This is a genomic window from Microbacterium sp. MYb72 (assembly GCF_002979415.1).
Taxonomy (GTDB): domain Bacteria; phylum Actinomycetota; class Actinomycetes; order Actinomycetales; family Microbacteriaceae; genus Microbacterium; species Microbacterium natoriense.
The window spans coordinates 1-55279 of sequence record NZ_PCOT01000009.1 but is presented as its reverse complement, the minus strand read 5'-3'; the positions used below and the strand labels follow the sequence as shown (position 1 = coordinate 55279).

General features: G+C 69.6%; 53 protein-coding genes and 1 tRNA gene (1 of these 54 cut by a window edge). 37 read left to right on the top strand and 17 right to left on the bottom strand.

Going from position 1 to position 55279, the window contains the following annotated elements:
- From CQ047_RS06950 to CQ047_RS06920, 7 genes are all read left to right on the top strand, one after another.
- Nucleotides 1-435, top strand: partial view of a PaaX family transcriptional regulator C-terminal domain-containing protein gene (locus CQ047_RS06950; RefSeq protein ID WP_105673642.1) — the 3' portion only. 420 nt of this gene lie to the left of the window's left edge; the window shows 435 of its 855 coding nt (coding positions 421-855); its start codon lies off the left edge, out of view; the stop codon is at nt 433-435.
- Nucleotides 436-625: 190 nt separating this feature from the next.
- Nucleotides 626-1066, top strand: a complete 441-nt coding sequence (locus CQ047_RS06945; RefSeq protein WP_258132514.1) for a cupin domain-containing protein — start codon at nt 626-628, stop codon at nt 1064-1066.
- The gene (locus tag CQ047_RS06940) at nt 1063-1929 is read left to right on the top strand and encodes an acyl-CoA thioesterase II (RefSeq protein ID WP_105673638.1); all 867 of its coding nucleotides are present in this window, start codon (nt 1063-1065) and stop codon (nt 1927-1929) included. Before CQ047_RS06945 ends, CQ047_RS06940 begins: the two co-directional genes overlap by 4 nt.
- Nucleotides 1930-1964: 35 nt before the next feature.
- Nucleotides 1965-3626 (top strand): AMP-binding protein, encoded by a 1662-nt coding sequence (locus tag CQ047_RS06935; RefSeq protein WP_105673636.1) that lies wholly within the window; start codon nt 1965-1967, stop codon nt 3624-3626.
- A gap of 1 nt (nt 3627) precedes the next feature.
- The gene (locus CQ047_RS06930) at nt 3628-6018 is read left to right on the top strand and encodes a bifunctional salicylyl-CoA 5-hydroxylase/oxidoreductase (protein ID WP_105673634.1); all 2391 of its coding nucleotides are present in this window, start codon (nt 3628-3630) and stop codon (nt 6016-6018) included.
- A gap of 90 nt (nt 6019-6108) precedes the next feature.
- Nucleotides 6109-6513: a RidA family protein gene (locus tag CQ047_RS06925; RefSeq protein WP_105673632.1), complete on the top strand. Its 405-nt coding sequence runs from the start codon at nt 6109-6111 to the stop codon at nt 6511-6513.
- Nucleotides 6513-7340 (top strand): fumarylacetoacetate hydrolase family protein, encoded by an 828-nt coding sequence (locus CQ047_RS06920; RefSeq protein WP_105673630.1) that lies wholly within the window; start codon nt 6513-6515, stop codon nt 7338-7340. Before CQ047_RS06925 ends, CQ047_RS06920 begins: the two co-directional genes overlap by 1 nt.
- A 91-nt stretch (nt 7341-7431) precedes the next feature.
- On the opposite strand, the gene ald is transcribed toward CQ047_RS06920, so the two are convergent.
- Nucleotides 7432-8523: an alanine dehydrogenase gene (ald, locus tag CQ047_RS06915; RefSeq protein ID WP_105673628.1), complete on the bottom strand. Its 1092-nt coding sequence runs from the start codon at nt 8521-8523 to the stop codon at nt 7432-7434.
- Between the two features lie 121 nt (nt 8524-8644).
- Between ald and CQ047_RS06910 the strand changes: the two genes are divergently transcribed.
- On the top strand, nt 8645-9154 hold the full coding sequence (locus CQ047_RS06910; protein WP_105673625.1) for an Lrp/AsnC family transcriptional regulator: 510 nt from the start codon (nt 8645-8647) through the stop codon (nt 9152-9154).
- 17 nt (nt 9155-9171) lie between these two features.
- Here CQ047_RS06910 and CQ047_RS06905 read toward each other — a convergent pair whose 3' ends face one another.
- From CQ047_RS06905 to aceB, 3 genes are all read right to left on the bottom strand, one after another.
- Nucleotides 9172-9603 (bottom strand): hypothetical protein, encoded by a 432-nt coding sequence (locus CQ047_RS06905; protein ID WP_105673623.1) that lies wholly within the window; start codon nt 9601-9603, stop codon nt 9172-9174.
- A gap of 106 nt (nt 9604-9709) precedes the next feature.
- Nucleotides 9710-11305 (bottom strand): isocitrate lyase, encoded by a 1596-nt coding sequence (locus CQ047_RS06900; RefSeq protein ID WP_105673621.1) that lies wholly within the window; start codon nt 11303-11305, stop codon nt 9710-9712.
- Between the two features lie 30 nt (nt 11306-11335).
- Entirely contained in the window at nt 11336-12982 is a 1647-nt protein-coding gene (gene aceB, locus CQ047_RS06895; RefSeq protein ID WP_105673619.1) for a malate synthase A, read from the bottom strand.
- A 140-nt stretch (nt 12983-13122) separates the two neighbouring features.
- On the opposite strand from aceB, the gene CQ047_RS06890 reads away from it, so the two are divergent.
- The 6 genes from CQ047_RS06890 to CQ047_RS06865 all read left to right on the top strand — a co-directional run bounded on the left by CQ047_RS06890 (nt 13123) and on the right by CQ047_RS06865 (nt 19835).
- Nucleotides 13123-14574 carry a helix-turn-helix domain-containing protein gene (locus CQ047_RS06890; protein WP_105673617.1) on the top strand — a complete coding sequence of 484 codons (1452 nt, stop codon included), beginning with the start codon at nt 13123-13125 and terminating at the stop codon, nt 14572-14574.
- Nucleotides 14575-14751: 177 nt separating this feature from the next.
- Nucleotides 14752-15858: an ABC transporter substrate-binding protein gene (locus CQ047_RS06885; RefSeq protein ID WP_105673615.1), complete on the top strand. Its 1107-nt coding sequence runs from the start codon at nt 14752-14754 to the stop codon at nt 15856-15858.
- On the top strand, nt 15858-16655 hold the full coding sequence (locus tag CQ047_RS06880) for an ABC transporter ATP-binding protein (protein WP_105673613.1): 798 nt from the start codon (nt 15858-15860) through the stop codon (nt 16653-16655). The genes CQ047_RS06885 and CQ047_RS06880 overlap by 1 nt, the downstream gene beginning before the upstream one ends.
- Nucleotides 16648-17496 (top strand): ABC transporter permease, encoded by an 849-nt coding sequence (locus CQ047_RS06875; protein WP_105673611.1) that lies wholly within the window; start codon nt 16648-16650, stop codon nt 17494-17496. The genes CQ047_RS06880 and CQ047_RS06875 overlap by 8 nt, the downstream gene beginning before the upstream one ends.
- Before the next feature lie 94 nt (nt 17497-17590).
- Nucleotides 17591-18958 carry an NtaA/DmoA family FMN-dependent monooxygenase gene (locus CQ047_RS06870; protein ID WP_105673609.1) on the top strand — a complete coding sequence of 456 codons (1368 nt, stop codon included), beginning with the start codon at nt 17591-17593 and terminating at the stop codon, nt 18956-18958.
- Nucleotides 18951-19835 (top strand): ribokinase, encoded by an 885-nt coding sequence (locus CQ047_RS06865; RefSeq protein ID WP_105673607.1) that lies wholly within the window; start codon nt 18951-18953, stop codon nt 19833-19835. Before CQ047_RS06870 ends, CQ047_RS06865 begins: the two co-directional genes overlap by 8 nt.
- Nucleotides 19836-19864: 29 nt before the next feature.
- Here the strand turns inward: CQ047_RS06865 and CQ047_RS06860 are convergent, their stop codons facing one another.
- Nucleotides 19865-20476 carry a PadR family transcriptional regulator gene (locus tag CQ047_RS06860; protein ID WP_105673605.1) on the bottom strand — a complete coding sequence of 204 codons (612 nt, stop codon included), beginning with the start codon at nt 20474-20476 and terminating at the stop codon, nt 19865-19867.
- A 104-nt stretch (nt 20477-20580) separates the two neighbouring features.
- Between CQ047_RS06860 and CQ047_RS06855 the strand changes: the two genes are divergently transcribed.
- Both CQ047_RS06855 and CQ047_RS06850 read left to right on the top strand, forming a co-directional pair.
- Nucleotides 20581-21093 (top strand): flavin reductase family protein, encoded by a 513-nt coding sequence (locus CQ047_RS06855; protein WP_105673603.1) that lies wholly within the window; start codon nt 20581-20583, stop codon nt 21091-21093.
- The gene (locus CQ047_RS06850; RefSeq protein WP_105673601.1) at nt 21090-21485 is read left to right on the top strand and encodes a riboflavin kinase; all 396 of its coding nucleotides are present in this window, start codon (nt 21090-21092) and stop codon (nt 21483-21485) included. The genes CQ047_RS06855 and CQ047_RS06850 overlap by 4 nt, the downstream gene beginning before the upstream one ends.
- Before the next feature lie 21 nt (nt 21486-21506).
- Here CQ047_RS06850 and CQ047_RS06845 read toward each other — a convergent pair whose 3' ends face one another.
- Entirely contained in the window at nt 21507-22064 is a 558-nt protein-coding gene (locus CQ047_RS06845; RefSeq protein ID WP_105673599.1) for a TetR/AcrR family transcriptional regulator, read from the bottom strand.
- Nucleotides 22065-22119: 55 nt separating this feature from the next.
- Here CQ047_RS06845 and CQ047_RS06840 point away from each other — a divergent pair, with 55 nt between their 5' ends.
- On the top strand, nt 22120-22824 hold the full coding sequence (locus CQ047_RS06840; protein ID WP_105673597.1) for an MBL fold metallo-hydrolase: 705 nt from the start codon (nt 22120-22122) through the stop codon (nt 22822-22824).
- A 2-nt stretch (nt 22825-22826) separates the two neighbouring features.
- Here CQ047_RS06840 and CQ047_RS06835 read toward each other — a convergent pair whose 3' ends face one another.
- Complete coding sequence (locus tag CQ047_RS06835) at nt 22827-24335, bottom strand: PucR family transcriptional regulator (RefSeq protein WP_223585999.1); 1509 nt, start codon at nt 24333-24335, stop codon at nt 22827-22829.
- A 94-nt stretch (nt 24336-24429) separates the two neighbouring features.
- On the opposite strand from CQ047_RS06835, the gene gabT reads away from it, so the two are divergent.
- The 6 genes from gabT (at nt 24430) to CQ047_RS06805 (ending at nt 32691) form a co-directional block, all read left to right on the top strand.
- On the top strand, nt 24430-25797 hold the full coding sequence (gabT, locus tag CQ047_RS06830) for a 4-aminobutyrate--2-oxoglutarate transaminase (RefSeq protein ID WP_105673593.1): 1368 nt from the start codon (nt 24430-24432) through the stop codon (nt 25795-25797).
- Between the two features lie 145 nt (nt 25798-25942).
- Nucleotides 25943-27307: an NAD(P)/FAD-dependent oxidoreductase gene (locus tag CQ047_RS06825; protein WP_105673591.1), complete on the top strand. Its 1365-nt coding sequence runs from the start codon at nt 25943-25945 to the stop codon at nt 27305-27307.
- The gene (locus tag CQ047_RS06820; RefSeq protein ID WP_105673589.1) at nt 27307-28185 is read left to right on the top strand and encodes a universal stress protein; all 879 of its coding nucleotides are present in this window, start codon (nt 27307-27309) and stop codon (nt 28183-28185) included. The genes CQ047_RS06825 and CQ047_RS06820 overlap by 1 nt, the downstream gene beginning before the upstream one ends.
- 3 nt (nt 28186-28188) lie before the next feature.
- A complete protein-coding gene (locus CQ047_RS06815; RefSeq protein WP_105673587.1) occupies nt 28189-29799 on the top strand; it encodes an APC family permease in 1611 nt (536 codons plus the stop codon).
- A 35-nt stretch (nt 29800-29834) separates the two neighbouring features.
- On the top strand, nt 29835-31301 hold the full coding sequence (locus tag CQ047_RS06810; protein ID WP_105673586.1) for an NAD-dependent succinate-semialdehyde dehydrogenase: 1467 nt from the start codon (nt 29835-29837) through the stop codon (nt 31299-31301).
- A 25-nt stretch (nt 31302-31326) separates the two neighbouring features.
- Nucleotides 31327-32691 (top strand): NAD-dependent succinate-semialdehyde dehydrogenase, encoded by a 1365-nt coding sequence (locus CQ047_RS06805; RefSeq protein ID WP_105673585.1) that lies wholly within the window; start codon nt 31327-31329, stop codon nt 32689-32691.
- 142 nt (nt 32692-32833) lie between these two features.
- Here the strand turns inward: CQ047_RS06805 and CQ047_RS06800 are convergent, their stop codons facing one another.
- Together CQ047_RS06800 and CQ047_RS06795 are read right to left on the bottom strand one after the other, a co-directional pair.
- Nucleotides 32834-35629, bottom strand: a complete 2796-nt coding sequence (locus tag CQ047_RS06800) for a hypothetical protein (protein ID WP_105673583.1) — start codon at nt 35627-35629, stop codon at nt 32834-32836.
- A gap of 49 nt (nt 35630-35678) precedes the next feature.
- Nucleotides 35679-37493, bottom strand: a complete 1815-nt coding sequence (locus CQ047_RS06795) for an HSP90 family protein (protein ID WP_258132512.1) — start codon at nt 37491-37493, stop codon at nt 35679-35681.
- A gap of 193 nt (nt 37494-37686) precedes the next feature.
- On the opposite strand from CQ047_RS06795, the gene CQ047_RS06790 reads away from it, so the two are divergent.
- From CQ047_RS06790 to CQ047_RS06755, 8 genes are all read left to right on the top strand, one after another.
- A tRNA-Trp gene (locus tag CQ047_RS06790) sits at nt 37687-37759 on the top strand.
- Nucleotides 37760-37799: 40 nt separating this feature from the next.
- A complete protein-coding gene (gene secE, locus CQ047_RS06785; RefSeq protein ID WP_105673576.1) occupies nt 37800-38075 on the top strand; it encodes a preprotein translocase subunit SecE in 276 nt (91 codons plus the stop codon).
- Nucleotides 38076-38115: 40 nt separating this feature from the next.
- Nucleotides 38116-39147 (top strand): transcription termination/antitermination protein NusG, encoded by a 1032-nt coding sequence (nusG, locus tag CQ047_RS06780; protein ID WP_105673574.1) that lies wholly within the window; start codon nt 38116-38118, stop codon nt 39145-39147.
- A 249-nt stretch (nt 39148-39396) separates the two neighbouring features.
- The gene (rplK, locus tag CQ047_RS06775) at nt 39397-39828 is read left to right on the top strand and encodes a 50S ribosomal protein L11 (RefSeq protein ID WP_105673572.1); all 432 of its coding nucleotides are present in this window, start codon (nt 39397-39399) and stop codon (nt 39826-39828) included.
- 11 nt (nt 39829-39839) lie between these two features.
- Nucleotides 39840-40529, top strand: coding sequence for a 50S ribosomal protein L1 (gene rplA / locus CQ047_RS06770; RefSeq protein ID WP_105673570.1), 690 nt, complete (start codon nt 39840-39842; stop codon nt 40527-40529).
- Nucleotides 40530-40712: 183 nt separating this feature from the next.
- The gene (locus CQ047_RS06765) at nt 40713-41528 is read left to right on the top strand and encodes an amino acid ABC transporter substrate-binding protein (RefSeq protein WP_105673569.1); all 816 of its coding nucleotides are present in this window, start codon (nt 40713-40715) and stop codon (nt 41526-41528) included.
- A gap of 3 nt (nt 41529-41531) precedes the next feature.
- A complete protein-coding gene (locus tag CQ047_RS06760) occupies nt 41532-42206 on the top strand; it encodes an amino acid ABC transporter permease (protein ID WP_181155856.1) in 675 nt (224 codons plus the stop codon).
- Complete coding sequence (locus CQ047_RS06755; protein WP_105673567.1) at nt 42193-42975, top strand: amino acid ABC transporter ATP-binding protein; 783 nt, start codon at nt 42193-42195, stop codon at nt 42973-42975. The genes CQ047_RS06760 and CQ047_RS06755 overlap by 14 nt, the downstream gene beginning before the upstream one ends.
- Nucleotides 42976-43103: 128 nt before the next feature.
- On the opposite strand, the gene CQ047_RS06750 is transcribed toward CQ047_RS06755, so the two are convergent.
- Entirely contained in the window at nt 43104-43757 is a 654-nt protein-coding gene (locus CQ047_RS06750) for a LysE/ArgO family amino acid transporter (protein ID WP_105673565.1), read from the bottom strand.
- Between the two features lie 71 nt (nt 43758-43828).
- Between CQ047_RS06750 and CQ047_RS06745 the strand changes: the two genes are divergently transcribed.
- A complete protein-coding gene (locus tag CQ047_RS06745) occupies nt 43829-44698 on the top strand; it encodes a LysR family transcriptional regulator ArgP (protein WP_105673564.1) in 870 nt (289 codons plus the stop codon).
- Here CQ047_RS06745 and CQ047_RS06740 read toward each other — a convergent pair.
- From CQ047_RS06740 to CQ047_RS18810, 6 genes are all read right to left on the bottom strand, one after another.
- On the bottom strand, nt 44695-45159 hold the full coding sequence (locus CQ047_RS06740) for a MarR family winged helix-turn-helix transcriptional regulator (protein ID WP_105673562.1): 465 nt from the start codon (nt 45157-45159) through the stop codon (nt 44695-44697). The genes CQ047_RS06745 and CQ047_RS06740 overlap by 4 nt on opposite strands.
- A complete protein-coding gene (locus CQ047_RS06735) occupies nt 45146-46855 on the bottom strand; it encodes an MDR family MFS transporter (protein ID WP_105673560.1) in 1710 nt (569 codons plus the stop codon). The genes CQ047_RS06740 and CQ047_RS06735 overlap by 14 nt, the downstream gene beginning before the upstream one ends.
- Nucleotides 46856-47082: 227 nt before the next feature.
- Nucleotides 47083-48858: a choice-of-anchor G family protein gene (locus tag CQ047_RS06730; RefSeq protein WP_105673558.1), complete on the bottom strand. Its 1776-nt coding sequence runs from the start codon at nt 48856-48858 to the stop codon at nt 47083-47085.
- Complete coding sequence (locus CQ047_RS06725; protein WP_146114278.1) at nt 48855-49610, bottom strand: hypothetical protein; 756 nt, start codon at nt 49608-49610, stop codon at nt 48855-48857. Before CQ047_RS06725 ends, CQ047_RS06730 begins: the two co-directional genes overlap by 4 nt.
- Nucleotides 49611-49615: 5 nt before the next feature.
- Nucleotides 49616-50188 (bottom strand): signal peptidase I, encoded by a 573-nt coding sequence (locus tag CQ047_RS18815; protein WP_105673554.1) that lies wholly within the window; start codon nt 50186-50188, stop codon nt 49616-49618.
- Nucleotides 50189-50199: 11 nt separating this feature from the next.
- On the bottom strand, nt 50200-50919 hold the full coding sequence (locus CQ047_RS18810; protein WP_105673552.1) for an acyl-CoA dehydrogenase: 720 nt from the start codon (nt 50917-50919) through the stop codon (nt 50200-50202).
- A 272-nt stretch (nt 50920-51191) separates the two neighbouring features.
- On the opposite strand from CQ047_RS18810, the gene CQ047_RS06710 reads away from it, so the two are divergent.
- The 5 genes from CQ047_RS06710 to CQ047_RS06690 are packed head-to-tail and all read left to right on the top strand — an operon-like array spanning nt 51192 to nt 54178.
- The gene (locus tag CQ047_RS06710; RefSeq protein WP_105673551.1) at nt 51192-51809 is read left to right on the top strand and encodes a SipW-dependent-type signal peptide-containing protein; all 618 of its coding nucleotides are present in this window, start codon (nt 51192-51194) and stop codon (nt 51807-51809) included.
- 7 nt (nt 51810-51816) lie between these two features.
- Entirely contained in the window at nt 51817-52434 is a 618-nt protein-coding gene (locus CQ047_RS06705; protein ID WP_105673549.1) for a SipW-dependent-type signal peptide-containing protein, read from the top strand.
- Between the two features lie 39 nt (nt 52435-52473).
- A complete protein-coding gene (locus CQ047_RS06700; RefSeq protein ID WP_105673784.1) occupies nt 52474-53064 on the top strand; it encodes a signal peptidase I in 591 nt (196 codons plus the stop codon).
- Complete coding sequence (locus tag CQ047_RS06695) at nt 53061-53693, top strand: hypothetical protein (protein ID WP_105673547.1); 633 nt, start codon at nt 53061-53063, stop codon at nt 53691-53693. Before CQ047_RS06700 ends, CQ047_RS06695 begins: the two co-directional genes overlap by 4 nt.
- Nucleotides 53690-54178, top strand: a complete 489-nt coding sequence (locus CQ047_RS06690) for a hypothetical protein (protein WP_105673545.1) — start codon at nt 53690-53692, stop codon at nt 54176-54178. Before CQ047_RS06695 ends, CQ047_RS06690 begins: the two co-directional genes overlap by 4 nt.
- Nucleotides 54179-54356: 178 nt before the next feature.
- On the opposite strand, the gene CQ047_RS06685 is transcribed toward CQ047_RS06690, so the two are convergent.
- On the bottom strand, nt 54357-55037 hold the full coding sequence (locus CQ047_RS06685) for a YqaJ viral recombinase family protein (RefSeq protein WP_105673543.1): 681 nt from the start codon (nt 55035-55037) through the stop codon (nt 54357-54359).
- Nucleotides 55038-55279 lie beyond the last annotated feature (242 nt).

Below are 55279 nucleotides of genomic sequence, written 5' to 3'. Positions count from 1 at the left end.
CGGCTCGGATTCGGGCAGGTGAACGGCGGGCTCTGGATCGCCCCTGGGCTCATCGCCGACGAGACCCGCATGGCGCTGCGCAGGGCGGGACTGGACGGTTTCGTGGAGCTGTTCCTCGGCGACCGCCTGTCCGAAGACGACCTCGTGCTCGCCGTGCGACGGTGGTGGGACCTCCCCGCGCTCGAGCCGTTGTATCGCGACTTCGTCGAGGGCTTCAGCGATGTGCTCGACGAGAAGCTCACCGACGGCGAAGCCTTCGCGGGCCACGTGGGCGCGATCACCCGCTGGCGACGGCTCACCTATCTCGATCCCGGCATTCCCCTCGAACTGCTTCCCGACGGGTGGGCCGGTGTCGAGGCCGAACGGCTCTTCGCTGAGCTGCATCACCGCCTGGAGCCCGCAGCGGAGCGCTTCGTCACCGCTGTGATGAGCTGAACGAACCTCGGGAGGACCCCGGACGCCGATCACGGCATCCGGGGTCCTCTTCGTTCGCTGTCACCTCGAAACCCTCACATATTGCACTTGTGTGACGATAGTCACGTATGTGACACTTCTTCCATCGGGTTCTTCGGGCCCGTTCGCGGCGCGGATGCCGCGCCCCTCAGACACGAGCGAAGGAGCTTTCATGAGTGAGAACGAACTGCGCTGGGACCGCGTGCCGCAGGTCACCCGAAGCGGCGAGGAGGACACGCACACCATGTCGTCTGGCGGATGCGTCCGCGTCTCCGGGGTGGGCCCCCAGCACACCGAGGCCACGAAGATCTGGTTCGGCCAGGTCTCCAACGAGCCCGGCTACCGCTCCCTCCCGCATCATCACGGCGAAGCCGAGACCGGCGGGTACGTGCTGCGGGGCACTGCAAGGATCTACTTCGGCGATGGCTACCGCGAGTACCTCGACATGACGGCGGGGGACTGGGTCTTCGTGCCTCCTTACATGCCCCACGTCGAGGCGAACATGTCCATCACGGAGGAGCTCGTCTGGCTCACCACTCGAACGCCCGACAACATCGTCGTCAACCTCGACGAGGTCGACGACTCGACGCTCGAGGGGTTCCGCCGCGCATGAACTCCTCCGCCGCGTTCCACCGCGCGATCGCCCTCACCGAGACGGCACCCGAGCACGCCGATCGCGCGTTCGAGGCGCAGCCGCAGCCGGTGCCCTGGCCCAAGGCCTATGGAGGCGACACTGTCGCGCAGAGCGTGGCGGCGGCACTCCGCACCGTGGACGACGACCGTCTGCTGCACTCGGTGCACAGTTCCTTCCTCCGCGGCGTCGATGTCTCGGAGCCGGTGCGGTACGAGGTGGAGCTCATCCGCGACGGCCGCGGATTCTCGACTCGGCACGTCCGCGGCCATCAGCACGGCAAGCTCGCCTTCCTGTCCACCGCCTCGTTCCACGTGCCGGAGGAGTTCCCCGAACACGGTCCCGCACTGCCCGAGGTGCCGTCGCCCGAGGAGCTGCGCTCTTCGGAAGAGGCGCTCGCGGGTCTCGACGGTCCTGACATCGAGTACTGGTCGCACGGACGGAGCTTCGACATCAGGCACGTGCCCGGACCGGTGTACGTCGAGATCGAGGGTGAACGGGTCCCCCACCAGGTCGTCTGGGTGCGCTCCTTCGAGAAGCTCGAGGACGACCCCCGCACGCACCAGCTCGCGATCGCCTACGTGTGCGACTACACGATCCTCGAACCGGTGCTGCGAGTGCTCGGGCTGCCGTGGCGCGCGGAAGGCCTCGTCACCGCGAGCCTCGACCACGCCATGTGGTTCCACGCCCCCGCCCGCGCAGACGAGTGGCTGCTCTACGTGCAGGAGAGCGCCGGCATCGCCGACGGGCGCGGTCTCGGCCTCGGCCGGTTCCACACCGTGGACGGACGGCTCGTGGCCACCGTCGCCCAGGAGGGGATGATCCGTCCGGGTCGTCCGCTCTGAATCCTCAGACCTCTCAACCACCGAAGGGACCAGCAATGGAGCTCTCCCCCTCAGCGCACGTCGACACCTTCACCCGCGACTCGCTGCCTGCGGCCGAACTGTGGCCGATTCTCGAGTTCACCATCCCCGATGTCCAGTATCCGAAACGTCTCAACGCCGCCGCCGAGCTGATCGACCGGGCGGTCGCGCAGCACGGCGCGCGGAGGCCGGCGATCCTCCTCGCAGACGGCGCCTCGTGGAGCTACGGGGAGCTGCAGCTCCGAGCGAATCAGTTCGCCCAGGTGCTCACCGAGGACCACGGCCTCGTGCCGGGCAACAGGGTGATGCTGCGCATGCTCAACGGCCCCTGGACGGTCGCCTGCTGGCTGGGCGCTCTCAAGGCCGGTATGGTCGTCGTCACCACGATGGTGGCGTGGCGGGCACAGGAGGTCGGCAACGTCGCGGAGCGCGTCTCGCCGCGGATCGCGATCGTCGACCACCGCGGCCTCGCCGACGCGGAGGAGGCCTTCGCCGCTCTGGGCGCGCCGCCGACCGTGCTCGTCGCGGGCGGGGAGCACGACGAGCTCGCTGCGGCGTGCGATGCCAAGAGAGGAGAGTTCGCGGCGGTCGACACCGCCGCCGACGACGTCGCGCTGCTCGGCGCGACCAGCGGCACCACCGGTGTGCCGAAGGTCACGATGCACTTCCATCGCGACATCCTCGCCAACGCCGATACCTTCGCCCGCCACGTGCTGCACCTCGGCGCCGACGACGTGAGCGCGAGCACGGCTCCCCTCGCGTTCACCTTCGGCCTCGGCGGCAATGTCATCTTCCCGCTCCGCACCGGAGGTGCCATGGTTCTCGTCGAGCGCGCGACCCCGCTGGAACTCGCGAAGCTCATCCGTCCGCTCGGCATCACCGTGCTGTACACGGCGCCCACCGGGTATCGCGGCATCATCAAGGCGGGTCTCGCCGACGAGCTCGGCCGCCTCCGCATCGGCGTCGCGGCGGGAGAGCATCTCACACGTTCGACGTTCGAGGCCGTGGAGCAGGCGAGTGGTCTGCGTCTCGTCAACGGCATCGGCGCCACGGAGATGCTGCACGTGTTCATCTCGGCGTCCGGCGACGATATCCGTCCCGGTGCCACCGGCCGGGTCGTTCCCGGCTACCGCGCAGCGATCTTCGATGAGAACGGGCGCGAGCTCGGCACAGGCGAGTCGGGACGCCTCGGCGTGATCGGCCCCACCGGATGCCGCTACCTCGACGATGAGCGCCAGAGCGTGTACGTGCACGATGGGTGGAACATCACCGGAGACACCTTCGTCAGGGACGAGGACGGGTACTTCACCTACCAGGCGCGCAACGACTCGATGATCGTGACGGCCGGGTACAACGTGGGCGCCCCAGAGGTCGAGGAGGCCGTGCTCGCCCACCCGGACGTGCTGGAGTGCGCCGTGGTCGGTCGGCCGGACGTCGACCGAGGCATGATCGTCGCAGCGTTCGTCGTCCCCCGTGAGGGCCTCGCAGGTTCGGATGCCCTCACCGCGAGCATCCTCGAACACGTCAGAGCGCGACTGGCGATCTACAAGTGCCCCCGCCGCGTCGACTACCTCACCGAGCTGCCCCGCAACCCCAGCGGCAAGGTGCAGCATTTCGTCCTGCGCGAGAGGGCGGCTCTCGATGCCGCCATCGCGCAACCTCTCACCCAAGGAGCCTGATATGCGCGTCGCCGTCATCGGCGGAGGTCCCGGAGGCCTCTACTTCGCCGCACTCATGAAGCAGCTGGATCCCGCGCACGAGGTCACCGTGTGGGAGCGCAACGCCCCGGACGACACCTTCGGGTTCGGCGTCGTGTTCAGCGATGAGACCCTCGGGGGGATCGAGAACGCCGACCCTGTGATCGCCGCGCGTATGGGTGCGCAGTTCGCCCGCTGGACCGATATCGACATCCTTTTCCGCGGGACGACGCACACGATCGGCGGACAGGGCTTCGCCGCGATGGGGCGCAAGGAGCTGCTGCAGCTGCTGCAGCAGCGCTGCCTGGAACTCGGCGTCCAGATCCTGTTCCGCACCGAGGCTCCGGATGCATCCGAGCTCATGGCGGAGTACGACCTCGTGCTCGCCGCGGACGGGGTGAACTCCCGCGTGCGCGCGCAGTTCGCCGATCGCTTCGGCCCCGACCTCGACAGGAGGGTGTCGAAGTACATGTGGCTGGGCACCGATCGCGTGTTCGAGGCGTTCACCTTCGCCGTGCTGCACACTCCGCACGGCATCATGCAACTGCACGGTTACCCGTACTCCGATCAGGGCAGCACCTTCCTCATCGAGATGCACGAGGACGTATGGCGCGAGGCAGGATTCGACGCCACCGAGCAGGAGCTGTTCCCGCCCGGCGTGAGCGACGAGTACGCGGTGGAGAAGATCCGCGGCCTCTTCGCCGACGTGCTGGACGGCCACGAGGTGCTCACCAACAACTCGAAGTGGCTGAACTTCACGACGGTGCGCAATGAGCACTGGCACCATGAAAACCTCGTCATCCTCGGGGATGCCGCCCACACCGCGCATTTCTCCATCGGCTCCGGAACGAAGCTCGCGATGGAGGACGCGCTCGCGCTCGCCGCGTGCCTGCACGAGCAGCCGTCGATCGAGGCGGCGCTCACCGCCTACGAGACCGAGCGGCGCCCCGTCGTCGCCTCCACGCAGCGGGCGGCGCAGGCCTCGCTCGAGTGGTTCGAGCGCATCGGACAGTACGCGGATCAGGAGCCGCTGCAGTTCTCGTTCAACCTTCTGACGCGCAGCCGCCGCATCACGCTCGACAACCTCGCCGTACGCGATCCGGAGTTCGCGCGTGACATCGTGCGCGGGGCTCCGCTCGTCTCGCGCGACGCCGACGAGCCGGCGATGTTCCGGCCTCACCGCATCGGCCGGCTGGAACTGAAGAATCGCGTGATCGTGTCGCCGATGGACATGTACTCCTCGGTCGAAGGTGTGCCGGGCGACTTCCACCTCGTGCACCTCGGTGGCAAGGCCATGGGAGGCGCGGGTCTCGTGATGACCGAGATGGTGTGCGTCTCCTCGGAGGGACGCATCACGCCCGGTTGCGCGGGACTCTACGCCGACGAGCAGACGGATGCCTGGCGCCGGATCGTGTCGTACGTGCACGCTCGGTCGACCGCGAAGATCGGCGTGCAGATCGGCCATGCCGGACGTAAGGGCTCGACCAAGCTCATGTGGGAGGGCATCGATCAGCCTCTCGACGAGGGCAACTGGACGACTATGGCCCCGTCGGCTCTCGCCTACGGGCCGGTGAACCAGGTACCGGAGCAGATCGACCGTGCGACCATGACGCTCGTGCGGGAGGAGTTCGTCGCCGCGACCCGTCGGGCAGCCGACGCCGGCTTCGATCTCGCCGAGCTGCACGCGGCGCACGGCTACCTCATCTCGTCCTTTCTCTCTCCCGTCTCCAATACGAGGGACGACGAGTACGGGGGCTCGCTGGAGAACCGGCTCCGCTACCCGCTCGAGATCTTCGACGCGATGCGAGCGGCGTGGCCCGCCGAGCGCCCCCTCGCTGTCCGGCTCTCCGCGGAGGACTGGATCGACGGCGGGAACACGGTCGACGACGCGGTCGAGATCGCGCGCGCGTTCATCGCACACGGCGCTCACGCGATCGATGTGTCGTCGGGCCAGATCGCCGCTCACGAGCGCCCGCAGTTCGGCCGCAGCTACCAGACCCCGTTCGCCGATGCGATCCGCAACCGTGTGGCGGCCGGAGCGGGTGTCTCCGTCATCGCGGTCGGCGCGGTGTCGAGTCACGATGACGTCAACTCGATCCTGCTCGCGGGACGAGCCGATCTCGTCGCGCTCGGCCGCACGCACCTGTGGGACCCGCAGTGGACTCTGCATGCCGCAGCCGACCAGGGGTACCGCGGCGAGGGCGCCGACTGGGTCGCCCCGTACCGTGCCGGGGCGCGCAAGCCCCCGACCGCGCGGACCGACGCCGTGCGCCCGCGTCTCTCGTTCGTGCGCGACACGTCGAGCGCCGACGAGGCTGTCGCACATCGTCGCTGGACACCCCGGCAGGCGGATGCGCCGGCCCTCGCCCGCTGACCGTGCCGCACGCCGCGGACTCCTCGGCATCCATCAACCTGCATCCGCACCGACACGACACGATCCGCACCGACCATAAGGAGGCCGCACATGCCGCGGCAGATCATCAACCCTGACTCGCTGGTGAAGCCGAGTGGCTTCGCGCACGGCGTCCGCGCCGGGGACTTCGTCTTTCTCGGCGGGCAGACCGCCATGGATGCCGAGGGGCGGATCGTACCCGGCGGCATCGTCGAGCAGTTCGTACAGGCGTTCTCGAACGTGCTGACGACGCTCGAGGCCGCAGGCGGACGTCCGAGCGACCTCGTCGACGCCACCATCTACCTCGTGGACGTCGACGACTACCAGCGCAACGGCCGTGAGATCGGACGGCTCTGGCGGGAGATGGCCGGCACCGAGTACCCCGCGATGGCGGGGATCGGGGTCACCAGGCTCTGGCAGCCCGAGGCGCTCATCGAGATCCAGGGCGTCGCCCACCTCGCAGCCGAGGAGGAGTGATGCGGCTCGCCACCGTGCGCCGCGGCGGCCGCACGCGAGCTGCGGTCGGAGACGACGCCGGCTGGGTGGTGTTGGAGGAGGACGACGTGCAGAACCTCATCGCCGCGCCCGACTGGCGCGAGCGGGCGGAAGCGGTGCTCCGGCATCCGGCCCGCACCGCCCTTGGCGATGAGGTCTTCGCGAATCCCGTGCCTCGCCCGGCGAAGATCTTCTGCTGCGGACTCAACTACCGCGACCACATCCTCGAGACCGGGCGGGACGTGCCCGAGTTCCCGACGATCTTCGCGAAGTTCGCCGACACCCTCACGGGGCCCGCCGATGAGATCCTCGTGCACGACACGGTGAAGCTCGACTGGGAGGCGGAGCTGGCCGTCGTAGTCGGCGCCGAGGTGCGCCGGGTGGACCGGGAGCATGCGCGCCTCGCCATCTTGGGGTACACGGTGTCGAATGACATCTCGATGAGGGACTGGCAGCAGCGCACCCTGCAGTGGCTGCAGGGCAAGGCCTTCGATGCCACGACGCCGATCGGGCCGTGGATCGTCACGGCCGACGAACTGGAGCCCCGCGAGGGGCTGCGCATCACGTGCACTGTGAATGACGAGGTGGTGCAGGACGGAGACACCGCCGAACTCGTGTTCGACGCGGCTGACCTCGTGGCCTACGTGTCGCAGCTCACCGTGCTCCGCCCCGGTGACATCATTCTCACCGGCACGCCGGGAGGTGTGGCACTGGGCATGGCTGAACCCAGATGGCTGCGCGACGGCGATCTGGTGACGACGTCAGTCGAGGGCATCGGCGCTCTTCGCAACACGGTGCGATTCGAATAGCGCCAGGTCGGGAGCGCGGGGTCGTGCGGGCGACGAGAAAGGGCCGGGGAGTCTGCTCCCCGGCCCTTTCTCGTGGTGCTGTGCGACGGTCTCAGGCCGGGAGGCCGTGCGCCTGGGCGACCGCGTCGAGCGCGATGCGCCCGCCCTGGACGTTCAGCCCCTTGGCGAGGGCGGCGTCGTCGGATGCCGCGCGGTCCCAGCCCTTGCCGGCGATCGCCGACACGTAGGGGAGGGTCGCGTTGGTGAGGGCGCGCGTCGCGGTCTCGGGCACGGCGCCCGGCATGTTCGCGACGCAGTAGTAGATCGAGTCGTGCACCGCGAAGGTCGGGTCGTCGTGCGTCGTCGGGCGCGAGCCCTCGAAGCATCCGCCCTGGTCGATCGCGATGTCCACGAGCACGGAGCCGGGCTTCATGGCGGCGACCATGTCGTCGGTGACGAGCTTGGGTGCCGCGGCGCCGGGGATCAGCACCGAGCCGATCACGAGGTCGGCCGTGGCGAGCTCCTCCGCGATGTCGTAGCGGTTCGAGGCCCGGGTCTCCAGAGCCCCGCCGTAGCGGTGCTCCAGCTCCCGCAGACGCGGCAGGGAGATGTCGATCACGGTGACCTTCGAGCCGAGGCCGAGGGCGTTGGCCGCGGCGTGCTCACCGGCGACGCCGCCGCCGATCACGACCGTCTTCGCACGCGGCGTGCCGGCGATGCCGCCGAGCAGCATGCCGCGGCCGCCGTTCGAGCGCAGCAGGGAGTACGACCCCATGGTGACGGAGAGCCGACCGGCGATCTCGCTCATGGGCACGAGCAGCGGCAGGCTGCGATCGGGCAGCTGCACCGTCTCGTAGGCGACCGCGGTGGTGCCGGCATCGACGAGCGCCGTGGTGAGCGCGCGGTCGGCGGCCAGGTGCAGGTACGTGAAGAGGGTGAGGTCGGGGCGCAGGAAGCCGTACTCCTGGGCGATGGGCTCCTTGACCTTGATGAGCAGATCGGCCTGGGTCCAGGCCTCCTCCGCGGTCGCGACGATCTCGGCACCGGCGAGGCGGTACGCCTCGTCGGAGATGCGCGAGCCGAGGCCCGCACCGGACTGCACGATGACGCGGTGCCCCTCGCGGACCAGGCGGTCGGCGCCGGCCGGGGTGAGCGCGACGCGGCTCTCGTTGTTCTTGACCTCAGTGGGCACGGCGATCTTCATCGATCGGATCCTTCCGGGTGGCGGCTGTTTCTGCGTCCACCAGAATCGCAGAAACATCGGCGTTCAGAAAGATTTCCTGAAGACTATTCGACAGGTGCCCCGATCCTGAATAATCATTCGGATGGAGACCTCTTCCGCGGCCCCGCAGCCGAACACTCTGCGAGCCCCCGCCCTCGACCCCGTCGACACGCAGATCGTCCGGCTGCTGGCGGCCGACGGGCGCATGACCAACGCCGAGCTCGCCGTCAAGCTGGGAGTCGCCCCGTCGACCGCGCACGCCAGACTGCGATCCCTGCTCGACAGAGGGGTGATCACCGGCTTCCATGCGAGCGTGGACGAGCGGATGCTGGGCGCTGGTCTCCAGGCGATCATCGGCGTGACGCTGCGCCCGAGCGGGCGGCGGGAGAGCATCGTGGAGTTCGCCGAGAGGGTGCGCGTGCTGCCCCAGGTGATCCAGCTGTTCTTCCTCGGCGGCGACGACGACTTCCTCCTGCACATCGCGGTCGCGGACTCCTCGGAGATGCGCGAGTTCGTGCTGGAGCATCTCTCGGCGCAGTCCAGCGTCGCCTCCACGCGGACGAGCATCGTGTTCGACTACCACCGCAACTCGGTCGCCGCCTCGTTCCGCTGAGGCGGAGCCCGCGGGCGTCAGGCGCCGTAGGAGGCGGGCGCCGCGCAGTAGTCGGCGAAGCGGCGGAACGGATGCCGCGGATCGGTCACCTCGACGAGGGCGTCCGCCACCGTGTGCGGGGGCTCGTCTCCGGCGAGCTGCCAGAGCGCGTAGTTCCACATGCCGCGTGCCGCCTCGCTCAGCAGAGCGCCGGGGCCCGACACGATCAGCACCCGCGGAGACCGCTCGGCGCGGAACGGGGCGACGACGTCCGCGCGGAGCTGCGCAGGGTCCACCTCGTCGAAGTGGGTGCGCACGACATCCTGGCCGGCCGCGCGCAGCGCATCGGCGAGCTCGTCCGCCGCGGCTCGCGAGCGCTCGGCATCCGCTCCCGCCACCGCGAGCAGGCGCGTGCCGCGGGGGTAGAGGTGCAGGAACTCGCCGGCGATGCCGGTCCACACGTCGCTCATCGCTCCAGGCTACGCCCGCCCGCCCCCGGCACGGCGATGCCCCTCACCGGATCGCGGTGAGGGGCATCGTCCTCGGGGCATCCGGATCTGTCGTCCGGACTGGTCGTCAGTTGAACTGGTTCATCGTGTTGTGCTGACCGCCGGCCTTGAGCGCGGCGTCCCCGGCGAAGTACTCCTTGTGGTTGTCGCCGAGGTCGGAGCCCGCCATGTTCTGGTGCTTGACCGTGGCGATCCCGCCGCGGATCTCGCGGCGCTGCACGCCCTTGACGTAGGCGAGCATCCCCTCGTCGCCGAAGTAGCCCTTCGCGAGGTCATCGGTCGACAGCGCGGCCGTGTGGTACGTCGGGAGCGTGATGAGGTGGTGGAAGATCCCCGCGCGGGCGGAGCCGTCGCGCTGGAACGAACGGATCTTCTCGTCGGCCAGCCGCGCGAGCTCGGTGTCGTCGTACTCGACGCTCATGAGCTTGTCGCGATCGTACGCCGACACGTCGCCGCCCTGCTCCGCGAGCAGGTCGTACGCCTGCTGGCGGAAGCTCAGCGTCCAGTTGAACGACGGGCTGTTGTTGTAGACGAGCTTCGCGTTCGGGATGACCTCGCGGATCGCGTCGACCATGCCCGCGATCTGCTCGACGTGCGGCTTCTCCGTCTCGATCCACAGCAGGTCGGCGCCGTTCTGCAGCGACGTGATGCAGTCGAGCACGACGCGCTCCTCGCCGGTGCCGGTGCGGAACTGGTACAGGTTGCTCGCGAGACGCTTCGGGCGCAGCAGCGCGTCGCCGCGCTTGATGACCACGTCGCCGTTGCCCAGATCGGCCTCGGAGATCTCCTCGACGTCGAGGAAGGAGTTGTACTGATCGCCGAGGTCGCCGGGCTCCTGCGAGACAGCGAGCTTCTGGGTGAGCCCCGCGCCGAGCGAGTCGGTGCGGGCGACGATGATGCCGTTGTCGATGCCGAGCTCGAGGAACGCGTAGCGGACCGCGTTGATCTTCGCGAGGAAGTCCTCGTGCGGCACGGTGACCTTGCCGTCCTGGTGGCCGCACTGCTTCTCGTCGGAGACCTGATTCTCGATCTGGATGGCGCACGCGCCCGCCTCGATCATCTTCTTCGCGAGCAGGTACGTCGCCTCGGGGTTGCCGAAGCCGGCGTCGATGTCGGCGATGATCGGGACGACGTGGGTCTCGTAGTCGTCGATCTGCGACTGGATGAACTCCGCCGCGGTCTCGTCGCCGGCGGCACGGGCGGCGTCGAGCTGGGTGAAGAGCAGGTCGAGCTCGCGGGCGTCGGCCTGGCGGAGGAACGTGTACAGCTCCTCGATCAGAGCGGGCACCGCGGTCTTCTCGTGCATCGACTGGTCGGGCAGCGGCCCGAACTCGGAGCGGAGCGCGGCGACCATCCATCCGGAGAGGTAGAGGTAGCGCTTGTTCGTCGACTTCAGGTGCTTCTTGATCGAGATGAGCTTCTGCTGCCCGATGAACCCGTGCCACACGCCGAGCGACTGCGTGTACACCGAGGAGTCCGCGTCGTACTCGTCCATGTCGCGGCGCATGATGTCGGCGGTGTACTGCGCGATCTCGAGCCCGGTGCGGAACCTGTTCTGCGCGCGCATCCGTGCGGCGGACTCCGGGTCGATGGCGTTCCAGGGGGAGCCGTGCTCCTCCTTCAGCGCCCGGATGGCGTCGATGTCGTCCTGGTACTGAGTCATGTCAAGTCCTTCGTGGTGGTGATGAGCGGGTCAGTTGTTCTCGATGAGGTAGCGCGAGTAGGCGCCCAGGGTGAGGAAGGTGGGGAACTCCTCGTGCAGCGCGACCTCCCGGAAGACGTCGGCGGCGTCGTCGAAGCGGTCTCCCGCCGACCGCGTGGCCTGGGCGAGGATCTCCCGGATCAGGCCCTCGACGTACTCCGCGGTGATCGCGGTGCCGTCCTCGGTGGTGCGGTCCTGGTGGATCCACTGCCACACCTGCGAGCGGCTGATCTCGGCGGTCGCCGCGTCCTCCATCAGGTTGTCGATGGCGACGGCGCCCTGCCCGCGGAGCCAGGCCTCGAGGTAGCGGATGGCCACCGAGACGTTGTCGCGCACGCCCTGCGCCGTGATCGGGCGCCCGATGTGCAGGTCGAGCAGGTCGGATGCCGAGACCGACACGTCCTCGCGGAGACGGTCGACCTGGTTCGGCCGGTCGCCGAGCACGGCGTCGAACTCGGCCTGCGCGGTGGCGATCAGGTCGGGGTGCGCCACCCAGGTGCCGTCGAAGCCGTCCGCGGCCTCGCGCTTCTTGTCGGCCGACACCTTCTCGATCGCCCGTGCGGTGACCTCGGGGTCGCGACGGTTGGGGATGAAGGCGCTCATGCCGCCGATCGCGTATGCGCCGCGCTTGTGGCACGTCTGCACGAGCAGTTCGGTGTAGGCCCGCATGAAGGGCACCGTCATGGTGACCTCGCTGCGGTCGGGGAGCACGAACCGGGCGCCGCGGCCGCGGTAGTTCTTGATGATGGAGAAGATGTAGTCCCAGCGACCGGCGTTGAGGCCGGCGCAGTGGTCGCGCAGCTCGTACAGGATCTCGTCCATCTCGAACGCCGCGGGCAGCGTCTCGATGAGCACGGTCGCGCGGATCGTGCCGTGCGGGATCCCGATGTACTCCTCGCTGAAGCTGAAGATGTCGTCCCACAGCTTCGCCTCCTCGCTCGACTCGAGCTTGGCGATGTAGAAGTACGGGCCGCGGCCCGACTCGATCAGAGCCAGCGCGTTGTGCACGAAGTAGAGGCCGAAGTCGACCAACGAGCCGGATGCCGACATCCGCCGACCTGCGCGGTCGGTGAACTCGATGTGCTTCTCGGTGAGGTGCCAGCCCCGAGGGCGCATCACGATCGTGGGCGTCCGCTCGGCGGTCACGCGGTACTCCTTGCCCTCGGGGGAGGTGAAGGAGAGCTCGCCGCGGATCGCGTCGCGCAGGGACAGCTGGCCCTCGATGACGTTCTTCCAGGTGGGGCTCGTGGCGTCCTCCTGGTCGGCCAGCCAGACCCGGGCGCCCGAGTTCAGGGCGTTGATGGTCATCTTCGGGTCGGTGGGGCCGGTGATCTCGACGCGGCGGTCCTCGAGGCCGGGTCCGGGGCCGGCGACGCGCCAGTCGGCGTCCTCGCGGATGTGCGCGGTCTCCTCGCGGAACCGCGGGTCGTGGCCGTTGCCGATCTCGAAGCGGCGGCGCATCCGGTCGGCGAGCCGGTCGTGGCGACGGCCGCCGAAGCGGTGGTGCAGCTCGGTGAGGAAGGCGAGCGCATCCGGAGTGAGGATCTCGTCGTAGCGATCGCGGATGGGACCCGCGACCGTGATCGCCGGACCCTGCTGCGCCGTCTGGATCGGCGCGGTGACGGTGGGAGTGCTCATGATCAGAAGTCCTTTCTTCGAACGATCCGGCTGCGATGCCGTCTGGCTTGAGACCACTCTGTGTGAAGTTCATGACCCGAACTCGCCAAATCCGTAGTGAAGATCGCCGGAAATTCTGTTTCTGTGACAGAATCGCCGACATGACCACCTCAGCCGTCGAAGAAGACGCCGACGCCCTCACGATCGGCCGCCGCATCCGCCAGCTCCGTACCGCGCGCGGGATGACCCTCGACGACCTCGCCGCGGCGGTCGATCGCGCGCCGAGCCAGATGTCGATGATCGAGACGGGCAAGCGCGAACCCAAGCTCACGCAGCTGCAGGCGATCGCGCGCGCACTGGGCGTCACGATCGACGCGCTGCTGGAGGGGGAGCCGCTCGACGAGCGCAGTGCGATCGAGATCGCGCTGGAGCGCGCGATGAAGGGGCAGACTTTCCAGGCGCTGGGCATCGAGCCCTTCCGCATCGCCAAGAGCATGCCGACGGATGCCCTCAAAGCGCTGCTGGCTCTGCATGGCGAGATCGACCGCCTCAAGGACGAGAGGGCGGCGACGCCCGAGGAGGCCAGGCGTGCGAACGTCGAGCTGCGCCACCTCATGCGACGGCAGGACAACCACTTCGCCGACCTCGAGGCCAAAGCGTCCGAGATCCTCACCGCCGTCGGCCACTCCGGCGGTCCGCTCACTCAGCGCACGGCATCCGAGATCGCCGCCTACCTCGGCTTCACCCTGCACTACGCCCCCGACCTCCCGCAGACCACGCGCAGCGTCGCCGACCTCGCCAACGGCAGGCTGTACCTCTCGAGCCGCGCGCAGGCGAAGGGCGATGCCCGCACGGCCGTGCTGCAGGCGCTGTCGAGCCGGATGCTGGGGCACGCAGAGCCGCGCAGCTACGCGGAGTTCCTCCGCCAGCGCGTGGAGACGAACTACCTCACCGGCGCCCTGCTCATGCCAGAGGGGCACGTCGTCCCGATGCTGACGGAGGCGAAGTCGCGCAAGGCGATCTCGATCGAGGACCTGCGCGACGCCTACTCGGTGTCGTACGAGACGGCGGCGCACCGCTTCACGAACCTCGCGACGCGCCACCTCGACATCCCCGTGCACTTCCTCAAGGTGCACGAGTCGGGCACCATCACCAAGGCCTACGAGAACGACGACGTGAACTTCCCGACCGACCGGTTCGGCGCGATCGAGGGGCAGATGTGCTGCCGGAAGTGGACCAGCCGCGTGGTGTTCGACGAGGACGACCGGTTCAACCCGTACTACCAGTACACCGACACCGGCAACGGGACGTACTGGTGCACCGCCCGCGTCGAGGCGTCGAGCGAGGGGCTGCACTCCGTGAGCGTCGGCGTGCGCTTCGACGACACCAAGTGGTTCGTCGGGCGGGACACCCCGCACCGCGGCGTCTCGAAGCACTCGGTCGAGGTGTGCTGCCGTCGCGCTCCCGCCGAGCTCGAGGAGCGCTGGCGCGAGAACGCCTGGCCGAACGTCAAGACCCCCCGCACCCTGCTCGCGACGCTGCCCACGGGTGCGTTCCCCGGCGTCGACACGACCGACGTGTACGAGTTCCTGGAGGCGCACGCTCCGCGCTGACCCGCTCGCGGCATCCCTCCCGTCTCGAAAGATCCCGGTATCGACGTCTGATACCGGGATCTTTCGCGACGGGAGGCGTCATCGCTTCGTCAAAGTTTAGTTTGATCTTGCTTAGTCAATCTTGACTATGTTACTTTCGACGAGCCATCAACGACGAACGGCCGAGAAGGGACCCTCATGGCTACTTCCCCCGCGGAAACCCGAATCCGCATCGCTGCCACCCTGACGTGCGTTCTCGCTGCCACGCTCACCCTCGGAGCATGCTCCGCACAGAGCCCCGGCAGCGGAACCGCCCCCGCAGACGCAGCTGTCGACGCCGACAGCTGCCAGCGGAATCAGGATGCCGGCACCATCACCTACATCTCCGGCTACGGCTACTCGGCCAGCGCCGGTCAGCTCGACGTGTTCCTCGCGAAGGAGCTCGGCTACTTCGACGACCTCTGCCTCGACGTCGAGATCAACGCCTCCGGAGCGAACGGGCAGCAACTCGTGGCATCGGGGCAGGCGCAGTTCACCGCGCTCGGCTCGGCATCCGACGTCATGCTCGCCGCCGCCAACAGCAAGAACCTCACGGCGGTGGCCACCTACGGAACCACCTCGCCCTTCTCGATCTTCGGCAACGAGAAGCTCACGAGCCTGAAGGATCTGGAGGGCGGGTCGCTGGGCTACTTCATCAACCTCACCCCGATCGCCTCCGCCATGCTCGACAACGCCGGCGTCGACGTCTCGAAGGTCGAGATGGTCAAGATGACCAACTACGACCCCACCGTCGTCGTGCGGGAGCAGGTCGACGCGATCGTCGGCTACGCCTCCAACCAGCCGGAGTCGCTCAAGGCGCAGGACCTCCCGTTCAGCGAGTTCCTCCCCGCCGACGAGGGCGTCGAGGGCACCTACAACGTGATGGAGGTCAACTCGCGCTTCCTCTCCGAGCACCGCGAGGTCGCCGCCGACTTCATGCGCGCCAGCCTCAAGGCCCTGCAGTACTGCCTCGACGAGTCGGACGCGTGCATCGACACCCTCGCGAAGCTCGCCGAGGACAACAACCAGGGCGCCGCGTTCCCGCGCGACCAGCTCGCCCGCACCTGGGCCGTCGAGTCGGAGTGGGTGCGCACCAGCACCGGCGGTCACCCCGGCGTGCAGACCGAGGCCATGTGGAAGCCCGAGTACGCGCTCGTCGAGAAGTACGGTGACGTCAAGGGCCTGCCGAAGATCGCCGAGATGATGGACGTCGACCTGGTGGCCGACCTCTACGACGGCGACGAGCTGATCTGGCCGGCGAAGTGATGGCCGCCTCGCAGGGAGCGGGCGTCGAGGTCACCGGCGTCACCAAGACCTTCGGAGTGGACGGGGCGCGGGTGACCGTGCTCGACGACGTCAGCCTCACCATCGGCATGGGCGAGTTCGTCTCCGTGATCGGACCGAGCGGATGCGGCAAGTCGACGCTCCTCAAGGTGGTCGCCGGTCTCATCGACGCGGACTCCGGAACCGTCACGATCGACGGGGAGAGCGTGAGTTCGGCATCCCGCGACAAGAAGATCGGGCTGGTGCCGCAGTCTCCCGCCCTGCTGCCGTGGAAGACCGTGCGCGAGAACGTCGAGCTGCCGCTGCGGATCAACCGCGGCGCCAACGGAGGGCGCGCGCTGCGCGACCCCGAGGAGCTGCTGTCGACGTTCGGTCTCGGAAAGGCGATGTCGAAGTACCCCGGTCAGCTCTCCGGAGGCATGCAGCAGCGCGCCGCCATCGCCAGGGCCTTCGTGTTCGACCCGGCCATCATGCTGATGGACGAGCCGTTCTCGGCCCTCGACGAGATGAACCGCGACCTGCAGCGGATCGCCCTGCTGGAGTTCTGGCAGTCGAACCGCAAGGCCGTCATGTTCGTGACCCACTCGGTGCCGGAGGCGATCATGCTCTCGGACCGCATCGTGGTGATGGCCGCCCACCCCGGCCGCATCGCGCAGGTGATCGACGTGAACCTGCCGCGCCCCCGCACCGAGGAGGCGTACGCGACGGACGAGTTCCGCGAACTGGAAGGCATCGTGCGCGGTGCGCTGCGCGCGCAGACGGAGAAGGCCCATGTCTGAGATGACGATCCGCGACACCACGGCGACCCTCGCCACCGCCCGCCTGAGGGAGACGCCGCGCCGCGGCATCCCCTCCTGGCTGCGGTGGGGAGCGTGGCTGCCCACCCTCATCACCTTCGCGATCGCGGCCACGCTGTGGCAGCTCGTCGCGTGGACGAACCCCTACGTCCTCCCCGCGCTGCAGGACATCGGCGCCAGCCTCGCCGGGGACGCGGGCATGTACTGGTCGAACTTCCTCGTCACGCTGCTCGAGGTCGTGGTCGGCGCATCCGCCGGCATCCTCGCCGGATTCCTGCTGGCCGTGGTGATGGCGGAGTTCCAGATCATCGAGAAGGCGGTGATGCCGCTCGTGATCATCGTGATGGTGACCCCGATCGTCGCCATCGCCCCCGCCCTGGTGGTGGCGTTCGGCTTCGGCATGGTGCCGAAGTTCATCGTCACCGGGCTCGTGGTGTTCTTCCCGATGCTGGTGAACTCGCTCGCCGGCCTCCGCGACGTCGACCAGCGCGCGCTCGACGTGTTCACGACGCTGCACGCCTCGCGGTGGGAGATCTTCCGCGAGCTGCGCCTCCCGGGGAGCATGCCGTACATGTTCGCGGGGCTCCGCATCGCGCTCCCGCTCGCCGTCGTCGGCGCCGCGGTCGCGGAGTTCGTCGCCGCCGGTCAGCAGGCCGGTCTCGGCTCGCTCGTCACGACGTCGGCCGCGCAGGCCAACCTGCCGGTGACCTGGGCCAGCATCGCCCTGCTCTGCCTCCTCGGCGTCCTCCTGATCGTGCTCCTCGCGGTCGTGCGCAAGCGCGTCCTGTGGTGGAGCGACGGCGAGGTCACCGCGAAGGGCTGACGCCCGCGAACTCCGATCCGGGGGCGGATGCTCCGCTCCCGGGTTCCTCCGGCATGCCCGGAGACCCCTCATCACCCACAAGGAAGGCACGCACATGACCGTCAAGCAGCTGCGCCTCGGCCTCTTCGAGAACGCCCAGGCGAACGACTCCGGAACCGCGACCTGGCGTCACCCCGCCAACGGGCGCTATCTCTTCGACACGCTCGAGTACTGGCGCGACACCGCGCGCATGGCGGAGGACGCCGGCTTCGACTTCCTCTTCCTCGCCGATGCGTGGGGGTGGGCCGACGTCGCGGGGGAGCGCCCCGACATCTGCTCGGTGGAGGGACTCGACCTGCCTCGCCTGGATCCGGCGATCATCCTCGGGGCGCTGATCCCCGAGACCACCCGGCTCGGGCTCGTCGCCACCGGTTCGACGCTGCTGGAGCCGCCGTACTCGTTCGCGCGCAGGATGGCGACCCTCGACATCCTGTCCGGCGGGCGCATCGGCTGGAACGTCGTGACCACCGGCACCGCCGACACGGCCGTGCAGGGGTTCGGTGTGCCGATGGTCGGGCACGACGAGCGCTACCTCATGGCGGACGACTTCATGCAGGTCGTCTACAAGCTGTGGGAGCAGGCCTGGGAGGAGGGCGCGCTGGAGCGCGACAAGTCCGGCCGCTTCGCCGATCCGTCGAAGGTGCACCGCATCGCGCACGACGGCCCGTACTTCCGCTCGCACGGCTACGGCAACACCTCGCGCTCGCCGCAGGGTACTCCCGTGCTGTTCCAGGCCGGGGCGTCGCCCGCCGGTCGCGAGTTCGGCGGCAAGCACGGCGAGGCGATCTTCGTCGGCGCCGGCAGCGTCGAGCAGCTCCGCGCCCACTCCGTCGCGATCCGCGAGGAGGCCGTGAAGAACGGCCGCGCGGCGCGCGAGGTGAAGATCATGTCGGCGTTCGCCGCCGTCGTCGGAAGCACCGAGGAGGAGGCGCGGCGCACGTACGCCGAGGTCGCCGACGCGCAGAACCCCGAGGTCACGGTCGCCTCCTACGCGTGGTTCACGGGCCTCGACCTGTCGTCGTACGCGCCGGAGACGCCGATGGCGGAGCTGAGCACCGAGCTGTCGCAGACCCAGGTCGCGCGCTTCGCCGACAAGACCGTCGGAGACGTGCTGGGCGACTGGCACGCGCACGGCGTCGGAGCGCGGCCGATCGTGGGCACGCCCGAACAGATCGCCGACCGCATGATCGAGCTCGCCGAAGGGGCCGATCTCGACGGCTTCCTCTTCTCGCCGGTGATCCCGCCCGCCTCCACCGCGGACTTCATCGAGCACGTGCTGCCGATCCTCAAGGAGCGCGGCGCGATCGCGGAGCCCTCGAGCGAGCCGCAGTCGCTGCGCGAGCGGCTGATGGGCACGTCGAGCCCCGCTCTGGCGGAGTCGCACACCGGATCGTCGTACCGGGGGTCCCTCTCGCGTGTCTGAGAGCCTCTCCGGCGTCGCCGTGGTGGGGAGCGCGAACGTCGACCTCGTGGTCGAGGTGGCGCGCCCCCCGCTCGTCGGCGAGACGCTGCTCGGACGCGCGGGCGGCCGCTTCTCCGGAGGCAAGGGCCTCAACCAGGCGGTCGCCGCGGCCCGCAGCGGCGCGGACGTCCGCTTCTGCGGGTCGGTCGGCGCCGACGAGGCGGGAGACCTGCTGCGACGGACGCTCGTGGATGCGGGAGTGGCAGCGGGCCTCCGGAGGACGGATGCCGCCCCCACCGGCGTCGCGCACATCCTGGCCCTGCCTGACGGCGACAACAGCATCGTGGTCGCCGCCGGCGCGAACGAGGAGCTCACCGCCGAGGATGCCGTGTCCGGCGTCGCCGGGGCCGCCGTGGTGCTCGCCCAGCTCGAGGTGCCGGCGGAGACCGTCGACGCGGCGCTGCGGGCCGGGCGTCACGCCGGCGCGCGGACGCTCCTGAACGCGGCCCCGGCGGCGGAGTCCGCACTGGCTCTCCTGGCCCACGTCGACGTCCTCATCGTCAACGAGACCGAATGCGCGGAGCTCGGCGGCGCGGATCGACTGCACGCCGCGGGCGCCGAGACCATCGTGCTCACGCGCGGCGGCGACGGGGTCGAGCTGCACAGAGCGGGGGAGCCCGTGCTGCGCATCCCGGCGTTCCCCATCGACCCCGTCGACACGACCGGAGCCGGTGACGCGTTCTGCGGAGCGCTCGCCGCGGCGCTCGCCGCCGGCGTCGCCATCGAGGACGCCCTGGTCACGGCATCCGCTGCCGGGGCGATCGTGGCGCTGCACCGCGGGGCGAACACCGCCGCGCTCGCTCCGGCGGCTCTGGCCGCTCTCGTCGCGACGCGCTGAGCGCCGCGCGCTCAGCGCTGAGGCGCGGGCTATTCCGCTGCAGCCTCGGCCGGGGCCGCAGCGGCGGCCGCCGCGGGCTCCTCACCGGCGAACACGTACTCGCCCTGCCTGAGGCGGTCGAGGAGCTCGAGCAGCCACTGCTTCTCGGCGGTGAGCCGGGCGGTGGAGAGGTCGAAGATCTCGCGGACGTACTTCGGCGTCGTCTCCGAGCGGAGCGTGTCCTGCACGTCGAAGCCGTTGGCGGTGATGATCGCGTCGCTCTTGATGAGGCGGTGCTCGAGGCCCGCGATGACCTCCTGGCGGCTCAGCACGAACATGAACGAGGCGATCGTCATGATCGCCTGGGTGTCGAACGGAGCGACGTTCCAGAGGTTCTCTCGCAGCATCCGCTGCAGCTCCACCTCCCCGGCCGGGGTGATGCGGTAGGTGGTGCGAGCGGGGCGCTTGCCCTCGGTCTCGGTGCCGCTCTCGGCGACGTAGCCGTCGACCTCGAGGGCGCGCAGGGCGTTGTAGATCGAGCCGGGCTGGATGTGCGCCCACTCGTCGACGTGCCAGGTCATCAGCTCGCGTCGGAGGAAGTAGCCGTGCACGGGTTGGAACTGCTTCACGGCGCCGAGGACGACGAGGCGGGTGGTCGACATGCCCTCATGCTAACGGCTCGATCGTCGAGAATCGGCTTGTTTGCATGGTCAAAGTTACGTACAATCTGAACTAGTCAAAGTTGACTAAATGAAAGGAACCCGAAATGACGACTGCGGCGCCCGAAGTCCTTCCCCGCGATATCGCCCTGCGTCGGGCCTTCTCGATCTACCCGACCGGCGTCGTGGCGCTGGCCGCGGAGGTGGAAGGGCGTGCCGTCGGCATGGCGGTCAACTCGTTCACGTCGATCTCGCTGGAGCCCGCGCTCGTGGCGATCAGCGCCGCGCGCACGTCGAAGACCTGGCCGGTGCTGCGGGCCGTGCCCGAGCTCGGCATGAGCGTCCTCGCCGCCCACCACGAGCCGCTGAGCCGCATGCTCTCCTCCCGCGAGGGTGACCGCTTCGGCCAGCACGGGTGGCGCGCGACCGACGGCGGCGCGATCCTCATCGAGGACGCGGCGCTCTGGTTGACCTGCCGCCTGCACAGCACCTTCGACGGCGGAGACCACGAGATCGCTCTGTACGAGATCGCCGACATCAGCGTGTTCGGCGAGGTCGAGCCGCTCGTGTTCCACCAGAGCCGCTACCGCACGATCGCGACCTCCGAGACCGGGGAGTGAACCCGCCGCACCCCCGGTCGATCGCAGGCGAGGTGGTCCCCGGAGACGGCAGGGGGAGGGGGCTCGGCATCCCCACGGCGAACCTCTCCTGCGACGGCGCCGACCTGCCAGACGACGGCATCTACGCGGCCAGGGTGGGGATCGACGGCGCCGATCCGCGGATGCCGGCCACGGTCAGCGTCGGCACGAACCCCACGTTCGCGGGGGAGCGGCCCCGCAGGGTCGAGGTGCACGTGCACGACGTCGACCTCGACCTCTACGGGCGGCGCCTCGACGTCGTGCTGATCGCCTTCCTGCGGCCGACCCTGCGCTTCGCCGACGTGGCCGAGCTCGTCGCGCAGTCGGAGCGCGACATCGCCGGATGTCGGCGGGTGCTCGCCGCGCAGGACTGAGCGGATCCGTCCTGCCCGGGGTCACGCCCCGATGCCGCGCAGCACGATCTCGAGGCCGTGCTCGAATGCGGTGTCGACGTCGCCGCCCTGGCGGAAGCCGCCGTTCTGCTCCATCGTGCTGAAGCCGTAGGCCCACGCCGTGAGGGTGCGCGCGGACGACAGCGGATCGTCGGGGGAGATGCGGCGCACCGTGTCGAGCAGCATGGTCATGAGCGGAGCGATCGTCTCGGGCGAGGGGGTCGCGAGCGGTGCGGGGGCGCAGAACAGCAGCGTGGTGATGTTCGGGGAGCGCGCGGCCAGTGCCCGCAGCGCGCGGGCGGCTCCGGCCAGCACGTCCCGCGGCTCGTCCGACGCCGCCGCGATGGCCGAGATCTCCTCGCCCAGTTCGGTCGCCGCGTCATCGGCGGCGAGGCGCAGCAGCTCGTGCCGGTTCGCCGCGCGCTTGTACAGGCTCGGCGCGCGGACGCCGACGGATGCCGCGACCGTGCTCATGGTGACGGCATCCAGTCCGTCGCGCTCGGCGATGGATCGGATGGCGGCGACGAGCTCGGGAGTGCTCACTCTCTGCGGTGCGGGCATGCCTCCAGCATATGGCTATTGACTGTAGCCATCAAGGCTATGTATCGTAGCCAACATGACCGCACAGCTGCTCCGCATCGGCGACGACATCATCGCCATCCACGCCGTCGTGACCGACGAGGGTGTGACGCTCATCGACGCCGGGCTCTCCGGCGACCTCGGCATCCTCCGCGCCGCACTCCGCGACGCAGGGCGCTCGCTCTCCGACATCCGCGGCATCGTGCTGACCCACGGCGACGTCGACCACATCGGCATCGCCGAGCAGCTGCGCGCAGAGCACGGCATCCCCATCCACATCCTCGGTCTCGACGAGGACCTCGCCACGGGTCGCACGACCAAGAAGGTCAAGGCCGGGGAGTGGCGCCTCGGTCCGGTGCTGCGGTTCCTCTGGAACACGCTGCGCCGAGGGGGACTGCGCACCGTGCGTCCGCTCGAACTCCACGCCGTCTCCGACGGCGACGTGCTCGACCTCCCCGGGCGCCCCGAGTTCATCGCGACCCCCGGTCACACGCGGGGGTCGGCCGCGATCCGCGTGCCGGTCGTCGACGCGCTCTTCCTCGGCGACGCCATCACCACCCGCCACGTGCTCACGGGGGAGGGAGGGGCACGGCTCGCCCCCTTCAGCGAGGACACCGCCGAGACCCGCCGCAGTCTGGAGAGGCTCAGGGGCCTCCCCGAGACCCGCATCTTCCCCGGCCACGGCCCCGAGTTCACCGGCACGGCAGCGGCGCTGCTCGACGCCCTCGACGCGCGCGGCTGACCTCAGTCCCGCGCGGTCTGCAGCAGCGTCCACGCCTCCGCGCGGGCGGGGAAGGATCCCAGGTCGATTCCGAGCAGGACGCCGGCCTGCGAGATCCGCGAACGCAGCGTGTGGCGGTGCACGCCCAGCGCGAGCGCCGCCGGCTCGGCGCGGGCGTCGTGCTCGAGCCACGTCCGCAGCGCGTGCTCCAGGTCGCCGCCCGTCGCCGCGTCGTGGTCGCGCAGCGGTGCGAGCCGGGACTCGGCGACCAGCCGTGCCTCGTCGGTCGCGAGGGCGCTGAGGATGCTCGACCCCACCGTGTCCGCGTAGCGGAAGGCGCCGACGTCGCCCTGCTGGCGCAGCGAGGTCAGGGCCTGCGCGTGCGCACGGGTGAAAGCATCGTACGACTCCGGCTCGGAGACCCCGAGGCGGATGCCGAACCGCGAGGCCACGTCGTCGAACAGGTGCTCGTCTCCGGCGGAGACGCACATCACGACCCCCTCGACGGACTCGGCGACGAAAGACGCCGTGCCGTGGTCTGCGCGGCGGCGCTCCCACCAGTCGACGAGAGGCCCCGCGGGGGCGTCGGAGGCCACGGCGACGACCATCGGCGCCTGCGGGACGCCGCCGAGCACCCTCCTGGCGAGGGCCGGGTCGTCGGTCAGGAGCGAGCCGAGGAGCTGCGTGTGCAGGCGTCTGCGGCTGCGGGCGAGCTGCTCGCTCTGCTCCATCGCGAGGCCGGCCATGGCGATCACCGACGTCACGACGGTGCGCGCCTCGGAGTCGATCGCATCGACGGCGAGGGCGATCACCCCGCGGAGCTGTCCGCCCCGCCCCACGGTGAACAGCATGAACGTCTGTCCGTCGATGCTCAGCGACTGCCCGGCCTCGAGGCCGCGCGTGAGCACCTCGACGACCTGCCCGCCGAGCCCGGAGAGAACGTCGGGTGAGATGCCCTCGCGCGGATGCGACAGGGTGAGCGCGCCTGCGGCGTCGTACATGCCGACCCACGCGTCGAGCCGGCGGCCGAGCTCGGCGATCGTCGCGTCGAGTCCGTGCGGACGCAGCGCGGCCAGGGCCAGCGCCCGCTGCGTGTCGAGGGCCCACGAGCGGCGTGCGTACGCCTGGGCGGCGATCGCCTCCGAGTGCGCCCGCGCGACCGCGATGAACGGGGTGCGGTACGGGACCTCGAACAGCGGCATCCCTCGTGCGGCGCACGCCGCGATCAGCTCCTCGGGGATGCCGGCCCTGTGCACCTCGGTGCCGAAGCCGAGGCCGAGCACGCCGCGGTCGGAGAGTCGGCCCACATAGGTGTCGATGCTCGCCTCGTCGTCGAACTGCGTCCCCGTGGTCAGGAGCGCCAGGTCCTCGGAGAGGAACGGCGTGGGATCGGCGAGATCCGAGCTGTGGACCCAGCGCAGCGGACGGTCGAGCGCGCCCTCCGGCAGGGCCTCCTCGGCGGACACCAGGGCCAGCCCCAGGTCACGGCGGGCGAGCAGCGCGCGCAGCGCGGGGTGCTCCGTGGTGGGCACGGCGCTCCTTCGATGTACAGTCCGGAGAATCTTCTCCACAGATTGTACAGTTCGGCGAATGCAGCGGCATCCGGACCCGGAATACGCTCGCGGCATGGCACTCCTCGACACCGCAGCTGTAGCAGTTCCCCTCGGCGGACCCGAGCTCCCCCAGGAGCGTCGCCTCGTCACCGAGCTCCCCGGCCCCCGCTCCGCCGAGATCCTCGCCCGCAAGGCGGATGCCGTGGCAGCGGGCGTCGGACACACCGTTCCAGTCGCGGCCGTCGCCGCAGGCGGAGGCGTCGTCGTCGACGCCGACGGCAACTCGCTCATCGACCTCGGCTCCGGCATCGCCGTGACCACCGTGGGCAACGCGCACCCGAAGGTGGCCGCAGCCGTCGCCGCCCAGGCGGCGCAGTTCACCCACACCTGCTTCATGGTCTCGCCCTACGAGTCGTACATCGGCGTCGCCGAGGCGCTCAACCGCATCACCCCCGGTGACTTCGCCAAGAAGAGCGCGCTGTTCAACTCGGGCGCGGAGGCCGTCGAGAACGCGATCAAGATCGCCCGCAAGCACACCGGCCGCCAGGCCGTCGTGGCCTTCGACCACGGCTACCACGGCCGCACCAACCTGACCATGGCGCTGACCGCCAAGTCGATGCCCTACAAGAGCGGCTTCGGACCGTTCGCGCCCGAGGTGTACCGCGCCACCGCGTCGTACCCCTTCCGCGACGGACTCAGCGGCGCAGAGGCTGCGGCCCGCGCGATCCTCCAGCTCGAGAAGCAGATCGGCGCAGAGAACCTCGCCGCCGTCATCATCGAGCCGATCCAGGGCGAGGGCGGCTTCATCGTCCCCGCAGACGGGTTCCTCCCCGCGATCGTCGACTGGTGCCGTGCCAACGGCGTCGTCTTCATCGCCGACGAGGTGCAGACCGGCTTCGCCCGCACCGGGGCCATGTTCGCCAGCGAGATCTTCGGCATCGAGCCCGACCTCATCACCACGGCCAAGGGCATCGCCGGCGGACTTCCGCTCGCCGCGGTCACCGGCCGGGCCGAGATCATGGACGCCTCGCACTCGGGTGGCCTCGGCGGCACCTACGGAGGCAACCCGATCGCGTGCGCCGCGGCGCTGGCCGCGATCGACGTGTTCGAGAACGACGGCATGATCGAGCGCGCTCGCGAGATCGGCGACATCCTGAAGGCCCGCCTCGCGGAGATCCAGCAGGGCGACGCCCGTGTCGGCGACATCCGCGGACACGGCGCGATGATCGCGGCGGAGTTCGTGAACCCCGAGACCAAGGCTCCGGATGCCGCGCTCACCGCGGCCGTCGCCAAGGCCTGCATCGCACAGGGCGTCATCGTCCTGACCTGCGGCACCTACGGCAACGTCATCCGCTTCCTCCCGCCGCTGTCCATCGGCGATGACCTTCTGAACGAGGGCATCGACGTCGTCGCAGCGGCGCTCGCGGCCCACCCTGCGTGAGACGGGTCGCGCTCTCGCGCGGCCCAGGCGCACAACGGGTCGCGCTCTCGCGCGGCCCAGGCGCACAACAGACGTCCGGTCGCGACTCGTGTCGGGGGATTTCGAGTCGCGGCCGGCATAACCGTTCCAACGAAGGAGTTGCACCATGGCTGAGATCACCCGTGACGTACTGATCATCGGAGCAGGAGCCGCCGGCACCACCGCCGCGAACGACCTGCGCAAGGCCGGCCTCTCTGTGGCCGTGCTCGAGGCGCGCGACCGCATCGGCGGCCGTCTCTGGACCGACGTCATCGACGGCGCCATGCTCGAGATCGGCGGACAGTGGGTCTCTCCCGACCAGGATGCGCTGAAGGACACGATCGAGGAGCTGGGCCTCGAGACCTACAGCCGCTATCGCGAGGGTGACAGCGTGTACGTCGGCCCCGACGGCCAGGTGCACCGCTTCACGGGGGAGATGTTCCCCGTGTCGGCCGAGACCGAGAAGGTCATCGCCGAGATCACCGAGCGTCTCGACGCCATGGTCGCCGAGATCGACCCCGACCAGCCCTGGGCGCACCCCCGTGCCAAGGAGTGGGACTCGGTCACGTGGGACGCGTGGCTGCGCCAGCAGACCGACGATGACGAAGCCGTGCGCAACCTCGCCTTCGCCACCGGGTCCGCGATGCTCACCAAGCCGACGCACTCGTTCTCGCTGCTGCAGTCGCTGCTGATGGCGTCCTCCGCCGGCTCGTACTCGAACCTCGTCGACGCCGACTTCATCCTCGACAAGCGCGTCGTGGGCGGTCTCCAGCAGGTTCCGCTGCTGCTGGCAGAGCGTCTCGGCGACGACGTCTTCCTGAACCAGCCGGTGCGCACCCTCGAGTGGAGCGACTCCGGCGTCGTCGCGACCACCGACGAGCTCACCGTCAAGGCCCGCTATGCGATCCTCGCGTTCGCGCCGGTGCTCTACAACCGCATCTCCTTCGTGCCGGCGCTTCCGCGCCGCCAGCACCAGATGCACCAGCACATCTCCATGGGCTTCGTCATCAAGGTGCACGCGGTCTACGACCGTCCGTTCTGGCGCGAGCAGGGCCTGAGCGGCACGGCCTTCAGCCCCTACGAGCTGTCGCACGAGGCGTACGACAACACCAACCACGGCGACGAGCGCGGCACCCTGGTCGGCTTCGTCAGCGACCAGAACGCCGACGACCTCTTCACGCTCTCGGCTGAGGAGCGCAAGGAGCGCATCCTCGAGTCGCTGTCGCACTACTACGGCCCCGAGGCCAAGAACCCGGTCGTCTACTACGAGAGCGACTGGGGCACCGAGGAGTGGACCCGCGGCGCCTACGCCGCCAGCTTCGACATGGGCGGCCTGCACCGCTACGGCGCCGACCTCCGCGCGGCCGTCGGCCCCCTGCACTTCGCGTGCAGCGACATGGCCGGCGCCGGCTACCAGCACGTCGACGGGGCGATCCGCATGGGCCACCTCGCCGCGTCGAACATCGTGGCCGCGAGCCGCGACGCCGGCTGATGGCCGGAACCATCGTCGTCGGCTACACGGCGACGGACGCGGGAGCGGATGCCGCGGCTCTGGGTGCGCGCCTGGCGCGCAGCCTCGGCGCCTCCCTGCACCTGGTGATCGTGCTGCCCTCCGAGGGCACGCGCAGTCCCATCGTGCCGCCGGAGCGCGCCTACGAGGACCACATCCGCGCGCAGGCGAAGCAGTGGCTGTCGGAGGCCATCATGGCGCTGCCGCAGAACCTCACCCGCTCGGGGCACGTGCGGTTCGGCGAGTCGTTCGCCGAGGGGCTCATCGCCGCCGGCGAGGAGTTCGGCGCTCGACTGATCGTCGTCGGAGCTGCGGGCGGAGGCCTCTTCGGGCGTCATCGTCTCGGCAGCGTCGCCTCCGAGCTGCTGCACTCGTCCACCATCCCGGTGGCGCTGGCCCCCGCCGGCGCCGCACAGGAGGACGACCACGTCGTCCCGCGCGTGACGGTGGCCGTCGGCACCCGGCCGGGCGCCGAGGTGCTGCTCGACGAGGCGACGTCCATCGCCGCCGACACCGGCACCGACCTCCGCCTCGTCTCCCTGGTGCCCTTCGACGTGCCCCCGGGGCTCGACACGGGCGCGATCCGCCTGGTCGGCAACGCCCACGCGCACGACGTGCTCGCGGTCGCGAAGGAGATCCTGCCCGACGACCTCGGCGCCGTGATCGAAGAGGCCCCCGGCGACAGCGTCGAGGATGCGGTCGCGAACCTGTCCTGGCTGCCCGGCGAGGTCATCCTCGTCGGATCCTCGCGACTCGCGCAGCCGCGACGCCTGTTCCTCGGCTCCACGGCGGCGAAGATGCTGCACGTGCTGCCCGTTCCCATGATCGTCGTCCCGCGCACCCGCGCGGAAGGAGTGTGACCCATGAGCGAGTCGACGAAGCCTCTGCTCCCCACCGGCAACGGATCCTCCGCATCCGGTGAGGCGGCGCCCGACGCCGAGCATCCGGTGACCGGCGGGATCTCGCGCAAGGGCCTGAGCGTCGGAACCGTGGGTGTGATGGGCGCCCTGGTGATGGGCATCTCGTGCATCGCCCCGGCGTACACGTACACCGCCGGCATCGGCGGCGCAGTGGGCGCCGTCGGATTCCAGGTTCCGGCGATCCTGCTGCTCGGATTCATCCCGATGCTGCTCGTCGCCTTCGGGTACCGAGAGCTCAACAACGCCATGCCCGACTCCGGCACGAGCTTCACCTGGGCGACCAGGGCCTTCGGCCCGTACGTCGGCTGGATGGCCGGGTGGGGTCTGATCGTCGCGACGATCCTGGTGCTGTCCAATCTCGCCGGCATCGCCGTCGACTTCCTCTTCCTGCTGATCTCGCAGATCTCGGGCAACGAGGCCATCGCCGAGATCACCCGCAACCCGTTCGTGAACGTGGCCGTGTGCCTCATCTTCGTCGCTCTCGCCGCCTGGGTGTCCTATCGGGACGTCTCGACCTCGCAGAAGCTGCAGTACGGCCTCGTGGCGTTCCAGATCGTGATCCTCGTGGTGTTCGCCGTGATGGCGATCGTCCAGACCGTCCAGGGCGGTGCCTTCGAGCCGCACATGCCCGAGCTCTCCTGGTTCAACCCCTTCGCGATCCAGGGCGGCCTGTCGGTGATCGTGATGGGGCTCTCCGCATCCGTCTTCATGTTCTGGGGGTGGGACGTCACCCTCACGATGAACGAGGAGGCCAAGGATCCCGAGCGCACGCCCGGACGCGCGGCCATGCTCACGGTGCTCTCGATCATCGCGATCTACCTGCTGCTCACGGTCAGCAGCCTGATGTACTCCGGCATCGGCGACAAGGGCCTCGGGCTCATGAACGAGGAGATCGGCGGCAACGTGTTCTTCGCGCTGTCGGGTCCGGTGATGGGCGGCCTCGCGTTCCTGCTCTCGCTGGCCGTGCTCACCTCCTCGGCGTCGTCGCTGCAGTCGACGTTCATCTCGCCGGCCAGGACCCTGCTGGCGATGGGTCACTACGGGGCGGTGCCCCAGCGATTCGCCGGGGTCAACCCGCGGTTCTTCACGCCGGGATTCGCGACGATCGCGTCCGCCATCGTCGCGGGCGGGTTCTACGCCGTGATGCGCTTCCTCAGCGAGGATGCGCTGTGGGACACGATCCTCGCGCTGGGCATGATGATCTGCTTCTACTACGGCATCACCGCGCTGTCGTGCGTGTGGTACTTCCGTCACCAGTGGTTCGACTCGGGCAAGGACTTCTTCTTCAAGCTCGCGAGCCCCCTCGTCGGCGGAGTCATCCTGCTGGTGCTCTTCGTGGTCACCGCGATCGACAGCCTCGCGCCCGACTTCGGATCGATCGCCATCGGCGCCGATGCGGACGGCGAGGGCGGCATCGGCATCGTGTTCTTCATCGGCGTCGGCCTGCTCGTCTTCGGCGCCGTGCTGATGATCGTCCAGCGGATCGTCAATCCCGACTTCTTCCGCGGCAAGACGCTGAGCGTGGACGCCCCGCCGAGCGCCCGTCGCCGCTGACACCCCTCTGCCCGCACCCCACAGAAAGAGAACCCATGAGCACTCAGACAGAGCAGGCGCTGCTCGACAGTATCCCCACCGGCCTCTTCATCGGCGGTCAGTGGATCGACGGCGAGACCGGAGCCACCTTCGACGTGCAGGACCCGGCCACCGGAGCGGTCATCCGCACCATCGCCGACGCGACGCCCGGCGACGGCATCCGCGCGCTCGACGCCGCCGTGGCGGCTCAGGACTCGTGGGCTGCGACCGCGCCCCGCACCCGCAGCGACATCCTGCGCCGCGCCTTCGACCTCGTGCAGGAGCACAAGGAGGACCTGGCGCTGCTGATGACGCTCGAGATGGGCAAGCCGCTCGCCGAGGCCAGGGGAGAGGTCGCCTACGGCGGCGAGTTCCTGCGCTGGTTCAGCGAGGAGGCCGTGCGCATCAGCGGTCGCTACGGCATCAACCCCGAGGGCACCGGGAACATGGTCGTCTCGCAGCGCCCGGTCGGGCCCTCGTTCTTCGTGACGCCGTGGAACTTCCCGTTCGCGATGGCGACGCGCAAGATCGCACCGGCTCTCGCCGCCGGCTGCACGGTCGTCATCAAGCCCCCGGCACTCACGCCGCTCACCACGATGTTCTTCACCTCGCTGCTCGAGAAGGCCGGTCTCCCGGCCGGCGTCGTGAACGTCGTGCAGACCTCGCGCTCGAGCGCGCTGTCGGCACCGATCATCGCCGACCCGCGCCTGCGCAAGCTGTCGTTCACCGGGTCTACCGAGGTGGGCCGCAAGCTCATCGCCCAGGCCGCCGAGGGTGTGCTGCGCGTCTCGATGGAGCTCGGCGGCAACGCCCCGTTCGTCGTCTTCGATGACGCGGATCTGGACAAGGCCGTCGAGGGCGCCCTCGCGGCGAAGTTCCGCAACATCGGTCAGGCGTGCACGGCGGCCAACCGCTTCATCGTGCACAAGGACGTCGCCGCCGAGTTCGGCCGCCGGGTCACCGAGCGCGTCAACGCGATGAAGATCGGCCGGGGCACCGAGGAGGGCGTCGCGATCGGCCCGCTCATCGATGCGGATGCCGTCGCCAAGGCCGCCGAGCTCGTGGGCGACGCCGTCGACCGCGGCGCGACGCTGCTCGCTGGAGGCAAGGCGCTCGACGGCGCCGGCAGCTTCTACGAGCCCACCGTGCTCACCGACGTCGTCGCCGGCAGCGCGATCCTCCGTGAGGAGATCTTCGGCCCGGTCCTCGCGATCGCGACCTTCGAGACCGAGGAGGAGGCCGTCCGCCTCGCCAACGACACCGAGTACGGCCTGGTGTCGTACGTGTTCACCGAGAACCTGCAGCGCGGTCAGCGGATGATCGCCGACCTGGAGACGGGCATGATGGGGCTCAACGTCGGCGTGGTCTCCAACGCGGCCGCACCCTTCGGCGGCGTCAAGCAGTCCGGCGTCGGCCGCGAGGGCGGCCTCGAGGGCATCCACGAGTACCTGTCCACCAAGTACACGCTGATCCCGGTCTCCTGACCGGACGGCTCAGACGAGGAGAGAAATGGTCGACTACGCAGTCATCAACCCCGCTACCGGAGAGACGCTGGCGTCGTTCCCGACGCTGACGGACGCACAGGTCGAGGAGGCGCTCGCCGCCGCCGACAGCGCGCACCGGGAGTGGTCGCGCGGCACCTCGGTCGCGGAGCGCGCTGCTCTGCTCCGTCGCGCCGCCGAGCTGCACCGCGAGCGTCGGGAGGAGCTGGCCGACATCTTCGTGCGCGAGATGGGCAAGCCCCGCGAGGCCGCGCTCGGAGAGGTCGACTTCGCCGCCGACATCGCCGAGTACTACGCCGACCAGGCCGAGGCGATCATGGCCGACCAGCCGATCGCGATCCTCGGCGACGGGTCGGCGCTCATCCGCCGTTCCTCCCTCGGTCCGCTCATCGGGATCATGCCGTGGAACTTCCCGGCGTACCAGATCGTGCGCTTCGCGGCGCCGAACCTGATCGTGGGCAACACGATCCTGCTGAAGCCGGCGCCGCAGTGCCCGGAGTCCTCGGCCGCTCTCGAGGCGATCTACCACGACGCGGGCTTCCCGAAGGGCGCGTACCAGAGCGTGCTCGCCACGAACGAGCAGATCGCGACGATGATCGCCGACCCGCGCGTGCAGGGCGTGTCACTGACGGGTTCGGAGCGCGCCGGCGCGGCGGTCGCAGAGATCGCCGGACGCAACCTGAAGAAGGTGGCGCTGGAGCTCGGCGGGTCCGACCCGTTCATCGTGCTGTCGACGGACGACCTCGACGCGACCGTCGAGGCCGGCGTCGCCGCGCGTCTGGACAACAACGGTCAGGCCTGCAACGGCGCCAAGCGCTTCATCATCGTCGACGGCCTGTACGACGCCTTCGTGGAGAAGTTCACGGCGGCGATGGCCGCGGTCGAGGCGACCGATCCGACGCTCGACGACACGGTGCTCGGCCCCGTCGCCTCCGAGGTCGCGGCCGAGAACCTGCAGAAGCAGGTCGATCAGGCCGTGGAGCAGGGCGCGACCCTGCTCACCGGAGGCACCCGCGATGGGGCGTTCTTCGCGCCGACCGTGCTGGCCGACGTCACGCCCGAGATGAACGTCTACCGCGAGGAGCTCTTCGGCCCGGCGGCCGTCGTCTACCGCGTCGCGGACGAGGACGCCGCCGTGGCGCTCGCGAACGACACCACGTTCGGCCTCGGCTCGTACGTCTTCACGACGGATGCCGAGCAGGCGGAGCGCGTGGCCGACAAGATCGAGGCGGGCATGGTCTATGTCAACCTCGTCCTCGCCGACAGTCCAGAGCTGCCCTTCGGCGGAGTCAAGCGCAGCGGCACCGCCCGCGAGCTGGGCCACCTCGCCGCGGACGAGTTCGTCAACAAGAAGCTCATCCGCGTCGCCTGACCGGTGCGAGAAGGGGGTGGATGCCGGCATCCACCCCCTTCTCTGCGTCCCTGAACGAGGGCGCGCGACGGTATGAGAGCGCGCGACGCGACGAGCGCGCACGCCCTGGCATGCGCGCCCGTACCGAGCCGGGGCGTGTGCGTCAGTCGAGGAGAGCGCGGACCTCGGCGGCCTCGGACGTACGACCCAGGGACTCCAGCAGGGTGCCCAGCTCCAGAGCCGCGACCTCGCGCAGCTGCGGGAACTCCGCACCGTGATCGAGCGCGGCCCGGTACAGCGGCACGGCATCGGCGCCGCGCTCGTTGCCGGCGAGCAGCCGGGCGGCGAACAGCTCGGAACCGCCTGCGGACCCGACGTCTCCGAGCCCTGCGAAGCCATCGGATGCCGTCAGCGCCGCCGCGACGGCCTCGTCGATGCGCCCGAGGCTGCCGAGAGCCCGGCCGCGCGAGTCGGTCACGTCGGCGAGCAGCCATCCGGCGTCGTGCTCCTGGGCGAGCGCCGCCACCTCGTCGAACAGCGCGAAGGCGCGCTCGTCCTGACGTCCGCCGTAGGCCTGGCCGAGGTTGTGGAGCACGTCGGCGAGCGTGCCGATGGCCTCGGGATCCTTCCGGACGATCTCGGATGCCGATTCGAGCAGCTCGATCGCATCGTCGTGCTCGTCGAACCGGGCCAGGATCTTCGCCCGCTCCAGCAGCGACAGCGCCTGGTCTGCGTGCTGCTCGGCCTCGCCGTAGAGCTCGGCGGCGTATCCGTACGCGCCGACGGACTGCCCGAATTCACCCGCTGCAGCGAGCGCCCGCGCGAGCATGGAGGCGGTCATCGCGCGCGAACCCGCAGGGACCTCGCCCTGCTCCTCGCGCTCCAGCACCGTGCCGAAGAGCTCGGCGGCTTCCTCCGCGTCGCCGACCGCGAGCATGGCGCGCGCGAGGCGGAAGTCCGCCCCCGCGCGGTCGCCGTCCTCCTGTTCCGCGATCCGCGAGGTCACGCGGTAGCGAGCCAGCGCCTTCTCGGGGTCTCCTGCGTCCTCCCAGAGCGCTCCCGCGAGCAGGTGCGCCGAACCGAGGGCCGACGTCGCGCCGAGTCCGGCGAGCAGTCGGCAGGCCTCGTCGGCGTCCGCCGCACCCAGCGCGTACTCCTCGTTGCCTCCGCGCAGCCTCGCCCGCGTCTGCAGGGCACGGGCGCGGTGGCCGATGCTGAGGTCGTCCTGCGCGAGGAACCGCTCGAGCAGCACGGACGCGGCCTCCAGGTCGCCCTTGCCCAGCACGGCGGACAGCGCGACCAGCGTGGTCGTGTTCGACAGGCGCGCGTCGTCGGCCGTGGCGAAGTGCCGCGCGGCGCGCTCGGCGAGGTCGAGCGCGGCATCCGTCTCGTCGGCCATGAGGTGCAGAGACGCGCGGCTGAGCGCGAGGTCTCCGCGCGACCAGGCGGGGAGGCCGTCATCGGCGCCGAGCTCGCGCTCCAGGCCCTCCGCGCTCTCCGGGGTGTTCAGGCCGAAGGTGGCGAGGCCGAGGCGCTCCTCCAGGTCGGCCTGCGCACTCAGACCCGCTGCACGCAGAGCCTCCAGCCGGGAGGGGAGCACCTCTGCGGCCTTCTCGGCGTGATCGAGGGCGACGAGGATGCCGATGCGCATCGAGAGCAGCTGGGCGCGTTTGGCGGGGTCTTCGCTCTCCAGCGCGCGGCCGAGTGCGTCGAGCGTCTCCTTCTCCGCCCCGTACTGCCCGAGGTTCATGGCGCGCTCGAACCAGCCGTCGGCGTCGAGCGGGGTCGAGGCGGGCGCCGTCTCCACGAACGCGTCGGAGCGGATCGGCACGTCGTACTGCACGGAACCGAGGGCTCGCATGCGCGCGAGACTGCGGGCGTGGCCGTCGGTGCCGTCGCGCTCGTCGAAGGCGTTCCCGATGCGCTCGGCGGCGGCCCAGGACGCAGCGGCGAGCTCGGCGGCGCTCCAGACGCCCTCGCGCTCGCCGAACAGCGGCACCAGGGCGGCGGAATCCGCTCCCCGCACGGGGGTCTGTCCGTGGCCGGCCGCGGTGACGCGGTCGAGGGCGAGGGCGAACGCGGCCAGCGCGGCGAAGTGCGCATCGACGTTGAGGCCGTCGTGGGCGAGCCACGCGATGTGCCGCTCGACCATGGTGAGCGCACGGGCCTCGTTGCCGGTGATCGCGGCGAAGACGATGTTGTTCGCGACGATGCGGAGGTTGTCGGGGTTGTCCTTGGCGAGGCGGTAGCTGCGCAGGTGGGCGGTCTTCGCGTCATCGGGTCGTCCGGCGCGGAGATACGGCAGCAGTGCGCGCGACAGAGCGTGCTCGGGCTCCTCGCCGCAGGAGAATCCGCCCTCGATCATCTCCTCGACGAGCCGGATGGCCTCGTCGTCACGGTCGGTGTCGGCGAAGAACCCGGCGAACTGGCTGCGCCCGCACGCGTCGCAGTGGCTGTGCTCGTCGCGCGGGGTGGCCTCCAGCTGCACTCTGAGGGTCTCGGCGTCGTCGATGCGGCCGGCGTCCCACGCGTCCTCGAAGCGCGCGGTGAGCACGCCGCTGAGGCCGAGGCCGGCCGTGCGGTAGTGCGCCTCCATGTCGTCGAGCACCGCGGAGATCTGCTCCACCGAGAACGCGGGGGAGGAGCGCAGCGCCGAGGCCATCCACTTGAACTGCCACATGAGGTCGGCGCCGCCGTAGTCGAGGTCGGCGGGGAAGCGCTGCGGGTCGGCGTCGTGGTGCGCGAGGCACCAGGCGAACGAGTTCAGCATCACGTCGGTGGCGCCGTTCATGTTCGCGGACGCGGTCTGCCGCATCCGCGCCTCGTACTCGAGCCGCTCGTCGCCGATCTCGAGCGCGAGCGCGACGGCATCCGAGACGAGGGCCTGCTCGGCCGGACCCCAGGGGGTGCGGTCGATCTCCTCGAGCAGCTGCTGGAAGCGCTTCTTGGGACGTGCCATGAGGGTGCCTTTCGGAGGTTCTCTCGATGTGTGCGCGGTGCGGAGGGGCTCAGTAGCCCTCGAAGGGGATCGCGTCGCCCTCGATGCCCGCCGAGAGCGAGACGAGATCGGCGAGTGCGCTGGTCATCAGTGCACGGTCCGCGTCGGACAGCGGATGGTGTCCGGCGAGCAGCGCCTGGATGTAGAGCAGCTGCACCGTGCGGGCGAAGACCGCGTCGTCGTGCACGCGCACGAGCGCCCGCACGACGCGATTCGACCAGTTCAAGCACAGACGCGCGCTGAGATCGTCGTCGCGGGTGGAGGACACGGTCGAGTCGATGCGGTCGAGCACTCCGCCCCACAGCGACCCGGTGATGCCCTTGGTGCGCTTGCGATCGATGGCGCGCAGCACCTCGGGGTCGGCGACGTACAGTCCGGTGAGGTCGGTGCGATCGATCGAGCGGACGACGACGGCGCAGCCGGATGCCGCGAGCACGGAGCCGGTGCGGGACTCCAGCGCCACCGCGGCCTCACGGTCGTCGAGCGGGGGAGGGTCGAGCCTGTCGAGCTCGCCCGTCACGTCCACCTGCTCGATCGTGACCCCCGGATAGAGCTCCGGGAGCAGGCGGACGAGGTCGGCGTCGAAGAGGTAGCCGCCGTTGACCAGGATCTCGGAGCTCGGCGAGATGCCCGCGACCTGGCGGAACTCGTCGACCGTGGCGGCGAAGCGCACGTGCGGATACCTCTCGGCGAGGTCGCCGATGCGCATGGTGCCGTGCGTGGTCTCCAGCGTGAGCCAGCGGGTGATGAACTTCGCGAGCTCCTCGTCGTGCCGCACGAGGGACTTGAGCCCGACCTCGTGGATCGCGACGAACTGCGCGAGACGGTGGGGCTCGCTGAGGCCGAGCTCGAGCACCCAGCGGCGGATGCCGGCGCCGAGCTGCTCGCGTACGCGCTCGAGGGCCGCGTCCTCCACGAGCGACTCACGACTCGCTGTGGGGGCGAGGCCGGTGGAATCCACCACCGCGCGCACGAAGAACGCCCAGTCCGGCAGCACGTCGTCGACGCGCTCGGAGAGGAGCATGCGCCCCAGGTACATGCGCGTCGCCTGCCTGGCGCCCGGCGGCGGGGCGAAGGGGAGGACGTAGGCGAGGCCGCGGGTGCCGGTCGCGGGCTCCGCGAGCTCGATGACGTCGAGGGGGCCGGCGCCGAGCAGGTCGCGACCGTACTGCACCGCATCCTCGGGGGCTCCGTCGAGGAAGGGTGCAGGGCGGGTGATGTCGATCTCACCGGACGGGGTGTCGACCGTGACCCGCACCGGGAGGAACTCGCCGAACGTCGTCGCGAGTTCGCGCACGGCGGCGGGACGGAGCAGCTCGTCGGCGTCGAAACGCGGCACGAGGTGCACGCTGGTTCCGATCGGCAGCTCCTCATCGATCTCGACGACCTGGAAGGTGCCGTCTGCGCTGCCGGTCCACTCGACGGAGGCGCCGCCTCGCGCGCTGCGGGAGCGGATCACGATCGTGTCGGCCACCATGAAGCAGCTCAGCAGGCCGATGCCGAACTGGCCGAGGTAGTCGCTGCGGGGCATGTCGAAGATGTCGCGCTTGGAGGAGCGCCCCACGGTGGCGAGCAGATCGGCGACCTCGGATGCGGTCAATCCCACCCCGTCGTCGCGCAGGACGAACTCGCCCGTTGCGTCCGTCAGAGGGGAGATCGTGATGCGTCCGCCCGCCCCGTCGACGTCCCTGCGGGCCGTGATCGCGTCGCGTGCGTTCTGGAGCAGCTCGCGCAGATAGACGCGGGGGCTGGAGTAGATGTGCCTGCTGAGCAGGTCGACGACGCCGCGCAGATCGACCTGGAACTGCTGCACCTCTGCGCTCACGTGGGCTCCCTCCGCATACACCCGCCTGCCGAGCCTAACAACAACGGCATTCGGAGCAGCGGTTCGAGAGCGCCGCGCGGATGCCGTATGCTGGTGGAGCAGTTGTTGTCTGCAATCTTTCGCTGTGCCCCGATCCACCGATCAGTGCGCGGAGAAGGGCGGCGGATGACGACCCCGAGACCAACCGGTCTCTAGGGCGGTAGCTCAATTGGCAGAGCAGCGGTCTCCAAAACCGCAGGTTGCAGGTTCGATTCCTGTCCGCCCTGCGCGTCAGCGCAACGCTGACACACGAAAGGTACATTCAGGATGGATCAGGACGAACCGCGCGGCGAAGTCGTCGCGGCCGGTGCCACCCGTGAGAAGAAGCGCGGCTTCTTCGCCAGGTTCTTCGGCGGCATCGCCCTGTTCCTCCGCCAGGTCATCGCTGAGCTCCGCAAGGTCGTCACTCCGACCCGCAAGGAGCTGATCAAGTTCACCGCGGTGGTGCTCGTCTTCGTTCTCATCGTCATGGGCATCGTCTACGGACTGGACACCTTGTTCGCGTGGCTGACGCACGTGGTGTTCGGGGTTCCCGGCACCTGATGCCCCGCGGCTTCGGCCGCACACTTGGAGAAGAAACAACGTGTCTGAACGCTATTCCGACGACGCCGACTGGGCGACCGCTGCAGAGCAGTCCAGCGAGGAGGACGAAGCCCAGGAGGGCAACGTCCTCGCAGCGGAGGAGTTCTCGGTCACCTCGGCCGAGCACGTCGCCATCCACATCGAAGATGAGGACGAGAGCGACGACAGCGCTGCAGACGACATCGACATCGACGACCCGGAGGCGGACGCGATCGTGAACGACGCTCTCAACCTGGACGAAGCGGCTGAGTCTGAGGCTGCCGCTGAGGTCCTCAACGATTCCGTGGCCGAGGAGGCCGCCGACCTCGAGGCCGCTGCGGCCGAGGAGGTCACCCCCTACGACGGCCCCGACCTCGGTGCCGACGATGAGCAGGGCGACGAGGACGAGGCATCCGACGAGGATGCCGAGGAGGACCCGTACGAGGCCTTCCGCATGGACCTCCGCATGCTCCCCGGCAAGTGGTACGTCATCCACTCCTACGCCGGCTTCGAGCGCAAGGTCAAGGCGAACATCGAGCAGCGCAAGTCGACGCTCGAGGTCGAGGATGAGATCTACCAGATCGAGGTCCCGATGGAGGACGTCGTCGAGATCAAGAACGGCCAGCGCAAGATGGTCAACCGCGTGCGCATCCCCGGCTACGTGCTGGTGCGCATGGAGCTCAACGAGGACACCTGGTCGGTCGTCCGCCACACGCCCGGTGTCACCGGCTTCGTCGGCAACGCGCACAACCCGACCCCGCTGCGCTTCGAGGAGGCCTTCAACATGCTGAAGGCGCTCGTCGAGGTCAAGGACGTCCCGACCGCCAAGAACATCGCGGCCAAGGGCGGTCTCGCCGTCGCACGCCCCGTGCAGGCCGAGGTCGACTTCGAGGTCGGCGAGACCATCACGATCAAGGAGGGCTCGTTCGCGGGTCTTCCCGGTTCGATCAGCGAGATCAAGCCCGAGAGCGGCAAGCTCACGGTGCTCGTCTCCCTCTTCGAGCGCGAGACCCCGGTCGAGCTGTCGTTCGACCAGGTCACCAAGATGATCTGACATACGCTTCGCTGCGAACGGCCGTCCCTTCCGGGGCGGCCGTTCGTGCGTGTGCCGGCATCCTCTCCGCACGGTCGCGCGCGGCCGAGGGGAGGGCGGAGCAGTCGAGTCGCGATGGGCGTCGGCATCGGGTAGACTCATGTGGTTTGTGTGCCGCTTCGGCGTGCGCGCAGACGACCACGATCCGGAGAGGCCGGATCCGTGGGAGAAGCGGATGCCTCGGCATCCGATTCGACGAAAGGAAAGAGAATGGCACCGAAGAAGAAGGTGACCGGCCTGATCAAGCTTCAGATCAACGCCGGTGCAGCCAACCCGGCGCCGCCGATCGGCCCCGCGCTCGGTCAGCATGGCGTCAACATCATGGAGTTCTGCAAGGCGTACAACGCCGCGACCGAGTCGCAGCGTGGCAACGTCATCCCCGTGGAGATCACCGTCTACGAGGACCGCAGCTTCACCTTCATCCTGAAGACCCCGCCGGCTGCGGAGCTCATCAAGAAGGCCGCAGGCGTCCAGAAGGGCTCTGCCACCCCGCACACCGTCAAGGTCGCGAAGATCACCAAGGACCAGGTCCGTCAGATCGCCGAGACCAAGCAGGCCGACCTGAACGCGAACGACATCGAGGCCGCCTCGAAGATCATCGCCGGCACCGCCCGTTCCATGGGCATCACGGTCGAGGGCTGAGGAGAATAATCATGGCTACCAAGTCCAAGGCTTACAAGGCTGCCGCCGAGAAGATCGAGGCAGACCGTTTCTACACTCCCGCTGAGGCTGTCGCCCTGGCGAAGGAGACCGGCTCGTCGAAGTTCGACTCGACCGTCGAGGTCGCGCTGAAGCTCTCGGTCGACCCCCGCAAGGCAGACCAGATGGTGCGCGGCACCGTCATCCTGCCCCACGGCACCGGCAAGACCGCCCGCGTCATCGTGTTCGCCACCGGCCCCGCTGCCGAGGCTGCGATCGCCGCTGGTGCAGACGAGGTCGGCGGCGCCGAGCTCATCGAGAAGGTCGCCGGCGGCTGGACCGCGTTCGACGCGGCCGTCTCCACCCCGGAGCTCATGGGCCAGGTCGGTCGTCTCGGAAAGGTCCTGGGTCCGCGTGGACTCATGCCGAACCCGAAGACCGGCACCGTGACCCCGAACACGGCCAAGGCCGTCGAGGAGATCAAGGGCGGAAAGATCGAGTTCCGCGTCGACAAGCACGCCAACGTGCACTTCGTCGTCGGCAAGGCGTCCTTCACCGCTGAGCAGCTGAACGAGAACATCGGCGCAGCGCTCGAGGAGATCGTCCGCCTCAAGCCGTCCAGCTCCAAGGGCCGCTACATCCAGAAGGGTGCGGTGTCGACCACGTTCGGCCCCGGCATCCCGCTGGACGTCAACGCCATCTGAGCCTGATTCGCTCTCGAAGAGCCCCCGCCGTCACGGCGGGGGCTCTTCTGCGTCCTGGAGTAGGCTGGCACCTCGACACGGAACGTCACGAGATGCGACATATCGCGGACTCGTGCATAGGGTGAGATTCGCTCGAAAACGCGCGCACAGCATCCGCGCTCACGCACCCAGGAGGGTAAGCACATGTCCCGTCGCCTCATCGCCGTCACGGCACTCGTCCTCGCAGCATCCGCTCTCACCGCCTGCAGCGGCTCCACCGCACCGGCGTCGAGCAGCTCGTCGAGCGCGGACGGCGCCGACTTCGGACTCGTGAAGGACGGCACCCTCACGGTGGCCACGGAGGGCACCTACCGCCCGTTCAGCTTCCACGCCGACGGCGGCACGGGCGACCTGACCGGCTACGACGTGGAGATCATCCAGGCCGTCGGCGACAAGCTCGGTCTCAAGGTCGAGTTCCAGGAGACGCAGTGGGATGCGATCTTCGCGGGGCTGGATGCCGGTCGCTTCGACGTGATCGCCAACCAAGTCACCATCAACGACGAGCGCGAGAAGCAGTACCTCTTCAGCACCCCGTACACGGTGTCGCCCGGGGTGATCGTGGTCAAGGAGGATGACGACTCGATCAGCTCCTTCGCCGACCTCAAGGGCAAGACCACGGCTCAGTCGTTGACCAGCAACTGGAACGACCTCGCCACGGAGTCGGGGGCGAAGGTCGAGGGCGTCGAGGGCTGGGCGCAGGCCGTCGCGCTGCTCCGCCAGGGCCGCGTGGACGCGACCATCAACGACAAGCTCACGTTCCTCGACTACGAGACCACCGACGGTCCCACCGGGCTGAAGATCGCCGCGGAGACCGATGAGGCCGGCAAGCAGGCCTTCGCGTTCACCAAGGACAAGAAGACCCTCGTCGCCGCCGTGGACAAGGCTCTCGACGAGCTCCGCGCCGACGGCACGCTGGCGGAGATCAGCAAGAAGTACTTCGGCGAAGACGTCACCGAGTAGCCGATGGACTCTCCCGACAGCGTCTGGCAGCTCTTCCTGGGTTCGCTGGGGCCGATCGCCCTCGCCGGGCTCACGGTGACGGTGCCGCTCGCGCTGATCTCGTTCGCGATCGGACTGCTGATCGCGGTCGGGATCGCGCTGATGCGGATCTCGGTCAATCCGGTGCTGTCGAACGCCGCGCGGTTCTACATCTCGGTCATCCGCGGGACGCCGCTGCTCGTGCAGCTGTTCGTCATCTTCTACGGGATGCCGTCGATCGGGATCACGATCGACCCGTGGCCCAGCGCGATCATCGCCCTGTCGCTGAACGTCGGCGGCTACGGTGCGGAGATCGTGCGGGCCGCGATCCTGTCGGTGCCGAAGGGGCAGTGGGAGGCCGCGTACACGGTCGGCATGAACCGCTCGCGAGCGCTCACCCGCATCATCCTCCCGCAGGCTGCGCGCGTGTCGGTGCCCCCGCTGTCCAACACCTTCATCTCGCTGGTGAAGGACACATCGCTGGCGTCTCTCATCCTCGTGACCGAGCTGTTCAAGGTCGCGCAGCAGATCGCCTCGACGACCTACGAGTTCATGGCGCTCTACCTCGCCGCCGCGCTCGTCTACTGGGTGTTCTGCCTCGTCCTGTCCTTCGGGCAGGGCGCCCTCGAGAGGAGGCTCGACAGTCGTGTCGCGCACTAGCGGATCCACGCCCCTTCTCGCCGCATCGCAGCTGTACAAGCGGTTCGGCGACAACGAGGTGCTCCGGGGCATCGACCTCACGCTGCACCGCGGCGAGGTCGTCGTCCTGATCGGTCCGAGCGGATCGGGCAAGACGACCGTGCTTCGCTCGCTGAACGGACTCGAGACGCCCGACGGGGGCACGATCCTCGTCGACGGCGGGCCAGAGGTCGACTTCTCCTCGAAGGTTCCGCAGAAGCTGAGGTTCGCACTGCGGGACCGCTCGGCGATGGTGTTCCAGCACCACAACCTCTTCCCGCACCTCACGGTGCTGGAGAACGTGATCGAGGGGCCGTGGCGGGTGCAGGGGCGCCCGAAGGCGGAGGCGATCGCCGAGGCCAGGGTCCTGCTCGCTCGCGTGGGTCTCGAAGACAAGGCGGACGCCCGCCCGCACCAGCTCTCCGGCGGGCAGCAGCAGCGCGTCGGCATCGTGCGCGCTCTCGCCCTCAAGCCCGATCTCCTGCTGTTCGACGAGCCGACCAGCGCGCTCGACCCGGAGCTGGTCGGCGAGGTGCTCCTGGTCATCAAGGAGCTCGCCGACGAGGGATGGAGCATGGTCGTCGTCACGCACGAGCTGAGCTTCGCCCGCGAGGCCGCCGATCACGTGCTGTTCATGGACGGCGGCGTCGTCGTGGAGGAGGGGCCGCCGGCCGAGGTGTTCGGGGCTCCCCGCGAGGAGCGCACGCAGCGGTTCCTGACGCGCATCCTGCGCCCCCTCGACGGCGCCTGACCGCGTTCCGGTCGCAAACCGCGTCGCGTTCCGGTCGCAAACCTGGTCGAGCTGAGGCTGGTTTCGGAGCCGAGTTCGCGACCGGAGCCTTCTGCGCGGCCGGTGGAATCCGAAGTGGAGACTGCGCGTCAGCCGCCCAGGACGGGCAGCACGAGCGAGACGGCCAGCGCGATCATCACGACCGCGATCACGCCGTCGAGGATGCGCCAGGACCGCGCTGTGCGCAGCCAGCGTCCGAGATAGCGCGCGCCGAAGCCAAGGGCGGTGAACCACAGGATGCTGGCCGCGATGGCCCCCGCCGCGAACAGCCACCGCTGCTCGCCGTGCGTGGCGGCGATCGAGCCGAGCATCAGCACCGTGTCGAGGTAGACGTGCGGGTTCAGCCAGGTGAGGGCCAGAGTGGTGAGCGCCACGGGTGCGAGCCGGGTCCGGGTGAGCGTGGTGGGGCCGGCGTCGGAGCCGGATGCCGCGGCGCCCGGTTCGTCCACGGTGAGGTGCTCGCCGCCGCGCCAGGCTCGACGGGCCGCGAGCAGACCGTAGGCCAGCAGGAACAGGGCTCCGGCCCACCGCGCGACGACGACGAGCCACGGCGCCGCCGAGATCACGAAGCCGAGACCCGCGACGCCGGCGGCGATGAGGGCGGCGTCGGAGGCGGCGCAGATGATGACGACCGCCAGCACGTGCTCTCGGCGGATGCCCTGACGCAGCACGAACACGTTCTGGGCGCCGATGGCGACGATGAGGGAGAGGCCGAGTCCGAGACCGGCGAGCACGGTGAGCATGGTTCCACGCTACGAACGCGCAAGCGAAAGCACCAGCGAAGATTCCTTGTGAACCATTAGCATCACTTACTATGCGAATCGATCCCGAACTGGCGGCCACCGTCGCGGCGGTGGCCGACGAGGGCACGCTCGATGCGGCATCCCGACGACTGCGGATCACGCCCTCCGCCGTGAGCCAGCGGCTGAAGACGCTGGAGCAGCAGCTGGGGCGGGTGCTCGTGGTGCGCACGAAGCCCGTGCAGCTCACCGAGGCCGGTGAGGCGGTCGTGCGCCTCGCCCGCCAGGTCGCGCTGCTGGAGCACGACGCGCTCTCGGGACTCGGCCTCGACGAGGAGGGCGCGCGCATCAGCATCCCGCTGGCCGTGAACGCCGACTCGATGGCGACCTGGTTCCTGCCGCCGCTCGCCCGGCTGTCGGCGGAGCACGCGATCGACTTCGACCTGCATCGCGACGATCAGAACTTCACCGCTCGCCTGCTGGAGTCGGGCGCCGTCATGGCTGCGGTCACGAGCGAGGAGGCCCCCGTCGCCGGATGCTCGGTGTCGCCGCTCGGCGTGCTCGAGTACCGGGCGATGGCCGAACCCTCTTTCGCCGCCCGCTGGTTCCCCGAGGGAGTCACCCGGGACGCGCTCGGCGCGGCGCCGTTCGTGGACTTCGACCGCAGGGACACCCTGCAGCACGAGTGGCTCAGAGCGATGAAGGTCTCGCATCAGTCGGTGCCGCGGCACTACGTGCCCGCCTCGCACGACTACGCCCTCGCGGTGGAGTTCGGCCTCGGCTGGGGGATGCTCCCGCTGCTGCAGGGCGCGCACGGGCTGGTCCCGCTCGGAGGCCCGACGCTGCGCGTGCGGCTGTACTGGCAGCAGTGGAACCTGCGCAGCACGCTGCTCGACACGATCGCGGCCGAGATCGCCGCCGAGGCCGGTCGGGTGCTCGGCTAGCGGTTCGGCGTCGCGCCCGAGACCAGAGCGTGCAGCAGGTGCGTGAGGTTGTCGATGTCCGTGACGCTCCAGTCGGTGAGCGTCGTCATGAGCAGGCCCTCCTGCGGCAGCCGGGCCTGGGCGAGACGTTCCTCCCCGTGCGGGGTGAGCCGCAGCAGGAAGGAGCGGCCGTCGCTCGGGTCGGCGGAGCGCTCGACGAGTCCGAGGCCCTCCAGCTCGCGCACCGTGCGGCTCACCTGGCCCTTGTCCGACAGCATCCGCTCCGCGAGCGTCGACACCGTGACCTGCTCGCACCGGGCGATCGTGGTCAGCGTCTTGTACGCGCCGGGGAGCATGCCCGGACTGACCCGGTTCGCGTTCTCCAGGAGCACCCGACGGAAGTTCGTGATGAGCTCGCTGAACTCCGCCTCGAGGGCGCGGACCGCGACGGCCCGCGCCTCAGAGGACTCAGACTCTGCCATCGGATGCTGCTTCGCCGGTGCGGTGGGACACAACCTGCACTGTACCGGTCGGAGCGCCCGCGAGAGCCTCGGCGTCGGCGATCGCGACGTCGGCGGCCTCCTCCACGACACGGTGCTCGTCGTCGGAGCCGGCCTCCGCCTTGGCGCGCTCGCTGGTCGTCATGCGGGTCAGCGGCCTGTTCGGGAGGAACAGGATCGCGATCAGGCTCAGCACGGCCAGAGGGATGCCGATGAGGAATGCGTGCGAGATCGCCTGGGCGTAGAAGTCCTCGACCAGGGAGCGCACGGGCTCGGGGAGCAGACGCACTTCGGGAACCGTGCCGCTGCTGAGCGCGGTGGCGACCTCCTGCGCCTTGTCGCCGGTCTGGGCGATCGCGGCCATCAGGTCTTCCTTGCCGTTCGTGAACAGATCGGTGATCTTGTTCGCGAGGAAGGCGCCCATGACCGAGACGCCGATGGTGCCGCCGAGGCTGCGGAAGAAGGTGACGCCGGAGGAGGCGACGCCGATCTCCGTGGGCTTGGCGACGTTCTGCACGATGAGCACGAGGTTCTGCATCGTCATGCCGACGCCGGCGCCGGTGAGGAACATGTAGACGGAGACGAGCGCGAAGTTCGTGTCGTAGTGCAGCGTCGAGAGCAGGGAGGAGCCGGCGATCAGCAGCACGGAGCCGAGGATCAGGTAGCCCTTCCACTTTCCGTAGCGGGTCACGAGCTGACCGACGACCATCGACGAGATGAGGAGTCCCGCCATCATCGGCAGCGTCATGAGACCGGCCTCGGTGGGCGAGGCTCCGCGCGAGAGCTGCATGTACTGCGCGAGGTAGACGGAGGTGCCGAACATCGCGACGCCGATGGAGATCGAGGCGAGCACGGAGAGGGTGAAGGTGCGTCCGCGGAACAGCGTCAGCGGGATGAGCGGCTCGCGCACCTTGAGCTCGACGATGATGAACAGGATCGTCGCGAGGAGGACCCCGCCGATCATGAGGATCGTCTCGATGCCCCACCAGTCGAAGTTCGTGCCGGCGTTGGTGATCCAGATCAGCAGGAGCGAGACGGCGGCGGAGAGCAGCACGATGCCGACGTAGTCGACCGAGACCTTGCGGGTGCGCTCGGCCTTGATGTGGAGGGTCTTCTGCAGGATGATCAGGGCCGCGACGGCGAAGGGCAGTGCGACGAAGAAGTTCCAGCGCCAGTTGATGCTGTCGGTGATCCAGCCGCCGAGCAGCGGTCCGCCGACGGTGGCGACGGCCATGACCGCGCCGAACAGGCCCATGTAGCGGCCGCGTTCGCGCGGGCTGATGATGTCGGCCATGATGACCTGGCTGAGGGCGGCGAGGCCGCCGGCGCCGAGTCCCTGCACGGCGCGGAAGGCGATGAGCATGCCGGTGTCCTGCGCGAAACCCGCGGCGGCGGTCGCGAGCACGAAGATCACGATCGCGATCTGGATCAGCAGCTTGCGGTTGAAGAGGTCGGCGAGCTTGCCCCAGATCGGGGTCGAGATCGCCGTGGTGAGCAGCGTGGAGGTGATCACCCAGGTGTAGGCGGCCTGGTCGCCGCCGAGATCGTGGACGATGACGGGCATCGAGGTGGAGACCACCGTGCCGGCGATCATCGAGACGAACATGCCGAGAAGGAGCCCGGTGAGGGCTTCGAGCACCTGGCGGTGCGTCATTCCGGCGGGAGAATCCGTGGTCATGCAGAAGGCCTTTCGCAGTCGGAGGGGGATGCTGCGACAGCTCTGGCGCGCACGAGATAGTTGAACTTCGTCAACTATACGCCGAATGGTTGAGATAGGTCAACTACATACGCGAGAGGCGTCGTTTCGTCTCGTCGCTGCGCTCCTCGCTCAACGACCGGGGCAGGGCCCGCGCCCCGCCGGTCGTTGAGCGAGCGCGGCGAGACGACACGTCGGAGGCGCGGGACCTAGGGCAGCGAGATCGGCCCGGCCGACGCGGTGCCCAGATTCACGCTCGTGGGCAGCAGCGCGTCGAGCAGCCCGATGCGCAGCGCCGTGACCTTGTACTCCGCTGTCGCTGTGCTCGTGGCAGGGATGAAGGGCGAGACAGGGGGCGCGTTCGGGCGATCGGGCTGCACGTTCACGTACAGCGAGAAGATCGGAGCGAGCGCGCCGAAGACCGCGGCGACGGCATTCGCGACGACGGGCACGCCGGCGGCGAGCACGCCGTCGAGGGCGGTGACCACGGAGAAGACGTCGTCGACGACGGCCTTGATGACGTTGCGGAGCGTGCCGACGAGGGGATTGAGCAGCGCGAGAACGGGAGTGAGCAGAGCCCCGAGCACGGGGGTGAGGATGCCGAGGTCGACGATCGTGACGCTCACGCCGGCGTTCAGCAGTGACGTGCCGGAGGTGTGCAGCGCGCCGAGGTTCGCGTCGAGGTTGATCTTCACATCGGCGACCTTGATCACCACGTCGGGGATGAGCGGAGGGATCCCGGCGACGGTGGCCTTGACCTCCGCGCTCACGTCGATCTTGACCCTCGGCAGGCCGGCGACCGTGGTGAGAGCGCTGATGACCTGGGTCCGCCAGGCCGTCACCAGGTTCGTCACGCGCGTTCCGATGTTCGTCAGCACCGCGGGCGTCAGCAGGAACTGCGTGTTCGGAGCCAGGTCGTTCAGCCCGTTCGCGCCGTTCAGCAGCCGTGCGAGGTTCACCCTGATCAGACCGTCGCGGGGGCTGAGGGTGACGATGCCGTCGGCATCCGAGAAGCCTGCGAGGAGGGCGGAGACCGCCGGCGCGACCTGCGGGATGTTCGTGACCGACACCCCGGAGCCCGCGGTCGACACGCTGAGGACGCCGAGGTCGAGATGGAGCTGATTGAGCACTCCGGTGATGCCGGACGAGAGGGAGGCCTGCAGTCCGTTCAGCTTGGCCTGGAGCTGGGTGACCGAGGTGTCGACCTGCCCGACGAGCCCGGAGAGCACGGGAGCCGTCAGCGTGAGGTCGAGCCCCGCGATGTCGTAGTCGCGGGCGACGGCGGTCGTTGCGGCCGGTACGTCCCACGTCGCCTCGCGCAGCACATCGCAGCCGTCGACGCGGGACAGGGCCGACACCGCGCCGATGTCGAGCGCGGCGTTCGTCAGGTTCGACGTGATCGCGCTGCCGAGCACGCCGTTCAGCGTCAGCGAGCCCGTGCGCGGCGGGGTGGATGATCCGTACTCGCCGATCGTCGCGATGCCGGACTGGTTGGTCACCGCTCCTGTCGCTCCGGTCGCGAGGCCCTTCGGCGTCACCTGCGAGTACTGCGACAGGGTGCCGACGGCGAAGTCGGGCACGGCTGCCTGGATGGTCGGCAGCGACACCGTCGCCAGGGGAGCGGGGAGGATGCCGACGTTGAGCGAGGTCGCCCTGGTGAACGTCGTCGTCGAACCGGGGTCGAGGTCGTGCGCGTTCTGCGCGGGGGAGTAGGTCTCGGTGAGCGCGCCGTCGATCGCGTCGCGGACGCCGTTGACGGCGGCGACGGTGTCGAGATCGGTGCCGAGCAGAGTGCCGCTGACCTGGCGGCCGGCGGATGTGGCCGAGAAGCCGGTGTCGGTCCCGCACCTCAGCGAGGACGTTCCGACGGGCGCGGCGTGCGCCCACTCGGCGTCCCGCCAGCTCGCCAGAGAGGTGGAGGTCGCCACGGGCACGGCGAGGATCGCGACGGCACCGACGGCGAGCCACGCGCGCAGGCGGTTCACGTCGCATCCTCCGTCGGCTCGGTGCGGCGCAGCATCCGGACTCCGATGCCCGCGCCCACGGCGGCCAGCGCGACCCCGAGCATCTGCAGCAGGGCGACCCCGTCGATGCCGGTGGCGGCGAGCGGTCCGCCGGCGGGCGGAGCGGCCGCGTCCGTGCGGGCGGCGGTGAGGCCGACGCCCACGGTCGCGTCGAGGCCCTTGCCCTCCTCGTCGGCAGGGATTCCGTCGAGCGTCGCCGTGACGAGCATGTGCTGCGCCGATCCGGCGGCGAGATCTACGAGGTAGGTGCGCGGGGAGGAGGCGGATGCCGTCGCCGGGGGCAGCGTCGTCGCACCGCCGGGAGCGGCGCACGTCGGAGTGCCGGACGGCATCCCGGTCCACTCCGTGAGGCACTGCTGGAACACGACCCGCAGACCCTGCGGGTCGCGGGCGAGCTCTCCCTCGGCCGTCAGCACGACCGACAGAGTCGCGGGCCCGGACGGGTCGTCGTGGGCGGCGCGGATCTCCCAGTACCCCCGATCGCCCGGAGACAGCACGAGGGACTCACCCGGGGAGAGCGCGTGGGCGCTCTGCGCGTCGCGGACGATCCACGGCGATGTCTCCAGCGTGAGATGTCCGGGTGACTGGCCGGGGTCGGTGAAGAACGGCGCCGCCTGGGCTGCGGCCGTTCCGGCGAGCACCGCCCCCGCACCCGCGCACACGACGATCAGGGTCCCGCCGACGATGCGGCGGAACCGGTCTCGACGTGTCATGACCGTCATCGTCTGCTCGGCCACAGCACCCAGAGGACGGCGCCGGCGAGCACCAGGCCCAGCACCGCGAGGCCGATCGGCGAGGTCACGGCCGAGAGCACGAACCCGAGTCCGGGGATCGCGAACAGCACGACCCCCGCACGCGTGACGACGTACTGCTCGGCGTCATCGGCGTCGTTGGCGTCCCCGCGCAGCGTGAGCGTCCTGCGGTCCGCCTCCTCGTCTCCGATCGCCACGATCCGGTGGGTCACCAGCTGGTCGTCATGGGCGCGAGGCACGCTGACGACGTCGCCGACGCCGAGGTCTGCGGCATCCGCGGTCCTCTCGATCACCGCGGTGCCCGCGGGCATGGTCGGAGACATCGAGCCGGTGGCGAGGATCACCAGATGGAGGCCGAGCGCCCACGAGGTGACGAGCCAGGCGATGGCGATCGCCCCGACGGCGCCCAGCAGCCACACGAGCACGTTCTGGATCGCGGGGAGGAGGGAGCGGCGCCGACGCGGCCGTCTGGAACGATCGCGTCGGCGCAGTCCCTGATCGACCTCGCGGTCTCGCAGGTCCTCTGCGGTGGAGGTCATAGTCCGAGGGGTCAGGCGGACGCGGCGTCGAACTTCCACGCGGGCGCGATGCTGCGGCCCATGTAGTCGTCGACCGTGGTGATGCCGGACGGCAGCACTCCGGGAACCGTGAAGGTCAGTTCGAAGCAGTAGAAGTTGACGTTGCCGGAGTCCGCCGCGTACGTCTGCGCTGCCGTGCCGCCGCTCGCACCCAGATCGCCGGTCGCGATCGTGGTGTTCGCCACGTTGCCGAAGGTCGCCGCGTTGCACGCCTTCGTGGCGGCGAGGTCGGCGCCGCTCCAGGTGGAGACGCGCACGTCGGTGGCGTTCCACAGGTGGCCGCCGGCATCCGCCACGGTCACGCCGGCCGCGGCGGTGGCGGCTGCAAGGGTGGCAGTGCCGCCCAGCGAGTCCGCCGAGGAGCGCACGGCGATGAGGGCATAGGTCGAGTCGCCGGGCGTGAGATCCGACAGCGTGAAGGTCACGCCGTTGCCCGGGTTCGTCTCGTAGTCCGCCCACGCGGTCGAACCGGGGGCTGCTCCGGATGCCGGAAGGGCGAGCTGTTCGAGCTCGAACGAGGAGGTGCTGATGCCGGGCTCCGTCCCGGCGCCGGCGAAGAGCCATTCGGTGTCGTTCCAGGCCGCGAGGCTCAGGGACGCTCCCACCCCTGCGACGGCGGCCGCGGCGACGATCGCGACGACCTTCCGCGTTCTGTTGTTCGTGGCAGCGCGGCGCGCTCGTCTCGGTTCCATACCGTCCCCCTCAGGACTCATGTGGGCGGAGACCGTGGGTGGGGGCCTCCGTTTCCCCTAAGTTCTAGTGCACCGTCACCGCCGTCGTCCATCGAAACCGGAATATTGGTGAGAAACAGATATTCCGGTGTGCAATCGTGACCTGCATCCCTTGTGGGAGGGCTCCCACTGGGTGATGATGTGGGGGACGAGCGGATGCCGGTCACTGAGGGGCGGCCGTCCACGATGCACTCCGCCGTCGTACACCCGGCATTCCTGAGGGGGAATCTGACATGGCAACAACGGCAACTCAGCGCAAGGTCCTGGCGGTGCTCGCAGGAGGTCTCGTGCTCGGCATCGGCACCGCGGTCACGCTCGCGGCATGGAACGACTCCGAGTTCGCGAACGGCACTTTCACGGCCGGCGCGTTCAACCTTGAGGGATCGGCGACCGGCGACGCGAACTACAGCGACCACAACGTCGACAAGGGCGACACCGCCGCGACACTGGCGTTCACCGTTCCCGTGAGCAACCTCGCTCCGGGAAACATCGTGTACTCGGGCTTCTGGGTGCGCCTCGCCGCCGGCACCACGACGGGCGCGAGCCTCTCGGCCAACGGCACCACGGCAGACGCCGCGGCGACGTCGAACAGCGACCACCTCTCGTACTCGGTGTACCAGCTGGCGCCGGGCGCGACCTGCAACGCGGCCTCCGCGACGGGCACTCCTGTCGCGACGGGTGCGACGCTCGACGTGCAGACCGGCGTGACCCCGATCACTCTCTCTCAGGGCCCGAACGTGTCGACGGCCGGCACCGCGGTGCAGCTGTGCTTCAAGGTCACCGCCGACGCGAACCTGGAGCAGACTCTCGCGACGACGGCCACCTGGAAGTTCACGGCGACCTCGAACTGAGCGTCTGATGGTGACCCGCAGGGACATGCGGGACGCGAAGCGGCTGCGTTCCCGCCGAATCCGAGCCATCCTCGCGGGTGGACTCGTGCTCGGCGTGGGCGGAGCCGCGACGCTGGCCGCATGGAACGACTCCGAGTACGGGGCGGCGACCTTCACGTCGGGCAGCTTCGACATCGTCGGCTCGACGACGGGCACGGGGACGTTCACGAACCACCCCGTCGGCTCGCAGGCCGCGCTGTCCTTCACCGCCCCGTTCAGCGGGATGGCGCCGGGCAACACGGTGTACGCGCTGTTCAGCGTCAAGACGTCAGCGAGCTCCGTCAAGGGCAATGTGCAGGTCACGGCCGGCACCACGGGAGGCACGGGTCTCGCGCCCTCCATGACGTACGGGGTCAAGACCATCGCCGGCACCACGTGCGACTCCGGCGCCTACGCGGGCGGCACGGTGGTGGTGGCCGACGGCACGGCGCTGACGGCCGGCGCCGCGTCGGCGCAGGCGCTGCTCGCGGCGGGCGGCAACCAGATCAACTACTGCTTCGCGGTGACGCTGAAGTCCGACGCCCCGAACACGGCGCAGGGCCTCACGGCCATCCAGACCTGGATACTGCTGGGGACGTCGACATAGCGGATGCCTTCGACGGGAGAGCGGCGAGAGGACGAGACGATGAGCACGGCGGTGACGAGGCGGAGCCTGCGGGAGCAGGAGCCGCCCGCCGGTGCGCCCGCTGCGGCATCCTCTCCCCGCCGCGGACCTGCAAAGGTGCTCGCCGACCTGCTGCTCTGGATCGCCGCGATCGGCGGCGTCGTCTGCATCGTGCTGGTGATCCTCGCCTACACCGCCGGGATCACACTGATCATGTTCAAGACCGGATCGATGTCGCCGACCATTCCGGCAGGATCCGTCGCCGTCGTGCAGCGGATCCCCGCGGCCGAGGTCGAGGTGGGCGACGTCGTGACCGTGGACCGCGAGGGCGAGCTCCCGGTCACGCACCGCGTGACGACGATCGTCCCTGGGGCGACGGATGCCGAGCGCGTGATCACGCTGAAGGGCGACGCGAACGCCACGGAAGACCCCTTCCCGTACACCGTGAGCTCCGTGCGGACCGTGCTGTTCTCGGTTCCGGGCATCGCCACGGTCATCGTCGCGATGGGCAACCCCTTCGTGCTCGGCGGCATCACCGTGGCTGCGGCCGTGCTCGTCGTATGGGCGTTCTGGCCGCGCGACGGACGGCGGCGAGAGCGGATGCCGACATGAGGAGCCGTGTCGTCGCCGTCGCCGCGCTGGTCGTGCTCGGCTCGATCAGCGCGAGCCCGGCGTGGGCGGCCCCGTCGACGCAGGTCGTGCAGGGGCAGGTGCTGCGGCTGGTGTCCGTCGCCGACTGGGACGCCGCGGCATCCCTGCTGCCCGGAGCGCCCGTGCAGTGGGACGTCGCCGTCAGCGCGGATGCCCCCGACCCCGGCACCGTCACGATCGGGGTGAGCGCGAGCGGAGATGCCTCGCTGGTGGTCGACGCCTCGCTCTGCATGAGCGCGTGGACCCCGAGCGGATGCCCCGGTGGCTCGACGATCCTGCGCACCGGATGGAGCATCCCGCGCGACGGAGCGGAGATCGCGCTCGCACAGATGGCCGACACGGAGGTCGGGCACCTCAGGCTCTCCATCGCGCTCGCCGCGGACGACGAGGGCGGGCGCACCGAGGTCCGTGTCCATGCGCACGGGGCCGGCGAGTCGGCCGTCATCGGACCGGACGGCGGGCTGGCCACCACGGGTATGTCGCCCGTCGTGCTCTGGATCCTCGGCGGAGGGGCCGTGCTCGTCGTGGTCGGCGCCGTGCTCCTCGTCGCGCGTCGGCGGAGGTCGCGCGGAGAGGATGAGGACTCGTGAACGGCCGGCGGCTCACCGCGGGTCTCGCGGGTCTCGCGCTGCTCATCGGTCTGGCGATCGCGCCGCCGGTGCAGCAGACCGAGGCGTACTTCACAGACTCGGAGTACGCGACGGCGACGTTCACCGGCATCACCCTGGCGACTCCCGTCATCACGAGCTGCACGGTCACGAGCTTCCTGGGGACGTTCACCGGAGTCACGATCGTCTGGACCTCGCCGAACGACAAGGTCTTCCAGCGCCTCATGATCAAGACGGTGGTCGTGGACCAGGCGAACATCACGCAGAGCGGGACCGGACCGTACACCTACACCTCTGTCATCTCCTCCGGCCTGCTGAACACCCTCCTGGGGTCCCTCCTCGGCGCCACGAACCCCGTGAAGGTCGACACGTTCGCCGGCACGCAATGGGTCTCGCCCGGGGCGGCCACCAGGACGCTGTCGGTCGGCGGACTCCTCGGGCTCGGCGGCAACAACACCTGCACCTGAGCGACGAGCGATCGTCCGGTCGCGACGGCGCGGCGGGGGAGAGGCTGCCCGTCGACGTCCGCACATGGCCTCGTCGGGGGATGCTCTCGTGCGTGACGCCGCCGTTGGGGCCAGGTCGGCGTCGGGGATGCTCTTGTGCGTGACGCCGCCGGCGGCGCGGATCAGTGCCGGAGACCGCTCAGTCGGCGAGGGCCAGCGCGCGGAACGCGTCGCGCTCGCGGAGCTGCTCGCGACGGCTGGCCGCGGCATCCATCTCCCTGCTCGGCACCTGCTGTCCGGTGGTGCGCCGGTACAGCTCGTCGATGAGGGCGGTGGCGAGTCCGACGAGCTTCGCGATCTCGCGGTCGTCGCGGTCGATCCACACGGACTTCGGCTCGTCGTGCACGGGCGAGAAGTCGACGTGCTCCTCCCACACGAACAGGGTGCGCTCGGCGCCCAGCACGTGCTGCTGCCACCAGATCTGTCGCAGGTAGGTGCGCGGGATGCCGCGGAACGGCTTGTTCGTGGTCTTGATCTCGGCGAGGCGGATGCGCCCGTCGCCGTCCACAGCGATGCCGTCGGGGGTCGCGAGGTGGCGATGCTCGACCTCGGCGCGGAACAGCGCGGACGAGGGGAGGATGCCGTGGGTCGCCGCGACCCAGGCGGCGATCTCGGGCTCGCGCCGACGTCCGTGATCGGTGTAGGCGTTGCCGCCGAAGCGGGGTCCTCCGCCGAGTTTGGAGTCCGCAGCGCGCGCGATCGACCTCTCGCTGGTCAGTCCGGCGACGTCGGTCGCGGTGATCCCGCGCGACCGGGCCCGCATCCACGCGACACGGTCGCGGGAGTCCGCGACGATGCGTGCCTGGAGTTCGGGATTCACCCTTCGACCCTAACCCCGACTTCCGACCCTCCGTCCCCGTACACGCCGCACCCCGGCATCCCTCTCTCGTTCCCTGCCTGTCCTGCCGCGCTGGCCTCGACTTCCCGTGAACTCGACGAGTGCACACGAGATTCACGTCAGGATGCCGTGCACTCGTCGACTTCACATGCACTCGACGGGGCTTCGTTGGTCCTCCACAGGAGTAGGGAGTGAGGGAGTTGTCCACAGAGCGTGAAGGGGTG

Bases quoted from the DNA above. Each gene is read 5' to 3' on its own strand.
- CQ047_RS06945 (WP_258132514.1), top strand. From the start codon at position 626: ATGAGTGAGAACGAACTGCGCTGGGACCGCGTGCCGCAGGTCACCCGA.
- CQ047_RS06940 (WP_105673638.1), top strand. From the start codon at position 1,063: ATGAACTCCTCCGCCGCGTTCCACCGCGCGATCGCCCTCACCGAGACG.
- CQ047_RS06935 (WP_105673636.1), top strand. From the start codon at position 1,965: ATGGAGCTCTCCCCCTCAGCGCACGTCGACACCTTCACCCGCGACTCG.
- CQ047_RS06930 (WP_105673634.1), top strand. From the start codon at position 3,628: ATGCGCGTCGCCGTCATCGGCGGAGGTCCCGGAGGCCTCTACTTCGCC.
- CQ047_RS06925 (WP_105673632.1), top strand. From the start codon at position 6,109: ATGCCGCGGCAGATCATCAACCCTGACTCGCTGGTGAAGCCGAGTGGC.
- CQ047_RS06920 (WP_105673630.1), top strand. From the start codon at position 6,513: ATGCGGCTCGCCACCGTGCGCCGCGGCGGCCGCACGCGAGCTGCGGTC.
- ald (WP_105673628.1), bottom strand. From the start codon at position 8,523: ATGAAGATCGCCGTGCCCACTGAGGTCAAGAACAACGAGAGCCGCGTC.
- CQ047_RS06910 (WP_105673625.1), top strand. From the start codon at position 8,645: ATGGAGACCTCTTCCGCGGCCCCGCAGCCGAACACTCTGCGAGCCCCC.
- CQ047_RS06905 (WP_105673623.1), bottom strand. From the start codon at position 9,603: ATGAGCGACGTGTGGACCGGCATCGCCGGCGAGTTCCTGCACCTCTAC.
- CQ047_RS06900 (WP_105673621.1), bottom strand. From the start codon at position 11,305: ATGACTCAGTACCAGGACGACATCGACGCCATCCGGGCGCTGAAGGAG.
- aceB (WP_105673619.1), bottom strand. From the start codon at position 12,982: ATGAGCACTCCCACCGTCACCGCGCCGATCCAGACGGCGCAGCAGGGT.
- CQ047_RS06890 (WP_105673617.1), top strand. From the start codon at position 13,123: ATGACCACCTCAGCCGTCGAAGAAGACGCCGACGCCCTCACGATCGGC.
- CQ047_RS06885 (WP_105673615.1), top strand. From the start codon at position 14,752: ATGGCTACTTCCCCCGCGGAAACCCGAATCCGCATCGCTGCCACCCTG.
- CQ047_RS06880 (WP_105673613.1), top strand. From the start codon at position 15,858: ATGGCCGCCTCGCAGGGAGCGGGCGTCGAGGTCACCGGCGTCACCAAG.
- CQ047_RS06875 (WP_105673611.1), top strand. From the start codon at position 16,648: ATGTCTGAGATGACGATCCGCGACACCACGGCGACCCTCGCCACCGCC.
- CQ047_RS06870 (WP_105673609.1), top strand. From the start codon at position 17,591: ATGACCGTCAAGCAGCTGCGCCTCGGCCTCTTCGAGAACGCCCAGGCG.
- CQ047_RS06860 (WP_105673605.1), bottom strand. From the start codon at position 20,476: ATGTCGACCACCCGCCTCGTCGTCCTCGGCGCCGTGAAGCAGTTCCAA.
- CQ047_RS06855 (WP_105673603.1), top strand. From the start codon at position 20,581: ATGACGACTGCGGCGCCCGAAGTCCTTCCCCGCGATATCGCCCTGCGT.
- CQ047_RS06845 (WP_105673599.1), bottom strand. From the start codon at position 22,064: ATGCCCGCACCGCAGAGAGTGAGCACTCCCGAGCTCGTCGCCGCCATC.
- CQ047_RS06840 (WP_105673597.1), top strand. From the start codon at position 22,120: ATGACCGCACAGCTGCTCCGCATCGGCGACGACATCATCGCCATCCAC.
- gabT (WP_105673593.1), top strand. From the start codon at position 24,430: ATGGCACTCCTCGACACCGCAGCTGTAGCAGTTCCCCTCGGCGGACCC.
- CQ047_RS06825 (WP_105673591.1), top strand. From the start codon at position 25,943: ATGGCTGAGATCACCCGTGACGTACTGATCATCGGAGCAGGAGCCGCC.
- CQ047_RS06820 (WP_105673589.1), top strand. From the start codon at position 27,307: ATGGCCGGAACCATCGTCGTCGGCTACACGGCGACGGACGCGGGAGCG.
- CQ047_RS06815 (WP_105673587.1), top strand. From the start codon at position 28,189: ATGAGCGAGTCGACGAAGCCTCTGCTCCCCACCGGCAACGGATCCTCC.
- CQ047_RS06810 (WP_105673586.1), top strand. From the start codon at position 29,835: ATGAGCACTCAGACAGAGCAGGCGCTGCTCGACAGTATCCCCACCGGC.
- CQ047_RS06805 (WP_105673585.1), top strand. From the start codon at position 31,327: ATGGTCGACTACGCAGTCATCAACCCCGCTACCGGAGAGACGCTGGCG.
- CQ047_RS06800 (WP_105673583.1), bottom strand. From the start codon at position 35,629: ATGGCACGTCCCAAGAAGCGCTTCCAGCAGCTGCTCGAGGAGATCGAC.
- secE (WP_105673576.1), top strand. From the start codon at position 37,800: ATGGATCAGGACGAACCGCGCGGCGAAGTCGTCGCGGCCGGTGCCACC.
- rplK (WP_105673572.1), top strand. From the start codon at position 39,397: ATGGCACCGAAGAAGAAGGTGACCGGCCTGATCAAGCTTCAGATCAAC.
- rplA (WP_105673570.1), top strand. From the start codon at position 39,840: ATGGCTACCAAGTCCAAGGCTTACAAGGCTGCCGCCGAGAAGATCGAG.
- CQ047_RS06765 (WP_105673569.1), top strand. From the start codon at position 40,713: ATGTCCCGTCGCCTCATCGCCGTCACGGCACTCGTCCTCGCAGCATCC.
- CQ047_RS06760 (WP_181155856.1), top strand. From the start codon at position 41,532: ATGGACTCTCCCGACAGCGTCTGGCAGCTCTTCCTGGGTTCGCTGGGG.
- CQ047_RS06750 (WP_105673565.1), bottom strand. From the start codon at position 43,757: ATGCTCACCGTGCTCGCCGGTCTCGGACTCGGCCTCTCCCTCATCGTC.
- CQ047_RS06745 (WP_105673564.1), top strand. From the start codon at position 43,829: ATGCGAATCGATCCCGAACTGGCGGCCACCGTCGCGGCGGTGGCCGAC.
- CQ047_RS06740 (WP_105673562.1), bottom strand. From the start codon at position 45,159: ATGGCAGAGTCTGAGTCCTCTGAGGCGCGGGCCGTCGCGGTCCGCGCC.
- CQ047_RS06735 (WP_105673560.1), bottom strand. From the start codon at position 46,855: ATGACCACGGATTCTCCCGCCGGAATGACGCACCGCCAGGTGCTCGAA.
- CQ047_RS06725 (WP_146114278.1), bottom strand. From the start codon at position 49,610: ATGACACGTCGAGACCGGTTCCGCCGCATCGTCGGCGGGACCCTGATC.
- CQ047_RS18815 (WP_105673554.1), bottom strand. From the start codon at position 50,188: ATGACCTCCACCGCAGAGGACCTGCGAGACCGCGAGGTCGATCAGGGA.
- CQ047_RS18810 (WP_105673552.1), bottom strand. From the start codon at position 50,919: ATGGAACCGAGACGAGCGCGCCGCGCTGCCACGAACAACAGAACGCGG.
- CQ047_RS06710 (WP_105673551.1), top strand. From the start codon at position 51,192: ATGGCAACAACGGCAACTCAGCGCAAGGTCCTGGCGGTGCTCGCAGGA.
- CQ047_RS06705 (WP_105673549.1), top strand. From the start codon at position 51,817: ATGGTGACCCGCAGGGACATGCGGGACGCGAAGCGGCTGCGTTCCCGC.
- CQ047_RS06700 (WP_105673784.1), top strand. From the start codon at position 52,474: ATGAGCACGGCGGTGACGAGGCGGAGCCTGCGGGAGCAGGAGCCGCCC.
- CQ047_RS06695 (WP_105673547.1), top strand. From the start codon at position 53,061: ATGAGGAGCCGTGTCGTCGCCGTCGCCGCGCTGGTCGTGCTCGGCTCG.